The 55,920-nt window shown below is 62.1% G+C and carries 57 protein-coding genes, 1 tRNA gene and 1 riboswitch (1 of these 59 only partly in view); of the genes, 29 read left to right on the forward strand and 29 right to left on the reverse strand.

The window, feature by feature from the left end:
* Window positions 1–151 precede the first annotated feature (151 nt).
* Window positions 152–457, reverse strand: a complete 306-nt coding sequence (locus QMK32_RS22055) for a GNAT family N-acetyltransferase (RefSeq protein ID WP_283477521.1) — start codon at window positions 455–457, stop codon at window positions 152–154.
* A gap of 134 nt (window positions 458–591) precedes the next feature.
* On the opposite strand from QMK32_RS22055, the gene QMK32_RS22060 reads away from it, so the two are divergent.
* Both QMK32_RS22060 and QMK32_RS22065 read left to right on the forward strand, forming a co-directional pair.
* Window positions 592–1,365, forward strand: a complete 774-nt coding sequence (locus QMK32_RS22060; RefSeq protein WP_084346486.1) for a hypothetical protein — start codon at window positions 592–594, stop codon at window positions 1,363–1,365.
* A gap of 241 nt (window positions 1,366–1,606) precedes the next feature.
* Complete coding sequence (locus QMK32_RS22065) at window positions 1,607–1,915, forward strand: homoserine dehydrogenase (protein ID WP_186630000.1); 309 nt, start codon at window positions 1,607–1,609, stop codon at window positions 1,913–1,915.
* A gap of 7 nt (window positions 1,916–1,922) precedes the next feature.
* On the opposite strand, the gene QMK32_RS22070 is transcribed toward QMK32_RS22065, so the two are convergent.
* Window positions 1,923–2,288 carry a helix-turn-helix domain-containing protein gene (locus QMK32_RS22070; protein WP_269306496.1) on the reverse strand — a complete coding sequence of 122 codons (366 nt, stop codon included), beginning with the start codon at window positions 2,286–2,288 and terminating at the stop codon, window positions 1,923–1,925.
* A 57-nt stretch (window positions 2,289–2,345) separates the two neighbouring features.
* On the opposite strand from QMK32_RS22070, the gene QMK32_RS22075 reads away from it, so the two are divergent.
* Window positions 2,346–2,987, forward strand: coding sequence for an FMN-dependent NADH-azoreductase (locus QMK32_RS22075; RefSeq protein WP_283477522.1), 642 nt, complete (start codon window positions 2,346–2,348; stop codon window positions 2,985–2,987).
* Window positions 2,988–2,989: 2 nt separating this feature from the next.
* Here QMK32_RS22075 and QMK32_RS22080 read toward each other — a convergent pair whose 3' ends face one another.
* From QMK32_RS22080 to QMK32_RS22095, 4 genes are all read right to left on the reverse strand, one after another.
* Window positions 2,990–3,715 carry an ABC transporter ATP-binding protein gene (locus QMK32_RS22080; protein ID WP_283477524.1) on the reverse strand — a complete coding sequence of 242 codons (726 nt, stop codon included), beginning with the start codon at window positions 3,713–3,715 and terminating at the stop codon, window positions 2,990–2,992.
* The gene (locus tag QMK32_RS22085) at window positions 3,712–4,452 is read right to left on the reverse strand and encodes an ABC transporter permease (RefSeq protein WP_283477586.1); all 741 of its coding nucleotides are present in this window, start codon (window positions 4,450–4,452) and stop codon (window positions 3,712–3,714) included. Before QMK32_RS22085 ends, QMK32_RS22080 begins: the two co-directional genes overlap by 4 nt.
* Before the next feature lie 70 nt (window positions 4,453–4,522).
* Window positions 4,523–5,536, reverse strand: coding sequence for an ABC transporter substrate-binding protein (locus QMK32_RS22090; protein WP_502943737.1), 1,014 nt, complete (start codon window positions 5,534–5,536; stop codon window positions 4,523–4,525).
* The gene (locus QMK32_RS22095; protein ID WP_283477525.1) at window positions 5,533–6,273 is read right to left on the reverse strand and encodes a TenA family protein; all 741 of its coding nucleotides are present in this window, start codon (window positions 6,271–6,273) and stop codon (window positions 5,533–5,535) included. The genes QMK32_RS22090 and QMK32_RS22095 overlap by 4 nt, the downstream gene beginning before the upstream one ends.
* A riboswitch (TPP riboswitch) is annotated at window positions 6,267–6,366 on the reverse strand. Its footprint overlaps the gene before it by 7 nt.
* A 144-nt stretch (window positions 6,367–6,510) precedes the next feature.
* Here QMK32_RS22095 and QMK32_RS22100 point away from each other — a divergent pair.
* Window positions 6,511–6,918 carry a hypothetical protein gene (locus QMK32_RS22100; RefSeq protein ID WP_283477526.1) on the forward strand — a complete coding sequence of 136 codons (408 nt, stop codon included), beginning with the start codon at window positions 6,511–6,513 and terminating at the stop codon, window positions 6,916–6,918.
* Between the two features lie 52 nt (window positions 6,919–6,970).
* Here QMK32_RS22100 and QMK32_RS22105 read toward each other — a convergent pair whose 3' ends face one another.
* The gene (locus tag QMK32_RS22105) at window positions 6,971–7,624 is read right to left on the reverse strand and encodes a hypothetical protein (RefSeq protein WP_283477527.1); all 654 of its coding nucleotides are present in this window, start codon (window positions 7,622–7,624) and stop codon (window positions 6,971–6,973) included.
* 112 nt (window positions 7,625–7,736) lie between these two features.
* On the opposite strand from QMK32_RS22105, the gene QMK32_RS22110 reads away from it, so the two are divergent.
* Window positions 7,737–9,272 (forward strand): carboxylesterase/lipase family protein, encoded by a 1,536-nt coding sequence (locus tag QMK32_RS22110; RefSeq protein ID WP_283477590.1) that lies wholly within the window; start codon window positions 7,737–7,739, stop codon window positions 9,270–9,272.
* Between the two features lie 54 nt (window positions 9,273–9,326).
* Complete coding sequence (locus QMK32_RS22115; protein ID WP_283477528.1) at window positions 9,327–10,844, forward strand: ATP-dependent DNA ligase; 1,518 nt, start codon at window positions 9,327–9,329, stop codon at window positions 10,842–10,844.
* 17 nt (window positions 10,845–10,861) lie between these two features.
* Here the strand turns inward: QMK32_RS22115 and QMK32_RS22120 are convergent, their stop codons facing one another.
* The 3 genes from QMK32_RS22120 to QMK32_RS22130 all read right to left on the reverse strand — a co-directional run bounded on the left by QMK32_RS22120 (window position 10,862) and on the right by QMK32_RS22130 (window position 13,358).
* Window positions 10,862–12,244: an FAD-binding oxidoreductase gene (locus QMK32_RS22120; protein WP_283477529.1), complete on the reverse strand. Its 1,383-nt coding sequence runs from the start codon at window positions 12,242–12,244 to the stop codon at window positions 10,862–10,864.
* Between the two features lie 67 nt (window positions 12,245–12,311).
* Entirely contained in the window at window positions 12,312–12,824 is a 513-nt protein-coding gene (locus tag QMK32_RS22125; RefSeq protein ID WP_283477530.1) for a DUF3558 domain-containing protein, read from the reverse strand.
* A gap of 9 nt (window positions 12,825–12,833) precedes the next feature.
* Window positions 12,834–13,358, reverse strand: coding sequence for a DUF3558 domain-containing protein (locus tag QMK32_RS22130; protein WP_283477531.1), 525 nt, complete (start codon window positions 13,356–13,358; stop codon window positions 12,834–12,836).
* Between the two features lie 193 nt (window positions 13,359–13,551).
* Between QMK32_RS22130 and QMK32_RS22135 the strand changes: the two genes are divergently transcribed.
* Entirely contained in the window at window positions 13,552–13,863 is a 312-nt protein-coding gene (locus tag QMK32_RS22135; RefSeq protein WP_269306518.1) for a hypothetical protein, read from the forward strand.
* Here QMK32_RS22135 and QMK32_RS22140 read toward each other — a convergent pair.
* A complete protein-coding gene (locus tag QMK32_RS22140) occupies window positions 13,860–14,498 on the reverse strand; it encodes a Type 1 glutamine amidotransferase-like domain-containing protein (RefSeq protein WP_283477533.1) in 639 nt (212 codons plus the stop codon). The two genes, QMK32_RS22135 and QMK32_RS22140, sit on opposite strands and share 4 nt — an antisense overlap.
* Window positions 14,495–14,935, reverse strand: coding sequence for an HIT family protein (locus QMK32_RS22145; RefSeq protein WP_283477534.1), 441 nt, complete (start codon window positions 14,933–14,935; stop codon window positions 14,495–14,497). The genes QMK32_RS22140 and QMK32_RS22145 overlap by 4 nt, the downstream gene beginning before the upstream one ends.
* 335 nt (window positions 14,936–15,270) lie before the next feature.
* On the opposite strand from QMK32_RS22145, the gene QMK32_RS22150 reads away from it, so the two are divergent.
* From QMK32_RS22150 to QMK32_RS22160, 3 genes are read left to right on the forward strand one after another with little or no spacing between them, the layout of a single operon-like run.
* Entirely contained in the window at window positions 15,271–16,347 is a 1,077-nt protein-coding gene (locus tag QMK32_RS22150; RefSeq protein WP_283477592.1) for a Re/Si-specific NAD(P)(+) transhydrogenase subunit alpha, read from the forward strand.
* The gene (locus QMK32_RS22155; protein WP_269306524.1) at window positions 16,347–16,685 is read left to right on the forward strand and encodes an NAD(P) transhydrogenase subunit alpha part 2; all 339 of its coding nucleotides are present in this window, start codon (window positions 16,347–16,349) and stop codon (window positions 16,683–16,685) included. Before QMK32_RS22150 ends, QMK32_RS22155 begins: the two co-directional genes overlap by 1 nt.
* The gene (locus tag QMK32_RS22160) at window positions 16,685–18,106 is read left to right on the forward strand and encodes an NAD(P)(+) transhydrogenase (Re/Si-specific) subunit beta (RefSeq protein ID WP_283477535.1); all 1,422 of its coding nucleotides are present in this window, start codon (window positions 16,685–16,687) and stop codon (window positions 18,104–18,106) included. The genes QMK32_RS22155 and QMK32_RS22160 overlap by 1 nt, the downstream gene beginning before the upstream one ends.
* A 66-nt stretch (window positions 18,107–18,172) precedes the next feature.
* On the opposite strand, the gene QMK32_RS22165 is transcribed toward QMK32_RS22160, so the two are convergent.
* Together QMK32_RS22165 and QMK32_RS22170 are read right to left on the reverse strand one after the other, a co-directional pair.
* On the reverse strand, window positions 18,173–18,874 hold the full coding sequence (locus tag QMK32_RS22165; RefSeq protein ID WP_283477536.1) for a hypothetical protein: 702 nt from the start codon (window positions 18,872–18,874) through the stop codon (window positions 18,173–18,175).
* Between the two features lie 90 nt (window positions 18,875–18,964).
* The gene (locus QMK32_RS22170) at window positions 18,965–20,215 is read right to left on the reverse strand and encodes an MFS transporter (protein WP_349307588.1); all 1,251 of its coding nucleotides are present in this window, start codon (window positions 20,213–20,215) and stop codon (window positions 18,965–18,967) included.
* A 238-nt stretch (window positions 20,216–20,453) separates the two neighbouring features.
* Between QMK32_RS22170 and QMK32_RS22175 the strand changes: the two genes are divergently transcribed.
* Window positions 20,454–20,831, forward strand: coding sequence for a hypothetical protein (locus QMK32_RS22175; RefSeq protein ID WP_283477538.1), 378 nt, complete (start codon window positions 20,454–20,456; stop codon window positions 20,829–20,831).
* Between the two features lie 70 nt (window positions 20,832–20,901).
* Complete coding sequence (locus QMK32_RS22180) at window positions 20,902–21,927, forward strand: phosphotransferase family protein (protein ID WP_283477539.1); 1,026 nt, start codon at window positions 20,902–20,904, stop codon at window positions 21,925–21,927.
* Here the strand turns inward: QMK32_RS22180 and QMK32_RS22185 are convergent.
* Both QMK32_RS22185 and QMK32_RS22190 read right to left on the reverse strand, forming a co-directional pair.
* Window positions 21,924–22,388, reverse strand: coding sequence for an acyl-CoA thioesterase (locus tag QMK32_RS22185; protein WP_283477540.1), 465 nt, complete (start codon window positions 22,386–22,388; stop codon window positions 21,924–21,926). The genes QMK32_RS22180 and QMK32_RS22185 overlap by 4 nt on opposite strands.
* 6 nt (window positions 22,389–22,394) lie before the next feature.
* Window positions 22,395–23,594, reverse strand: a complete 1,200-nt coding sequence (locus QMK32_RS22190; protein WP_283477541.1) for a benzoate/H(+) symporter BenE family transporter — start codon at window positions 23,592–23,594, stop codon at window positions 22,395–22,397.
* A gap of 231 nt (window positions 23,595–23,825) precedes the next feature.
* On the opposite strand from QMK32_RS22190, the gene QMK32_RS22195 reads away from it, so the two are divergent.
* On the forward strand, window positions 23,826–24,116 hold the full coding sequence (locus QMK32_RS22195) for an SGNH/GDSL hydrolase family protein (RefSeq protein WP_283477542.1): 291 nt from the start codon (window positions 23,826–23,828) through the stop codon (window positions 24,114–24,116).
* Here QMK32_RS22195 and QMK32_RS22200 read toward each other — a convergent pair.
* The 3 genes from QMK32_RS22200 to QMK32_RS22210 all read right to left on the reverse strand — a co-directional run bounded on the left by QMK32_RS22200 (window position 24,113) and on the right by QMK32_RS22210 (window position 26,660).
* On the reverse strand, window positions 24,113–24,925 hold the full coding sequence (locus QMK32_RS22200; protein ID WP_283477543.1) for a shikimate 5-dehydrogenase: 813 nt from the start codon (window positions 24,923–24,925) through the stop codon (window positions 24,113–24,115). The two genes, QMK32_RS22195 and QMK32_RS22200, sit on opposite strands and share 4 nt — an antisense overlap.
* Before the next feature lie 36 nt (window positions 24,926–24,961).
* Entirely contained in the window at window positions 24,962–25,627 is a 666-nt protein-coding gene (locus QMK32_RS22205) for an HNH endonuclease family protein (protein WP_283477594.1), read from the reverse strand.
* A gap of 115 nt (window positions 25,628–25,742) precedes the next feature.
* Window positions 25,743–26,660, reverse strand: coding sequence for an NADP-dependent oxidoreductase (locus QMK32_RS22210; protein ID WP_283477544.1), 918 nt, complete (start codon window positions 26,658–26,660; stop codon window positions 25,743–25,745).
* Window positions 26,661–26,844: 184 nt separating this feature from the next.
* Between QMK32_RS22210 and QMK32_RS22215 the strand changes: the two genes are divergently transcribed.
* The 7 genes from QMK32_RS22215 to QMK32_RS22245 all read left to right on the forward strand — a co-directional run bounded on the left by QMK32_RS22215 (window position 26,845) and on the right by QMK32_RS22245 (window position 35,876).
* Window positions 26,845–29,658 carry a DEAD/DEAH box helicase gene (locus QMK32_RS22215; RefSeq protein WP_283477545.1) on the forward strand — a complete coding sequence of 938 codons (2,814 nt, stop codon included), beginning with the start codon at window positions 26,845–26,847 and terminating at the stop codon, window positions 29,656–29,658.
* A complete protein-coding gene (locus QMK32_RS22220) occupies window positions 29,658–30,416 on the forward strand; it encodes an SWIM zinc finger family protein (protein ID WP_283477546.1) in 759 nt (252 codons plus the stop codon). Before QMK32_RS22215 ends, QMK32_RS22220 begins: the two co-directional genes overlap by 1 nt.
* A 75-nt stretch (window positions 30,417–30,491) precedes the next feature.
* Window positions 30,492–31,997 carry a CoA-acylating methylmalonate-semialdehyde dehydrogenase gene (locus QMK32_RS22225; protein WP_283477547.1) on the forward strand — a complete coding sequence of 502 codons (1,506 nt, stop codon included), beginning with the start codon at window positions 30,492–30,494 and terminating at the stop codon, window positions 31,995–31,997.
* 6 nt (window positions 31,998–32,003) lie between these two features.
* On the forward strand, window positions 32,004–33,143 hold the full coding sequence (locus QMK32_RS22230) for an isobutyryl-CoA dehydrogenase (protein ID WP_283477548.1): 1,140 nt from the start codon (window positions 32,004–32,006) through the stop codon (window positions 33,141–33,143).
* Window positions 33,140–34,198, forward strand: a complete 1,059-nt coding sequence (locus tag QMK32_RS22235; RefSeq protein ID WP_283477549.1) for an enoyl-CoA hydratase/isomerase family protein — start codon at window positions 33,140–33,142, stop codon at window positions 34,196–34,198. The genes QMK32_RS22230 and QMK32_RS22235 overlap by 4 nt, the downstream gene beginning before the upstream one ends.
* Window positions 34,195–35,103: a 3-hydroxyisobutyrate dehydrogenase gene (gene mmsB, locus QMK32_RS22240; RefSeq protein ID WP_283477550.1), complete on the forward strand. Its 909-nt coding sequence runs from the start codon at window positions 34,195–34,197 to the stop codon at window positions 35,101–35,103. The genes QMK32_RS22235 and mmsB overlap by 4 nt, the downstream gene beginning before the upstream one ends.
* Window positions 35,100–35,876: an enoyl-CoA hydratase gene (locus QMK32_RS22245; RefSeq protein WP_283477551.1), complete on the forward strand. Its 777-nt coding sequence runs from the start codon at window positions 35,100–35,102 to the stop codon at window positions 35,874–35,876. Before mmsB ends, QMK32_RS22245 begins: the two co-directional genes overlap by 4 nt.
* A gap of 9 nt (window positions 35,877–35,885) precedes the next feature.
* Here QMK32_RS22245 and QMK32_RS22250 read toward each other — a convergent pair whose 3' ends face one another.
* The 6 genes from QMK32_RS22250 to QMK32_RS22275 all read right to left on the reverse strand — a co-directional run bounded on the left by QMK32_RS22250 (window position 35,886) and on the right by QMK32_RS22275 (window position 41,171).
* Window positions 35,886–36,716 (reverse strand): DUF7159 family protein, encoded by an 831-nt coding sequence (locus QMK32_RS22250; RefSeq protein WP_283477552.1) that lies wholly within the window; start codon window positions 36,714–36,716, stop codon window positions 35,886–35,888.
* 77 nt (window positions 36,717–36,793) lie between these two features.
* Complete coding sequence (locus QMK32_RS22255; RefSeq protein WP_283477554.1) at window positions 36,794–37,327, reverse strand: MarR family winged helix-turn-helix transcriptional regulator; 534 nt, start codon at window positions 37,325–37,327, stop codon at window positions 36,794–36,796.
* Between the two features lie 101 nt (window positions 37,328–37,428).
* A complete protein-coding gene (locus QMK32_RS22260) occupies window positions 37,429–38,019 on the reverse strand; it encodes a class I SAM-dependent methyltransferase (protein WP_283477555.1) in 591 nt (196 codons plus the stop codon).
* Between the two features lie 58 nt (window positions 38,020–38,077).
* Window positions 38,078–39,223 (reverse strand): sulfotransferase family protein, encoded by a 1,146-nt coding sequence (locus QMK32_RS22265; RefSeq protein ID WP_283477556.1) that lies wholly within the window; start codon window positions 39,221–39,223, stop codon window positions 38,078–38,080.
* 8 nt (window positions 39,224–39,231) lie between these two features.
* Complete coding sequence (locus QMK32_RS22270; protein WP_283477557.1) at window positions 39,232–40,014, reverse strand: SDR family oxidoreductase; 783 nt, start codon at window positions 40,012–40,014, stop codon at window positions 39,232–39,234.
* Window positions 40,011–41,171 carry a hypothetical protein gene (locus QMK32_RS22275; RefSeq protein WP_283477558.1) on the reverse strand — a complete coding sequence of 387 codons (1,161 nt, stop codon included), beginning with the start codon at window positions 41,169–41,171 and terminating at the stop codon, window positions 40,011–40,013. The genes QMK32_RS22270 and QMK32_RS22275 overlap by 4 nt, the downstream gene beginning before the upstream one ends.
* Before the next feature lie 91 nt (window positions 41,172–41,262).
* On the opposite strand from QMK32_RS22275, the gene QMK32_RS22280 reads away from it, so the two are divergent.
* The 4 genes from QMK32_RS22280 to QMK32_RS22295 all read left to right on the forward strand — a co-directional run bounded on the left by QMK32_RS22280 (window position 41,263) and on the right by QMK32_RS22295 (window position 46,111).
* Window positions 41,263–42,159 (forward strand): helix-turn-helix domain-containing protein, encoded by an 897-nt coding sequence (locus QMK32_RS22280; RefSeq protein ID WP_283477559.1) that lies wholly within the window; start codon window positions 41,263–41,265, stop codon window positions 42,157–42,159.
* Between the two features lie 93 nt (window positions 42,160–42,252).
* Window positions 42,253–43,164 (forward strand): sulfate adenylyltransferase subunit CysD, encoded by a 912-nt coding sequence (gene cysD / locus QMK32_RS22285; protein ID WP_331283599.1) that lies wholly within the window; start codon window positions 42,253–42,255, stop codon window positions 43,162–43,164.
* Window positions 43,164–45,005 (forward strand): adenylyl-sulfate kinase, encoded by a 1,842-nt coding sequence (gene cysC, locus QMK32_RS22290; protein WP_283477560.1) that lies wholly within the window; start codon window positions 43,164–43,166, stop codon window positions 45,003–45,005. Before cysD ends, cysC begins: the two co-directional genes overlap by 1 nt.
* Window positions 44,999–46,111, forward strand: coding sequence for a 3'(2'),5'-bisphosphate nucleotidase CysQ (locus QMK32_RS22295; RefSeq protein ID WP_502943739.1), 1,113 nt, complete (start codon window positions 44,999–45,001; stop codon window positions 46,109–46,111). The genes cysC and QMK32_RS22295 overlap by 7 nt, the downstream gene beginning before the upstream one ends.
* On the opposite strand, the gene QMK32_RS22300 is transcribed toward QMK32_RS22295, so the two are convergent.
* On the reverse strand, window positions 46,108–46,977 hold the full coding sequence (locus tag QMK32_RS22300) for a hypothetical protein (protein WP_283477562.1): 870 nt from the start codon (window positions 46,975–46,977) through the stop codon (window positions 46,108–46,110). The genes QMK32_RS22295 and QMK32_RS22300 overlap by 4 nt on opposite strands.
* Window positions 46,978–47,027: 50 nt before the next feature.
* Window positions 47,028–47,100: transfer RNA gene (locus QMK32_RS22305), tRNA-Arg, on the reverse strand.
* Window positions 47,101–47,243: 143 nt separating this feature from the next.
* Between QMK32_RS22305 and QMK32_RS22310 the strand changes: the two genes are divergently transcribed.
* The gene (locus QMK32_RS22310; RefSeq protein ID WP_283477563.1) at window positions 47,244–49,634 is read left to right on the forward strand and encodes a phosphoketolase family protein; all 2,391 of its coding nucleotides are present in this window, start codon (window positions 47,244–47,246) and stop codon (window positions 49,632–49,634) included.
* Window positions 49,635–49,653: 19 nt separating this feature from the next.
* On the opposite strand, the gene QMK32_RS22315 is transcribed toward QMK32_RS22310, so the two are convergent.
* Both QMK32_RS22315 and QMK32_RS22320 read right to left on the reverse strand, forming a co-directional pair.
* Entirely contained in the window at window positions 49,654–50,349 is a 696-nt protein-coding gene (locus tag QMK32_RS22315; RefSeq protein ID WP_283477564.1) for a DUF305 domain-containing protein, read from the reverse strand.
* On the reverse strand, window positions 50,346–51,266 hold the full coding sequence (locus QMK32_RS22320; RefSeq protein ID WP_283477565.1) for a thioredoxin-like domain-containing protein: 921 nt from the start codon (window positions 51,264–51,266) through the stop codon (window positions 50,346–50,348). The genes QMK32_RS22315 and QMK32_RS22320 overlap by 4 nt, the downstream gene beginning before the upstream one ends.
* Before the next feature lie 222 nt (window positions 51,267–51,488).
* On the opposite strand from QMK32_RS22320, the gene argS reads away from it, so the two are divergent.
* The 4 genes in view from argS to thrC are tightly spaced (each overlapping or abutting the next) and all read left to right on the forward strand, a layout consistent with a single transcriptional unit that may run on beyond the window.
* On the forward strand, window positions 51,489–53,141 hold the full coding sequence (argS, locus tag QMK32_RS22325) for an arginine--tRNA ligase (RefSeq protein ID WP_283477566.1): 1,653 nt from the start codon (window positions 51,489–51,491) through the stop codon (window positions 53,139–53,141).
* A complete protein-coding gene (lysA, locus tag QMK32_RS22330) occupies window positions 53,138–54,559 on the forward strand; it encodes a diaminopimelate decarboxylase (protein WP_283477567.1) in 1,422 nt (473 codons plus the stop codon). The genes argS and lysA overlap by 4 nt, the downstream gene beginning before the upstream one ends.
* Window positions 54,556–55,860: a homoserine dehydrogenase gene (locus tag QMK32_RS22335; RefSeq protein WP_269306586.1), complete on the forward strand. Its 1,305-nt coding sequence runs from the start codon at window positions 54,556–54,558 to the stop codon at window positions 55,858–55,860. Before lysA ends, QMK32_RS22335 begins: the two co-directional genes overlap by 4 nt.
* A protein-coding gene (gene thrC / locus QMK32_RS22340; protein WP_084346439.1) for a threonine synthase crosses the window boundary here: on the forward strand, window positions 55,857–55,920 show its beginning. Its footprint extends 1,004 nt past the window's final position; the window shows 64 of its 1,068 coding nt (coding positions 1–64); its start codon is at window positions 55,857–55,859; its stop codon lies off the right edge, out of view. Before QMK32_RS22335 ends, thrC begins: the two co-directional genes overlap by 4 nt.

Here is a 55,920-nt window from a genome sequence, read left to right on the forward strand (position 1 = left end):
TTTACTTTGGCTGTCGCCCGCTGCAGCGAAAGCGCCGGTGCATCCACAGGTGTGCTTGATCATCGCTTCGATGGCATAGTCGCCACTGTCGCTTCGATGGCGCGTCCACGCTATCTGATCGTATGAAGGGACCATTCACGCGACAGGTGGGCTATTTTTCGTCGATTGATGCAGACGACTGGAGTAGATCGTCATACCGACCCGCACTCGACTCGATGAACTCCCCAACGAACCAGCATGCCGGGATTACGGAGAACCCGCCTGCGCGGCTGTCTTCGAGGACGTGCTCTGTCAATACCGCAGCGAGTCCGTGGCCGCGATGCTCGGGAAGTGTCACGGTGTGATTGAACGTTCGCACGCCGTCGGACTGTAGGTAGTCGGAGAATCCGGCAAGTGATTCGTCGAGGTATATCTCGAATCGATGCTGCTCTGGCAGGTGGGCGATGCGGCGTTCCATAATGATCGATTGTGCACGGGTTCCTGTCGAGGTGGTTGGGCGACTAGGCTGAGGTGGACATACGAGTCGTGCGCGCCGCCCGTCGTAGGCACTTCTCATCATCTGCACGGGTAAGCAGACCAGAGGTGGCATAGGTGGAAGATGTATCGGAGCAGGGAATCAGGGCCTTCATCGGCGCTGTTGTATTGCGCGGCGGTCGGGCCGAACGGCTGACGACGTCGCGGCGTAATCCAGTTCAGGTCTGGGGTGTCGACGGTTCGAGCTGCGTGGTTCGAGTGCGGTCCAAGGCCGTAGGCGATTGGAAAGCTCGACGTCAGGACGAGTCGTTGGCAAGTGACGACACCGGATCGTCTTACTGGGTGTTCGTCGATCTGGGTGCTTCCGAGCCGTCGTTCTTCATGGTGTCTTCCGAAGAGATGGCGGCTGATATCCGCGGCGAAGTGGACCTGTGGGTACAGGATTCGCCGCTTCGAACTCGAACCGGTCACCACGCTATCGCGGTGGGACGAGTCCAACACGGACGTAACAAGTGGTCGCTGTTGGGTCTCCATGCGGCAGCCGATCCGAAGCTCGAAGAGGAAGCTCGCGCCGCCGCTGTCCACCGGGCCAAGCCGGCCGTGCGTCGAGGCCCGTCGAAGAAAGCTGTTGCAGCCGAGGAAGAGATCCCAGATCTGCGGGTCAGGGTCGTCGCCGATTTCGACGGCTACCGTCTCAGTGCCCGATTCGACCCGTCCAACAAGCGCCTCGAGATCATGCAGGGGCCGATGGAGGGTCGGAGGTTCGATGACCCCACTCAAGCTGCCAGCGCTGTAGCCACACATATCAGTGGCGATATCGAGGTAAGGGACGGCTGGAAATTCTGGGAATTGGACACTCCAGAGCGACTTCCGCTAGGGACTCTGCAGTAACGCACGCGAATCGGCTGATCTGGTTATTGTGATCGCTCACAACGATCTCAATAACCGGCATCGGGTCGTGTTTAGGTCGCTATCGTTGGGTGAAGAGCAGGTTTTAGTATTCGAATCTCGACACCCCTCACTCATGCGATCTTACTGATGGCGGCGTTTCGTCAGCACTCTCGCCGGCTGTACTCGGCCGTATTTGTGGCGACAGTGGGTGGGTTGTCGACCCGCAGGAGAGGTCAGTCCAGTGGAGCAGTCGTCCCTTCACGCGTCACGTTTCGTGATTTTGGTAGCGCAGTTCGTCGACCATCGGATCACGGCCGACTACTTCTCTTCGCAATTCCGGAACCTGGAGCGATCGGATGCCGAACACCTCGATCGGGATATAGCGACCGTTGTGGGCAAGCTGTCGGTGGACGTGGGGGCATATCGCGGAGATGTCAATCTTCTCGGTGTCGACTACATCGATGCAAACCAACTGTGGCGGGCATCAGGCGAAGCGTTTCGTGACCTCTTGACATTACAGTCGGAGCTGCTCGGACGCCAAGCCGGCTGACACGACGCTAGGGTGTGAACTTCTCCCGATGCCGTATGAGGTCTTCCAAGCGAAAGCGTCGGTGGGTTCCACGCATCTCGACGGTCAGTGACCCTGCGTCTGCGAGTTTGCGAACATATGTGTCAGATACTCCGAGAAGGTCTGCCGCCTGTGACGTGGTGAGCAACTCGCTGACCGGTCCGATCGTCACAGCGGTCCCTGACGCGAGTTGTCGGAGTAGTTCCATCACTGCGCGCCGACCGGACTCGTCGATATCGAGGTCGACTCCGTCCAATGCCAGGTGCGGAGTTCGTCCGTCCGCATCGGAAATCGACGACGTGACTCGACGCGCGTCCTGAGGTGAGAGCGCCGCTGCGATGTACCGGTGGTCCATGTCTGAACCCTACTGCGGCATATCCTGTTCGGTACCCCACGATCCCAGGAGTGCTCCATGCCGCAGTTGCTGCATCTCGATTCGTCCGCTGACCTGAATAACTCCGTTTCACGTGCGGTCACGGCGCATTTTTCGGATGTGTGGCATGAGCAGAGTCCGGATCACTCGGTGATCCATCGCGATTTGCACCGAGATCCGCTGCCGCATCTTCCGACGTCGGCGATGCATTGGGCCCCACATTTGCGGACTCCGGACGAGGTTGTGGCGCCCGACGCCGAGGCACTGCAGAAGACCTTGATCGACGAGGTGGTCTCGGCTGACGTCGTGGTGATCGGTGCTCCGATGTACAACTGGTCGGTTCCGTCGACGCTGAAGGCATGGATCGACTATGTCCATGTTCCCGGTGTCACGGTTCCGTTCGACGGCCCGACTCGTCCGCTCGAAGGCAAGCCGGTGGTAGTGGTGTCGAGTCGTGGCAACGAGTATGGGGCGGGGACACCTGACTTCGGTACCGATCACGCCGTTCCGCTGCTACAGCAGGTTCTCGGTACCGCGCTCGGAATGGATCTGTTCGTTGTCCTCGTCGACCTGACATTGTCGACCCGGGTGCCCGGGATGGCGCCCCTGGTTCCGCGGTCCAGAGACAGCCTGGACGCAGCATGGGTCGCGGTCGCAGATCTTGCGGCACGGCTGGGCTGAGATCAGCGGCCGGTGCTGCCGATCAAGACCTCCATCAGTTCTGCTTCCAGCGCAGCGAAGTGCGGTGTCGTGACGACGTCGAGTTTTCGTGGTCTGGGGAGCGATACCGTCACTTGCCGTCGTACATGTGCCGGCTTGTCGGATAAAACGATCACCCGATCCGAGAGATAGACAGCTTCCCGGATGTCGTGGGTGATCATCAGGACAGTCCATCGGTAGTCGAGCCAGACTTCCTGCAGCCACGCTTGCATCCCGGTGCGTGTCAGCGAATCCAGGGCTCCGAACGGCTCGTCGAGCAGTAACACCTCGCGTTCTTGAATCACCGTGCGCAGCATTGCTGCTCGCTGCCGCATCCCACCGGACAATTCGGAAGGCCGCGCTTTCTCGTATCCCTCGAGCCCAAAGGCGGGAAAGAGTTTCTGCGCCTGGACACGCGCTTGTTTCTTGCTCATCCCTCGAACCTCGAGGCCGAGTGTCGTGTTGTCGAGCACGGTGCGCCACGGAAACAGCAGGTCCTTCTGTGGCATATAAGCGCACGGGGGTGCCTCGACGATTCCGCTGTCGGGGGTGTCGAGACCAGCAATCATATTGAAAACTGTGCTCTTGCCCGAGCCGCTCGGACCGATGACGGAAACGAACTCTCCGGGTTCGACGTCGAAGCTGACTCCGTCGAGAATTGTCCGGTCGCCGTAGGACTTCGTGAGTCCGGACAGATGCACGGCCGTCATCGCGGCCGACTGTCCTGCGCCCATGGGGCGACTACCCGTTCGACGGCGTAGGTCAGAAGGAAGAGCGTCACGCTGATGACGGCGGTGACGAACACCGCGGCCAGGACGAGGTCGGTGCGGAACGAATTCTTCTGCTGGCTCATGTATATCCCGAGTCCGGCGCTTGCTCCTGCGTATTCGGCGAAGATGGCACCCACGACGGCGTACGTGATACCGATACGAAGCGAGGTGAAGAAGCGGGGCATCGCAGAGGGCAACCGAATATATCGAAACTGCTGCCAGCGGGTTGCGCCCATACTGGCAAGGAGCGCGCGCGCATCTCGGTCGGTTGCCGCGAATCCTTCGATGAGGCCGATGGCCATGGGGAAGAACGTGGCGAGCGAGATCACGAGAATCTTGGGAAGTAGTCCGAAGCCGAACCAGATGATCAGTAGTGGGGCAATAGCGATGATCGGAAGCGTCTGCGAGATCACGAACAGCGGCACCACTGCTCGTCGGAGCCATGGTGAGAAGTCGACAGCGACGGCGAGTGTCCAAGCGACCAGCAGCGATACCGCAAATCCGAGAACGGTGACTTGTAGAGTTGCTGCCGCCTGTTCGGCGATGGCTTCGCGCTGCGACCAACCCTGAGCCACGATTCTCGACGGCGAGGGCAGTACCTGCGGTCGGATCCCGCTGAGCTGGACGTAGACCTGCCATCCGATGACGAGCACCACGACGATGGTGACCGACGGCATGGCCCACCTGACCGCAGCCCCGATTCGCGGTCTACGCTTCGCCGGCCGTTCGACAGCACCGAACGCCGCGCTACTGAGCGCCGAGGTAGTCATCGGTGAAGTAGGTGGACCAGTCGGGCTCGGTGTCGACGGCGTTGCCGGCTTCGTCGACTAGGACACCGTTCTCGTACAGGAATTTCGAATATTCGGTCCATTTGTCGAGGTTCTGTCGCCCGACTGCGCCCGACTCGTCCAGCATGTAGCGGTCGGCGAGCATCTGTTGGCTTTCGAAGACCAACTGCTCGTCCGTGAAGACTCCTGGATTCGCATCGATGATGTCCTGCGCGGCGCGGACCGGATCGTCGGCCGCGAGTTGGTAGCCGCGTTGAAGCGCCTGGACGAACTGCTTGGCCTCGTCGGGATGGCTTGCCAGCCAGTTCTCGTTGCCGTTGACCGTGAGGGCGTAGGCGTCGGGGAAGCCGTAGTCGGTGTAGTCGAAATATTTCATCGGAGTACCGCTGTGCTCGGCCTCGATACCCTCCCACGCCAAGTAGGACACGGTGAAGTCGGCTGTGCCCGAATACACGGCCTCGTAGGCCGACGTTCCGAGCACGACGGTCTCGTACTCACCTGCGCCGCCGTCGTTCTGAATGACCTGGCGTAGTCCTGCCTTCTCGCCGGTATCGCCGAAGCCTGCGTAGACCTTGCCGTCCAATGCTTTCGGGCTCGGTATGTCTTCGCGATCGGCTTTAACACCGATTCCGGTGGCCCAGTGTTGCAGCGGAGCCAGTACTGAAATAATTTGGGCCCCTGCAGTTTTTGCGAATGTAGTCGAACTCTGAGTGCTGATGCCGAACTCGGCATTGCCCGCGTCGACCAGCGTGTCCGGAGAAGTGCTGTTGTAAGGCAGTACTTCGACGTCGAGTCCGGCGTCGGCGAAGTACCCCTCCTGTAAAGCGACGTACAGTCCGGTGTGGTTGGTGTTCGGTGTCCAGTCGAGTGCGAAGCGGATGATGTCGGAGTCAGTGGATTGTGCACACGAAGTCAGCGATGTGATGGTAGCGACGGCAACTGCGATGGCGCCGATCCTTCGGGAAAGTGTCACAGTGCTACCTCCGACGCAGCAATCTCGGAAGAGGGAAGCGGCCACGGTGTGGGGTGAAGTGCACTGTCCCAGAACATCGATTCGTACCGCGTCGCGATGACGAATGCGTCGATCATGGCGCTTCGTTGAGCGTCGGTAGCGAATCGAGCGGCGTCGTCGACCAGGAGGCGCGCGCATTCGACGGCATCACGGAATTCTACCGAGTCGTACGTCGAAACCCATTGCGCGTAGGGATGATTCGGATCACGTTGAAGAACCTGCTGGGCCGATACCGAAAGGCGAACGGCCACGTCGGCATAGATCCAGAAGCATGGCAGGATCGCCGCCGCCGCAACGGGATAGGGCTCGGTGGCAGCGGTTGCTACCAAATACGAGACGTATCCGAGGCAGGTGGGTGAATGTATGGCCCGCGCGTTCGTCGTGGGGAGTGCGTCACCGGAGAGCAGTGACTCGTGAAGTGTTGCCTCCTCGACTGCGCTCGCCGCGGAGGTGGCCCAAAAGGCGGCCGTCGCAGTATCCGGCGCTTTCGATGCCAGAATGGCCAGCGCCTTCGCGTATCCCGCCAGATACAGCCGATCCTGCTCGAGATACGTGCGGAACGCGTCGAGCGGCAAAGTGCCTTCGCCCAGCAGTGTCAGAAATTCGAGTTGGTCGATCGCGTGACGCAACGAAGTCGTTGCGGTCCACATCAGATCCGTATGGCGGACAGGATCCACCGAGTTTACAGGCGCAATCATCGCCTTGACATCCCTTCGTCAGCATTACCTGCATCAGGTTCGACGGGTGTGATCTCAGCATCCGCATGTACGGACGCACCCCGTGTCAGAACACCGCCGACCCTAGCACCCTTGGTCGGCGATGCAGTGTGAGCGGGCCGTAGACCTCTCCACGACCAACCCTGTCGACTACGACCGAACGGTGAGGCGAAGCTCGATCCTGTGATCGTGAGTACACCGGGCGCTTACGATGGCGGCATGAATGCACCGAGGAGATGGACGAAGTCAGCAGCAGTCTTGGTTTTCACGGCCGCGGCGTTACTCGCAGGAAGCGGAATTGCGACTGCCGACGAGTGGCCGCCGATACCGAATTACCCGAGCCCGAGCGTTCCGTTCGAGACAAAGGGATTCCTGACGCCGACCGATCCGGCCTATTGGAATCCCTTTCTCGCCGAGAATCGGCTGACGTCGCCGTATGGAACGAGCACCAGGATCGTCTGCACCGCTTTTCACGGAGTGCTCACCGGATGCTGGCAGGCCGACGCACAAGGCAACCCACACAAGTTGGTTGCGCTTCCGTTCGACTTCCCGAACGTGACCGGATCCTCGATGCCAGGTGGCGGCCCGCAGCATTTCGTCTATCCAGGATTCATACCCGGAATCTGATCTGATTTCGTGAGGTCGCGCGCGCTTGCGGAACACCCCCTCGGAATAGCGGCTACTTCAGCTCGAATACCTTGTCCGACACCGTGAATCTATGGCCGACCTGATCCAGGCAGGTGACCCCGGACGACTCTTCGACTCGGCATTCGAGCCCATTGGAACGTCCACTTCCGGGTACGGCGAGTGTGACGCCGTACGGCAATTCTTTCGCCGTCCCGTCGAATCGATGAAAGCGTGGATCGCCAGAGCTGAGAAACCTGGCAGGGGATCCGGCAGTGATCTCGATGGTGTTGGGAGCGACCGAAGACTCCGGAGCACCACTTCCCGCCACTCGCGGGGCCGAGCGAGGGAACTCACCGTGACACCCAGCGACGGAGGTCTCGGTGACGACGATCGCGCATTCGAACTTGCCACTCGGGCTGGCGAAGTAGAAGAACCCGGCAGTGCTTTCGTACTGGGACGGGTCGACGGTCGGTGGAGGACTGCTCGTCGTCGACTTTTCGGGGGTCGTCGACTCGGTTGTTGTCGGGGCGGCCGACGTCGTCGGCGAGGGTGGAGTAGCGGGCGTCGTGCGGACTACCGACGGTGGGTCGGTGTCGACGGTGGCAAGAGGCGCCGTCGCGCTGTCGTCGACATCGGACCCGCATCCGGCAAGAACCAGCAAGGACGCGGCAGCAACGGCTGCGCCGTATGCGCGTAGTCGGTTCATCCTGCCAGCTTAAAGCGGACGGATCGATCTCAGGAATTGGTACCTTGACCAGTATCGGATGGGTATACGTCGGATACGGAGGAATGCCTTGACCGAAGTCGAGCAAGCCGGCATGTGGACATGTCAGGTACACACTCCGGATGGCGATGTGATCGGGTATCGCGACGGCACACACTTCGTGTGGAAGGGAATCCCATACGCGGCTGCGACCGACGGCGAACATCGCTTCAGGTCGCCGCGGCCGGTGGAACCGTGGGCAGGAGCGCGGGATTGTCGAAGTTTCGGTGATGTCGCGCCCCAGGGCAAAGCTAGTCCGGTGCCGATCGATCCGGCGATCCCGATGTCGGAGGACTGTCTGTCGGTGAATGTCTGGGCCCCCGAGCCCGACGGTCGACCTCGGCCGGTGATGGTGTGGATTCACGGCGGTGCCTACTCGCTCGGTTCCGCTGCACAGAGCGTCTACGACGGCAGGAGGCTGGCCGAACTCGGTGACCTGGTGCTCGTCACCGTCAACTATCGCGTCGGTGCTTTCGGATTCCTCGACTTGTCGTCGTTCTCCACAGCGGAGACGGTCTTCGAGACGAATCTCGGCTTGCGTGATCAGATCGCGGCACTCGAATGGGTGCAGCGTTGCGTGGAATCGTTCGGTGGTGATCCGTCGAAAGTGACCGTGTTCGGCGAGTCCTCGGGTGGCGCGTCGGTCACGACACTGATGACCTCGCCAAAGGCCGAGGGACTGTTTCACCGCGCTATCGTGCAAAGTGCGCCCGCGACGTCGGTGTACGGACCGGAACGCGCGGCGGCCGTGGCCACGAGATTCCTCGAACTCGTCGATATCACTCCGGATCGAATCGGGGAGTTGAAAACCGTCGACTTCATGCGTCTCGTCGAGGCGGGCGACACCCTGTGTTACGAGGTTCCGACGCGGGTGCCGGGCACATTGGGGCTCGCGCCGGTGGTCGACGGAGATATCGTCCCGCGGTATCCCGTTGCAGCGTTCCAGAAGGGATACTCGCACCGCATCCCGTTGATCATCGGAACGAATCACGACGAGGCATCGATCTTTCGTTTGATGAAGTCACCGTTGATGCCGGTCACGTCGGACACCGTCACGGAGATGTTTCGTGCGATCGCGAACGATCACTCGGACCTGCCGGCGTTCCGGATCGCCGAAATCATGTCGGCTTATCCGGATCGTTCGACATCGGCTGGCGCACTTGCGATGTCGAGAGATGCTGGATTTCGAATGCCGACCATGTGGATCGCGGACGCGCACAGTAGGCACGCGCCGGTCTGGATGTATCGATTCGATCATGCGACACCGATGCTGAAAGCTGCTCGTATAGGTGCGGGGCACGCGACCGAGTTGCCTTATGTCTTCGGCAATTTCGGAACGTTGAACAGAGATCCGACATTCTGGCTCGGCGGCCGCAAGGCAGCGACGGCAGTATCGCTGCGTGTGATGAAGAGATGGGTCGCCTTTGCCCTGCACGGAGTCCCAGCCACCCTCGACGGTGCGAAGCATTGGGCGCCGTACGTCGAACCGACCCGTTCCACACTTGTCATCGACGCCCAGGATTCTCTTGTCGAAGATCCGGATGCCGCTCTCCGCGCGGCATGGGGAGATCAGGTTCTCGGCTTCACCTGACTTTTGGTCGGGCACGGTGGATTGAGGTGGTCCACTTCTGGATACCTACATCTGGTGCTGTTCATCCGAATCGTCGAGACCTCGTTGGCCGTGGGCGCCACTCGCTCCCGTAAGGCCAAGACCGAGGCGCTGCGGCTGTTGCTCACAGAGGTCGACCCATCGGAGATTGCCACCGTTGTAGCGTGGCTGTCCGGTGAATTGCCGCAGGGCCGAATCGGCGTGGGGTGGCGGACCTTGGCCGATATCGACGTCGATCCGTCGGCTGCGGGCACACTTACCGTCGCCGAGGTCGATACGAAGATCACGAAAATTGCCTCGACGTCCGGTCCGGGTTCGAGCGCCCGGCGTCGCGAGGTCCTGACGGATCTTCTTGGGCGGTCGACGAGCGACGAGCGAGTGTTTCTGGTTCGGTTGCTGACCGGCGAGTTGCGCCAGGGTGCGCTCGAAGGTGTCATGACCGACGCTATCGCTGCAGCGGCGGGACTGAAAATCGACCCGGTCCGACGGGCATTCATGCTCTCCGGGAATCTATCGGCAACGGCGTCCGCTGCACTCGCCGGAGGCGAGACTGCGCTGGCGGCCTTCGAACTCGAGGTGGGACGCCCCGTGCGTCCGATGTTGGCCTCGCCCGTGGGGTCGTCGGCCGTGGCGTGGGTCGAATTCGCCGGCGAGGTGAGTCTGGAGTATAAACTGGACGGTGCTCGCATCCAGGTCCATCGAGCGGGTGAAGATGTGCATATCTACACCAGGACGCTGCGGGAGATCACCGACAGCGTGCCAGAGCTCGTCGAGTTGATCCGGGCGTTGCCGTGCACCAGCGTCGTACTCGATGGGGAAACCCTCGCACTCACCGACAGCGGCAGACCGCGTCCTTTTCAGGAGACGATGAGTCGGTTCGGTGCCCAGAGTGCCCACGAGTTGCTGCTGCAGCCGTACTTCTTCGACTGCCTGCATCTCGACGGCGTGGATCTGCTGGACGAACCGCTCGAACGGCGGCGGGCAGCACTCGAACAGGTTGCACCCACTCATCGGATTCCGTCAGTGGTACGCCCGGCCGCCGAGGCCGTAGAAGAGTTCTTCGAGGAGGCATTGGCCGCCGGACACGAAGGTGTGATGGTCAAGTCGTTGTCGGCGCCTTACGCCGCTGGTCGACGCGGCCGCACGTGGCTGAAGGTCAAGCCCGAGCACACGTTGGATCTGGTGGTGCTCGGTGCGGAATGGGGCTACGGCAGGCGGACGGGCCGGCTGTCCAATCTGCACCTCGGGGCGCGCGATCCGGACGGTGGGGATCCGATCATGGTCGGCAAGACATTCAAGGGGCTCACCGATGCACTGCTGCAATGGCAGACCGACGAGTTTCCGAAACACGAGAGTTCTCGTGACGAGCACACCGTGTACGTTCATCCCGATCTTGTCGTCGAGATCGAACTCGACGGCGTGCAGCGGAGCACTCGCTACGCAGGCGGAGTGGCGCTGCGATTCGCCCGGGTGCTCCGATACAGGCCCGACAAGACACTTGCGGAAGCCGATACGATCGATACCGTTCGCGCGCTCCTCCTGCCGTCCACCTGAGCGCTCACCGAGCTACGTCAGAGGATCGCGCCTGGATTGAGAATGCCGCTGGGATCGAGGGCAGTCTTGATCCGTTGAGTGAGCTGCATAACGTCCGCTCCTACCTGGTCGGGCAGCCATGCCTTCTTCAGCCTGCCTACTCCGTGCTCGCCGGTGATGGTGCCGCCCAAGGTCAGTGCCAGGTCCATGATCGCCCCGAATGCGATGTTCGCCCGACGCGTCATATCGGTATCAGCAGGATCGAACACGATGAGCGGGTGAGTGTTTCCGTCTCCGGCGTGGGCAATGACCGCGACGAGTACGGCGTACTTTTCGGAGATTCGTTCGATACCTTCGACCAGATCGGGTAGCGCCGGAAGTGGCACACCGACGTCCTCGAGAAGCAGACTGCCGAGACGTTCGACAGCGGGAATCGCGAATCGCCTTGCAGCAGCGAAAGCCTCGCCTTCGTCCGGATCTTCGGTTGTGAAGACTTCGGTTGCACCAGCCTCGGTGCACGCGGCCGCCATGATCTCGATTTCACGCGCGCGGTCGTCACCGGGGGAGTCCGAACGGGCAATCAGCATCGCTGCGGCTCCGCGGTCCAGGCCCATGTTCATTGCGTCCTCGACCGCGCCGATCGACGCTCGATCCATGAACTCGAGCATCGATGGCCGAAGCGAGCGGGTGATCGCGAGGATGGCTGTGGTCGCGTCACGAACCGAGGAGAACGACGCGACGACGGTGCTGGCCGGCGGTTGGGCCGGAATGAGGCGCACGGTGATCTCGGTGATGATGCCGAGCGTTCCCTCGCTGCCGATGAATAGTTTGGTCAGTGAGAGGCCTGCAACATCTTTCAGGCGCGGTCCGCCGAGTCGTACCGCGGTGCCATCGGCGAGAACGACCTCGAGACCGAGCACATAATCGGCGGTCACCCCGTATTTGACGCAGCACAGACCGCCCGCGTTCGTAGCAGCATTCCCGCCGATCGAACACATCTCGAACGATGACGGATCCGGCGGGTACCAGAGCCCATGTTCGGCAGCAGCCTTCTTGACTTCGACGTTGAACAATCCGGGTTGGGTGACCGCGATGCGGGTGACCGGATCGACCGTGATGTCACGCATCAGTTCGGTGCTGAGCACGATTCCGCCGTCGACGGCCGTCGCGCCACCGGACAGTCCGGATCCAGCTCCCCGAGGAACTACCGAAATGCGATGTGTGCTGGCCCATTTCATGACGTTTTGAACATCGAGAGTGCAGGTGGCTCGAACTACCGCCAGGGGTGTTCCGGCATCCGGGTCCTTGGCCCAATCGCGGCGGTAGCCCTCCATCAGATCAGGATCGGTGAGGACCGCACCGTCGGGCAACGACCGCTTCAACTCGAGCAGCCGCGGATCCAGTTCGATCGGTGCACTCATCGCTCATCCTCGTCTCGATCTCGGCTCTCGCTGTCGAGGGTATGGGTCGGGTGGGGATCGCGAGTCGTTATTGATTGCGTTGCAGCGTCAATTCGGCGAGCTTCGTCGCACCTACGCAGGGGTCGACGACCCCGCCGCGATATTGCACCCACCAGGTAATGGTGCCGGTATACGCGGCGGTGATCCCACACGATGCGGGATCACCCGGCCGGCGTGAGAGAAAAGCGTTCGTACCGGCAACCGTGACGGGTTCGACTGCGTAGTTCAGCTGTTCGGCCAGTGCCCGCTCACGACCGAGAGAATTGTTCTCGAACCAGGCGAATGTGACGTCGACCAAGCCTGCGGCCCCGGTGCCCGTCCACATGCACACTGCACCGTAGAAGTACTGTTCCACGACATCCGCCTGGACGGATTCGGCGATCTTGTCGTTCGGGACGGCCGTGCATTCCTGCAGCAATTTGTCGAACTGCGAATCGCCGCCCAATCCGGCAGGAGTGGGTGTTCCTTCGATGGTGGTACTGCAGCCGGTGAGTAGCAATGTTGCTGTCACCACGGCAACTCGCGTGCGAGTTCGGTTCATCGCTCTCACCTATTTCGCATTCGCTACGGTTGCGCGGGCCAGGTCCTCGACAACCTCGCAACTGTCCCGAGGAGGTACTGCAAAGGCGTAGTTCAGCGACCAATGCAGAAATCCGTCCCCCGATTCGACTCCCGCTTCACATGAAGTGTCGGCGCCCTTGGCGGTGAAACCGGGGTGTCCCTCGACGTCGATGTACGCGATCTCGCGACCGATCTGTGCGGCGACGGATCGTTCACGGTCGATCGGACTACCTCGATACCACGTGAACATGGCGTACGCGCCGGAATCGGAAGCCTCCCACCTGCACCGGACACCATTTTTGGACGAGGAGGCAATACTGGGGATTCCGGTGATCGAACCCAACTGCTCGTCTGTCATCGAACCGCACTCTCCGACGAAGAGTTCCTTCGTGGCCGGTGTCGGGGCTGCCGTGGAACTCGTCGAATCGAGAGTGGATGCCGAGTTCTCCGCCGAACAGCCGGCGGCAGCAAGGACCAGCGCTGCGACGCCCAACGGAATTCCGCGCTTCCACACGTCCAGAACCATACCGATTCGGCAGATTCAACGCGGAGAGGACCTGGTCAGTGAAGTCACATCTGTCACATCAGCCACTCTGTTACCCGATCGATGCAGCGACGACACGAAAACGCGTGGCTGTTGAGGCTAGCGTCCACCACTAGTGGTAGCTGCTCGGCGACCCGGCCGGGTACCAAGGAGGGCGAGAAACATGATGGATTCCACCAGCAAGTCCTGGACTTTCGTCTCCGCGATCTTCTCGTACGAATTCCAAGGCGGCGGAGTCGATTACGACACCATCGAGATGATCCATCGCGGCGACGTTCACGAGTGGATCGTTGCGCTCGAACTATCCGGACTCTTCGATCGAGCGGTCGTCGAACACGTGGAGATCACGTGGAAGCGACAACCTCGGCTACTCCTGGACACTCTTCTCGTCGACGCGGACGAGATGACCCGCAAAAGATGCGATATGGCGTGGGCGTCGCTCGACCGTCTCGCGCCCATCGCCCAGTCCGGTTAGAGAAAGATAGGTAGTTCGCCGTCGATCACGACTACCTGCTCGTCGGTCAATGTCCGGTACGGGATGTTCTCTAGCTCGTACTGCGACACCATCTTCGGTCCGGAACCGTTGTCGTCGAGGATCGATCCGAAATGCGGCACTACCGCGAAATCGATCAGGCCGAGCCCGTCCCACACAACTTCGGTGCTGGTTGCCGGTAACACCTCGTCCGGATCGTCGGCCGCCTCGACGCCGCGCAAGGTGGTCGACACGACACACGCGCCTGCGCTGTAACCGCCGTAGGTGAGGGTCCCCTCGCGCACTCGACGCGCGATTGCCCCGTCCGCCCCGCTGCGGCTCAATTGCGCACGTAGAACAAAGGTGTTGCCACCGCGAACCCAGACGGTGTCATAGCGATCGAGCTCTTTCGCCAGTTGCTCAGGGCGGTCGACGAACGAGCGGAGGTCGAGTTCGTGTGGATCGAATCCGAATTTCCGCAGATCTCGTACTTCGGTGGCGACTGCCGACTGACGGGCGGTGCTCGGCCATCCGTCGGCGGCGGAGGCGATGACCGCGATCCGTCCCGGCATTCCCGTCAACGCCAAGAACTCGTCTACGTGATCACCGAACCGGTACGACGCCAGAAACATTTTCATGGTCGACCTTCTCGGGACAAGCGAAGGATGCCCTCCTTGATCGCGTCCGCGGTCTCCTCCGGTTTGCGTAACCGTCGAAAGACGAACCCTCCCGCGAAGCGCAGCTTGTCACCCGCCCACCTGGGAACGACATGAAGATGGGTGTGGAAGACGGTCTGGAAAGCGGCCCGCCCATCGTTGACAACGAGATTGGCGCCGTCGGCATTCAGATCCGAACGCCGAAATGCGCGTGAAAGGTGATGACCGGCTGCGAATACAGCCGCGCCTAGTGTCGGATCCAACGAGTCGAGATCAGCGGCGTGCACTTTCGGGACAACCAGTACGTGCCCCCTGGCGACAGGGCGAATATCCAGAAACGCCAACACGTCGTCTGTTTCGAACACGATCGTCGCCGGTAAGACGCCTTCGACGATGCCGCAAAAAACGCACTCGATCATTGGGTCTACAGTAAGCGAGCCTCTACCTGTCGGGCACCTATGACGTCGATCACGTTGGGTGGCATACCCGCACGTCGCGATACATCGCGCTCGCTTCCGGGTGGAATTTACTGTGGCGTGGGTTACCTAAGATCTATCGACTCTGGCTATCATCAGTGACCTTGTGCCTTGTCGCATGGATTCGCCTCCTCGTCGCGTGGATGAAGTAGCCATTCGACGAAACCGTAGGCGCCAATCAACTCACGAAAGTCGGAGATTTGGAAACATCGCAGAGCACTGAGAACAATCCGAGCACACCGGGCACCAGTGCTGAAGGAACGAGCACAGGTAAATCGGTGCGAGTGGGCGTAGTCCGCGAGTCCGGAGAGGGCGAGCGTCGCGTCGCGTTGGTTCCGAAGATCGTGGCGTCGCTGATCGGCAAAGGCGTCGAGGTGATCGTCGAGTCCGGCGCAGGCTTGGGCGCACTGATTCCGGACGAGCTGTACGTTTCGGCAGGCGCGACGATCGGGGACCCCTGGGGTGCCGATGTCGTCGTCAAGGTCGCACCGCCCACCGATGCCGAGGTCGCGAAGCTGTCTTCGGGTTCGACGTTGATCGGATTCTTGGCGCCGCGTAATGCGGAGAACAGTATCGGCGCGCTGAAGGCAGCAGGCGTTCAGGCGTTCGCCGTCGAGGCGATTCCCCGCATTTCTCGCGCGCAGGTCATGGACGCGTTGTCTTCACAGGCGAATGTCGCAGGCTACAAGTCGGTGCTGCTTGCAGCGTCCGAGTCGACAAGATTCTTTCCGATGCTCACCACCGCCGCGGGCACGGTCAAGCCCGCGACAGTGTTGGTCCTCGGTGTCGGTGTTGCCGGCTTGCAGGCATTGGCCACAGCCAAACGTCTCGGCAGTCGCCCGACCGGGTACGACGTGCGCCCCGAGGTTGCCGATCAGGTTCGCTCGGTCGGTGCTCAATGGCTCGACCTCGGGATCGACGCAGCAGGCGAAGGCGGTTACGCCCGCGAACTGACCGAGGAGGAGCGTACGCAGCAGCAAGACGCCCTCGAAGAAGCAATCAAGGGTTTCGACGTCGTCATCACGACCGCGTTGGTGCCCGGGCGTCCGGCGCCGCGTCTGGTGACGGCCGCGGCCGTCGAGGGCATGAAGCCGGGAAGTGTCGTGGTCGACCTTGCCGGTGAGACCGGCGGAAACTGCGAGTTGACCGAGCCCGGTCAGACCGTCGTCAAGCACGCTGTCACCATCGCCTCGCCGTTGAATCTGCCTGCCACCATGCCCGAGCACGCAAGCGAGCTGTACTCGAAAAACATTTCGGCGTTGCTCGAACTCATGCTCGTCGATGGCGGCCTCGCTCCCGATTTTTCGGACGAAGTCCTCGCCGGTGCATGCGTGACACGTGAGAAGGAGAACTGATGTACACCCCGCTGTTGGCGAATATCGCGATCCTGGTGTTGTCCGGGTTCGTGGGCTTCGCGGTGATCTCCAAGGTGCCCAACACCTTGCACACCCCGCTCATGTCCGGCACCAACGCCATTCACGGCATCGTTGTGCTCGGCGCACTGGTCGTGCTGGGCAAGGTCGAGGATCCATCGATCGGTCTGCAGATCATCCTGTTCGTCGCCCTGGTGTTCGGAACTGTCAACGTGATCGGTGGATTCGTCGTCACCGATCGCATGCTCAGCATGTTCAAGTCCAAGCCTGTGCCAGCCAAAGTTGCCCCTGAATCCGTCGAGAAGGGTGCTGACTCCTGATGGACAATCTCGTCAATATTCTCTACATCGTTGCCTTCGGCATGTTCATCTACGGCCTGATGGGCCTGACCGGTCCGAAGACAGCTGTTCGCGGTAACCAGATCGCCGCGGTCGGCATGTTCGTCGCAGTCGTCGCGACGCTGATCGCGATTCGGGACACCGAGAACTGGATCCTGATCATCGTCGGCCTCGTCGTCGGTGTCGCTCTGGGGATTCCGCCCGCACGCCGAGTCAAGATGACCGGTATGCCTCAGCTGGTGGCACTGTTCAACGGTGTCGGCGGCGGCACGGTCGCGTTGATCGCTTGGGCAGAGTTCCTCGACACGTCGGGATTCTCGGACTTCAACCATGGCGAGTCGCCGACGGTGCACATTGTCATCGGTTCGCTGTTCGCGGCGATCATCGGTTCGATCTCGTTCTGGGGTTCGCTCATCGCGTTCCTCAAGCTCCAGGAAACATTGCCGGGCTCTCCGATCACGATCGGAAAGCTGCAGCAGCCGATGAACGCACTTCTGCTCATCGGCGCCGTCGCCGCAGCGGTAGTGATCGGAATCAACGCCACCCCTGGCGAAGGTGTCTCGCAGTGGTGGATCGTCGCAGTCCTGGTGCTGGCAGGCATTCTCGGTCTGACGGTGGTGCTGCCGATCGGCGGCGCGGACATGCCGGTGGTCATCTCGCTGCTCAATGCACTGACCGGGTTGTCGGCTGCGGCAGCAGGTTTGGCTCTGAACAACACGGCAATGATCGTGGCGGGCATGATCGTCGGCGCGTCGGGCACAATCCTGACGAACTTGATGGCCAAGGCCATGAACCGGTCGATTCCGGCCATTGTTGCCGGTGGATTCGGTGGCGGCGACGCTGCGGTCGGACCAGCGGGGGCCGCTGGTGGCACCGCGAAGGCGACGTCGGCTGCCGATGCTGCCATTCAGATGGCATACGCGAACCAGGTCATCGTTGTTCCCGGTTACGGACTCGCAGTGGCACAGGCGCAGCATGCCGTCAAGGACATGGCCAAGTTGCTCGAAGCGAAGGGCGTCGAGGTCAAGTACGCGATTCACCCGGTCGCCGGCCGTATGCCGGGACACATGAACGTGTTGCTCGCCGAAGCCGACGTCGAGTACGACGCGATGAAGGAAATGGACGACATCAACGACGAGTTCTCTCGTACCGACGTCACCTTGGTGATCGGTGCGAACGATGTCACCAACCCGGCTGCTCGCAATGATTCGTCGTCCCCGATCTACGGGATGCCGATTCTGAACGTCGATCAGTCCAAGTCGGTAATCGTGCTCAAGCGTTCGATGTCCTCCGGATTCGCGGGAATCGAGAATCCGCTCTTTTTCGCGGAGGGCACTTCGATGCTCTTCGGGGATGCCAAGAAGTCGGTGTCCGCAGTGACCGAGGAACTCAAGGCGCTGTAGCAGTCAGGTGGCTGGAGCCCGAAAAACGACCGAGCCTCGAAGTGAGGCTCGGTCGTTTTTCTCGGTTCAGCGCAGCCGCCGCTGCACGGCCATGGCTGCAGTGTCGAGTGGGTTGCGTGCTTCCCGCTGGGCGGCGACGGGTGAGTAGAGCATCACTGCGGACGCCGCAGCCCACCATCCGGCGACTATCAGCAGGGTTGTGGCGACGCCGATGATCGTTGCCGCTCCGCTGATGACTGCAGCGGCGCCGACAGCGAGCACTGCGACCGTTCCGAGGCCCCACACGATCGGTAGATGCCTGTTGGCGGCGACGAGTGTTGCAGCACACATCAGCGCTGCGCACGCTGTCACGTAGCCGTTGGGGAGCGCGGAGGCAGGAACCCAGCCGTCCGCCCATGTCCGAACGGCAGCGGTGCTCAGCGAAGCGCCGATGGTCAGAGCGATCACCGCGCCGATTCCGTAATGAAGTTTGCGCATCAGGGCGACGACCGTGAGGGCGGCGACGGCAATCAACACCGGTGTGATGCCGAAGGTGGCGAGGACTTTATCCGATAGGCCGACAAGTTCGGCCACGACTACGCGTGAGTGCGGGTAGGTGAATCCGAGCGTAGGTAATACGACCAGGATGGTCAGCAACATCAGCGCCGCTGCTCCGGCCGCGATTGCTCGCACAGTCGTGCCACGTCGGCGGAAGACTGCGTCCAGTTCCTCGTTCGATTCGTCGTCGTTCAGTTCGACAAATTCCATGCTGTCGGTGTTCGTGGTCATAGGCCCAGCACCGCTTGGTCTGCACGATTCATGGCCACGACAATGCATCATGACCCTGAGCGCTCGATGTGAATGGGCCGTGAACTCCGTTCAGGTCCTCTCTGCCTCGACGTGAGTCGGACGAACGGTTCCGGCGGTTGCAGCCGCGAGCAAGGTAAGAGCCAAGGGAACTGCCATCGCGGCGGTAAGCGGAACGACGTGCGACAACCAGCCGATGACGGCAGGACCGGCGAGGAACCCCACATACCCCATGCCGACGACGCGTGACATATTCGTCGCTGGCGCGCCCGATCCGAGGTTGCCTGCGCTGGTGAATATCTGAGGGATGCTCCCGGACAATCCGAGGCCGAAGGCCGCCCAGCCTGCCAACGTGAGCGGCAGCGACTCGGACACGAGTACCAGGAGCATCCCTGCTGCGGCCACGAGATTGCCATAGCGAACGACGGCGACCGAGCCGAATTGCGCGCTGATGCGGTCGGCGCAGAAGCGGCCAATGGTCATCGCCGATGCGAAGAACCCGAACGCGAGCGCCGCGATCCCGTCCGAGGTGCCGAGATGTTCCTTCACCTGCAATGAGCTCCAGTCGTTTGCGACGCCCTCGGACAGAAACAATGCGAATGCCAGTGCACCCAGGCCGAGTACCCGCGGAGAGAACCAGCCGAGCGCGGGCGAGTCGGAACGATCCGGTGACATCGAGGGGTGAGTCGCGCGCAGCAGAAACGACCGGCACGACGCGATGGCGATCAGCCCGAGTACACCGGCACCGCCCACCGATATCTCGATCGGAAGCTCGGCTCCCAGTGTCACAGCCCCTATCAGTGATCCGAGTACACCGCCCACAGAGAACAAGGCGTGAAAGGCCGACATGATCGGTCTCGGATACATGCGCTCGACTTCGACTGCTTGAGCGTTCATTGCCACGTCGAGAGCGCCGTTGCACATTCCCAGCAAGAAAAGGGACGCGCCGAGAGTGACTACGCCGGTCGACAGCGCCGGGCCCATCAATGCAACGGCCAACATCGAAGCCGAAACCATGACGAGTCGGTTACTGCCGAAGCGATCGGAGAGGCGTCCAGCGGCCTGCATTCCAACGATCGCTCCGATCGCAAGAAGTAGCAGCAACGATCCCAGTGTGGCGTGCGAGGTGTCGGTGCGGCGTTCGACCATCGGAATGTGTACGACCCAGACGGCAAAGAGAAAGCCGTTGACCGCGAATATCGTGAAAATTGCGACGCGTGCTCGTTTTACGTGCGGGGATACGCGAACCGGTAAATCGACCACGATGCTCGACGCTACCCTTTGCTCTTGCCGTGTTGGGTTCGGTTGTCTGCGGCGGTAGATCCGGTTCAGTCAAAGTATTCGTTGCCGAGCAGGGTCCGGATTGACTCATAGCTGTGACGCTTGTCACAACAGCCGGTTTGGTCTGGCGGCTCCCATCGCCGGGAGCGTAGTTTCTTCTCATCGGCCATGAGCGGTAATCGTTACAGGTTGAGCGTAACGATCCAGAAACGGTCTCGACCAGGTCAACGCTTCGTGGTCTCATCTGAGTCACGAGACGAAGCCGCTCGAAGGAGAAGTCATGACACTCGCAGACTCCCGCACCTCGGACACTGCCCTCATCGGCACCAATGGATTGCCTGCACTTTCCAGCAATCAGCTTGCCATGATGCGTGCCTTCTTTTGCTACGAATTCGAGATCGACGAACTCGAACGCACCGTACTGCCCGACGCTACCGTCGAGGTCGTATCCGAATGGGTCGGAGCGCTCGAAATGAGCGGATTGTTCGCTCCCGCCGAGCTGCGGACCATGGCCGAGGCCTGGCTCAGTGAGCCGGACCAGCTCGTCTCGCTCCTCGTAGGAGACGTCGACGAGATCGCTGCGCGCCGCGAGGTAGTTTCGACAGCAGAAGCCACAGTCTCCGACGCGGCCGATGCAGATTTGCTGCGCGCCAGCTGATTCCACCCCCGCTGCCGGGGTCTTGGCTACCATCCTTCCAACCGAGTAAGTGCTGGAAGGACGGAAGCGAATGACCACAGCAGGTCTGGACGAACCCGCAGTCGCCGGGTGGATCGGAAGTCTGGGAATCGGTGCGGTCTCGCCGTTGAAGTTCGAGCGCGTCGGCAATGGACAGTCCAACTTGACCTATTCCGTCAGTGATGCGGGCGGAAGCCGGTGGATCTTGCGTCGACCACCGCTCGGCCACCTGCTGGCATCGGCTCACGACGTCATCCGTGAGCATCGCATTATGTCTGCGCTGCAGAACACAAGTGTTCCGGTACCAAAGATGCTGGCAGTGTCGGACGATCCCGTCATATCCGAAGTACCCCTCGTGCTGATGAGCTTCGTCGATGGCGTCGTCCTCGACTCGGTCGCTACTGCCGAGCGGTTACCCGAGCAAGTGCGTCGAGCCGTCGGCCTCAACATGGTAGGGGCCTTGGCTGCCATCCATCGCGTGGATCTCGAGAGCGTCGGGCTTCTCGACCTTGCGAGCCACGGCTCGTACGCGGCCCGTCAACTCAAGCGTTGGACCAAGCAGTGGGAGCAGTCCAAGTCTCGTGAGGTGCCCGCAATCGACTCCCTTGCCGAGCGATTGGCGTCGAACATTCCAGAGCAAGGCGAAATTTCGCTTGTACATGGCGATTTTCATCTCAACAACGTGATCGTGTCACCGACCAGAGGTTCGATCCTCGCCGTGGTCGACTGGGAGCTCAGTACGCTCGGTGACCCACTCGCAGACCTCGGCGGGCTTCTGGCCTACTGGCCCGAGGCCGGAGACGCCGTCGCGGGCCCCTTCATGGCGTCCACTGCGGCAGGATTCCCGACGCGTGAGGAATTGATCGCCGAATATGCGGCCAAGACAGGTCGTGATGTTACGTCGGCAGGGTTTTGGCAGGTGCTGGCGCTGTGGAAGCTGTCGATCATCGCTGAGGGTGTCATGCGTCGGGCCGAGGCCGATGTCCGTAACCGCGCCGACGCCGGATCGCCCACGACTTCGTTGATCGACGACATCGTGGGGCGGGCCGTCTCGACCGCGGACGCTATCGGTATCTAGCTCGCTATCACCAGAGTGCGTGCTGCTGCCTCGATTTGGGTGGGAATCGCCACAGGTCGACGGGTCTGGGCGTCGACGTAGACGTGTACGAAGCGGCCGGTTGCAGCAAGCTGCAACTCGTCGCCTACGGCGTCACGAAAGAGGGCGAGCTTGTAGACGATGCTGCGTGTTCCGAGTTTTTCGACCGACAGTCCGACCTGGAGTCGATCGGGAAACGACAGTTCGCGGTGGTAGTTGCACGAAGTTTCTGCGACGACGCCGATCGCAGACAGTTGCCGAATGTCGATTCCGGTTGTGGCCATCAGCCACCCGTTCACCGCAGTGTCGAAATACGAGTAGTACGTGACATTGTTGACGTGGCCATAGTGGTCGTTGTCGTCCCACCGCGTCCCGACGGGCCACAGAGCGGGGTATTCGGATGCCGGGTTGTGCTCGGCGCGCTGATCGGCAGAGGCAGTCATGCATGCTTACTCTATCGGCTTCCGCGCTAGAACCCAGCGCAGGATCAGGCCGACAACCAGAGCCCAGAATGCCGATCCGATACCGAAGATCACCACGCCCGAAGCGGCGATGAGGAAGGCGAGGATTGCAGCCTCACGGCCAGTTTCCGCTTTCAATGCGCCGGCGAGCGACGCACCGAGCGTTCCGAAAAGTGCAAGACCGGCAACGGTTTCGACGACGCCGGGCGGAGAAACCGCGACGAGGGTAGCCACGGCTGCCGAGCACAGTGCGAGGAACAGGTAGAACCACCCTGCCGAAAAGGCTGCGATCCAGCGACGTTTCGTGTCCGGATGGGCACTGGGACCGGCGGCCAGCGCAGCGCTGATGGCGGCCAAGTTGATCGCGTGACCGCCGAATGGGGCGCCGAGGACGGTGCCGATTCCGGTGATGCTCAGAACCGATCGCCACGGGACGTCGTAGCCGAACGAGGTCATCACTGCCACTCCCGGGATGTTCTGCGACGCCATGGTCACGATGTACAACGGCAGCGCTATTCCGATGATTGCCTGCCACGTCCAGTGCGGCATCGTCGGATCGATTCGTGGAATCAGATCGAGTGCGCGAGGAATTCGATCCTGGCTCCACACATCGATGGCGATGACGATCGCAGCCGCGCCGAACGCAGCAGGAACTGCCCAACGCTGGGAGAATCGTTGCAGGACAAGCCATACCAAAACCACTGGAGCGATTACCGCCGGTGAAGTAGCAAATGCTGTGACCGGTTGCAGGCACAACGGTAGCAGTACCCCGGCGAGCATCGCCTGGGCGAGCGATGTCGGAATCGATTGGATCAACTTGCCCAGTCGGGGCCACAGCCCCGTCGCGACGATCAGGACACCCACCACCATGAAGGCTCCGACGGCCGCGGGCCAGCCGCCGACGACAGTTCCGGTGCCCGCCAGCAGAGCTGCTCCAGGAGTCGACCAAGCGAGCGTGATGGGCTGTCGATAGCGGCGCGAGAGATAGACCATGCCGACACCTTGTGTGATCATGATGGCGAGAAGTCCTGAAGCTGCCTCGGTTGGCGTTGCTCCGACGGCCCGAAGTCCGGTGAGGACGACGGCGAACGAACTGGTGAATCCGACGAGCGCGGCGACGATGCCGGCGAGGATCGGCTGCACTCGACCCGCATCGGGCGCAGTAGTGGTGTCTGGGTGATCGGGCACGAATGTAGATGATGCCCTGTGGCATGCGATGGCGCGCGATCGGCGAGTTCGAGAAATAGAGCATGCGGAGGCGCATACTCTTCACGTGTTGGTCCGACACCTGACAAGTGTCGACCGAGGACTTCTACGGCCGTCAGCGCCCCGACACCCCACATCGATTCGATGCGCTGTCGGACTCGACCGACCTGGTCACCCTGATGATCGGGGGGAACGACAGCGACATTTTTGCCGGTGCGACGTCCTGCCGTCAGTGCGGCACTGAGATCGCCGGGCGCCGACAGCCCGTGCGCAGATCAGTACGGCGCAAGTTTCGAAGACACCATCACCTCGCGGACCTACCCAGCCATTCGGCAGGCGCTCGGCGACATCGAGCGACGCGCTCCACGGGCGCGCGTAGTCGTCGTCGGTTATCAGTGGCTCCTCCCGCCCACGATCGGGTGCGCGCCGCAGATCAGTTCGTACCGGTGCACCCCAACGCTGATGGAGAAGCTGCAATGGCCGCGGAAGTGGAGAAAGCGCTAGCGTCGTGAGCATTCGGATGCACGGGCGATTTGATCGCTCGTAGGCCGAACACCGGTGTAGAGGAAGAACTGTTCCGCCGCCTGCAATGCGATGACCTGTGCACCCGTTACTACCGGCTTGCCTGCGGCGCGGGCTGCGGCAAGGAACGGCGTCTCCGACGGCATGGCCACGACATCGAATACTGCTTGTGCAGAATAGATCTGGGTGTCGGTGAACGGTGACGCGTCGGCATCGGGTCCGCCTTCCATGCCGATGGGGGTGACGTTCACCAGAAGTTCCGCAGCCACGGGCTCCGGTGCCCAGTCGTACCCGTAGGACTCGGCGAGCGCATTTCCGGTCTTGGAGTTGCGCGCAACGACGGTTCCCTTGGTGAAACCGGAATCGCGAAGCGCCGCGACGACAGCTTTGGCCATTCCACCGCTGCCGGTGACTGCGACGGTGAACTCGGATGAAAAGCCTGAAGCAGCAAGTAGATCCGCGACGGCCTGGTAGTCGGTGTTGTAAGCGTGCAGGACGCCGTCCTCGTTGACGATGGTGTTCACCGACTCGATGGCGCGCGCCGACTCGTGCACCACGTCGACCAGCTCTATGACAGCTTCCTTGAACGGCATGGACACGGCGCAACCACGGATGCCGAGCGCGCGGACACCGCCGATGGCCGCGGGCAGGTCAGTGGTGGTGAAGGCCTTGTACAGGTAGTCCAGGTCCAACTCGTCGTAGAGGTAGTTGTGGAATCGGGTGCCGATGTTGCTGGGACGCCCGGACAGTGACATACAGAGTGTGGTGTCCTTGGTCAACGAGCGAGTCATGACCCCAAGTCTATTCCGACCGGCCGAGGAGCAGTATCAGCAGTTCTCGGCCACCGTGGCCAGGGCGCGCTGATCCGCCTGCGTGATGGGTAGCCCGTATTGCGCGGCCGCGGAGAGATATTTCCCTGCGTAGAAGCAGTGATATGCCTTGTTCGGGGGCAGCCAGTGCGAAGGTGTGTCGTCGCTCTTCGACTGGTTGTCGTGTCCGTTGACAGCGAGAAGATTAAAATCGAGGTCGTTGGCGAAGCGCACTCGCTTGTCCGGTAGCCACCCGTTGGCGCCCATGTCCCAGGCTGCGGACAACGCGTACACGTGATCGATCTGAACCGCGCTGGCGTCCGATTTGCTGAACTTCACGACCTCACCCGAGTACGGGTCGGCAAGAGAGCCCTCGAGGACCACACAATTGTGGGTGCCTTCCCGGAACATTAACGCGCTCATACTGCGAGCAAGGACGTTGTTGCGGGTGTCGCAACCGTCGTGACCGCCGGGTCCGTCGTAGTCGTCGGTCCATGCTGGACCGAAGACGCAACCTTCACTCTTTTTGCACCCACGCTCGTAACCGAGGGCATCCGGCCTCGCGGCAACGACCGGCACCTGGGCGAGAAGTTCCTCGATCTGCACGCGGGTGGGGCTGCCCGGCGCAGGAGGCGGAGGTGCGAAACCGGGTATCCCGCTATCGCAGGAACCGAACGCCGCCATCGCGAAAGTGACCGCCACCAACAGCAGCGCGATACGCAGCTTCTTCACACACACCCAATCCTCGAACCACAGTTGACTCTCGAGAGTGTGCCGTATGGCACCGACAAGTGTGCAATCAGTCGACTTCCAGGACAACCTTGCCCGCAACGTGCCCATCTTCTACGAGCGCCAGCGCCGTGCCTGCTTGCTCCAGAGGAAAAACATGATCGATACGCGGACGCAGAACTCCCGAGGCAACCAGTTCTGCCAGACGTGTGAAGGCGACAGCAGTGCGATCCCGCACCACCGAAGTGCCGCCCAACGAACCCGCGAGAGCCGGGTCGGCCACGCTGATGATCGAGGCACCAGGTTTCGCCAGCTTTGCCGCCGCTCTCAATGTGTCGCCACCGACCAGGTCGAAAATGCCGTCCACTCCCTCCGGCACCGCAACCCGGATCTCGTCGGAGAACGTGTCCCCGGACTCGACGAACTTCGCACGCATACTCTCCACCCACTCACGCTTCGCCGGGCTCGCTACTCCGACCACGGTGATTCCGTCGGCGTGAGCCAACTGCAGCGCCGAGGATCCGACGCCGCCGCCCGCACCGAGCACCAGCAAAGTGTCCTTCTTGTGCAGCCCCAACTGATCGAGCGCGTCGTACGCCGTGCCGGCCGCGACTGCGAGTGTGGCGGCGGAGGTGAACGAAACGCTCTCCGGCTTGTGCGCTGCATTTGCTGCGTTCAACACGGTGTACTGCGCATAGCCGCCGTGGCCGGAGGCCGTCGCGCCGAAGACGTGATCTCCGACCGAGAATCCGTCTACGTGTGGGCCGATCTGAACGACGGTCCCCGCCACCTCTCGTCCCAGAACAGCAGGCAGAGGCGTCCGAACAGTGTCCTTGCGGTTCCCTGCCCTTACCTTCCAATCAGCCGGATTGACCCCAGCGGCATGGACAGCGACGAGTAGTTGTCCCGGCCCAGGATCGGCGATGGGAATGTCGAGAAAGTACTCGGTTTCGGGGCCACCGTACTCACTGAATCCGTAAGCGATCATCTACATACTGTGCCTTAATGTCCGGTTCTTCAGTTACCGAAGTCGCCTCGATTCGCCGTTTTATCGGTCTCTGAATGGGCATGGTGTTCCGATTACGCACAGAGCGGACTGGATCCCGTCGGAAATGGCTGCAACTGGAACACCACACCCAACGGCGCTGATACCTCCCTGCTTGGATGGACCAATGCTGCATGGTCTCTGGTCTCCAGGTTCGGGGCTGATGCTGTGGCAGGAAGAGGCGTCCGGCAGTGAGCCGGATCTTCCGGCCACGCACGCCGGGGCGGTGGCCCGGACCTTCCGTCACAAGGTCGAGGTCGCGTTCCCGCCCGCCGGTGCGGGCGACCCGCGAGTGGTACGAGTGCCTGCCCTTGCGCTGGCGCCGGTCGATGCTGCCGAGCTTCTACTGCGCACCCCGGCCTCGCACGCCGCGATGTCCGGGGACCTTCGGTATCTGGGGCATGTTGCGCGGGGAGTCGAGCGATGGGTGCGGGCCGGACGCGTCGTGCCCGCGCTGATCCTTATCGAGGGGCATTGGTGGCCCAGGTGGCGTCTCGTCGGTGGGGAACGGCAGCGCGCGTGGCTCAGCGAGCTGGCGGTGACGATGCCTTCGGTTCAGTGCCACGGCAACAGGCCGAAGAAGTTGCTGGAGGACTTCCTCGAAGAGATCACCGATCCGATCGTGAGATCGATACTGGGAAAGCCTGATTCGGACCATCCGTTGTTGGCTGCCCTCGTTCGCGACGATTCCGTCGAAGACGGTACGACGCAGACCGCGACGTTGTTGGCCAAGTGGCGGGCAAGCCTCACCATCGACGAACCCGCGCTCGTTTTGCGTTTGCTGGAGCCGGACGACGAGGCCGCGCAGGCAGACGAGAGCGAAGAAGCGTTGTGGAAGCTTCAGGTGTGCCTGCGGGCCGATGGGGAAGCTCCGATTCCGGTGCCCATGAGCCGAAAAGTCGACGCGAGTCTGTTGAGTACGGCGGTCCGCAAGCTCGGAGAGGCGGTCGCCGCGTACCCGCGGTTGCGCGACCTGCCGTCTCACCCTGGCACCCTGGATCTTCTGCTGCCCACCTCTGTCGTTATCGATCTCGTCGAACACGGTGCGAAAGCGCTTTCGGAGTCGGGGACGACCGTTCTGCTGCCCAGAGCGTGGAGTCGACTGGACCCGTCGATGCGACTGCGGGTGGATTCGCCCGCCGTGACGAAGGCCGCCGAGAACCGCGCCGTCGGAATGGATGAGCTGGTTTCGTACGACTGGCAACTGCAGCTCGGCGACATGGTGCTGACCGAGGCCGAGCTGAATCGGCTGGCAGTGTCCAAGGGCGACCTGGTACGTCTTCGTGGGGTATGGGTGCTGGCCGACGGAAGCCAGCTCGCCGCCGCCGCCAAATATGTTGCGCAGCATCATGGTGACGGAACCGAACTGGGCAAGTTGATGCGCGAAATGACGATCTCCTCGCCGCCGCCTGCACCCGTCGAGGAGATCACCGCCACCGGGTGGGCGAAGACGCTGCTGCAGCCCGACGCCGTCCCGGAGCGGATTCCGTTGCCCGCAGGTGTGAATGCTGTTCTGCGGCCATATCAGGAACGCGGTCTGGACTGGTTGGCGTTCATGTCTCGGTTGGGGTTGGGCGCAATTCTGGCCGACGACATGGGTTTGGGGAAGACGCTGCAGGTGCTGGCTTTACTTGCACACGAGAAGAGTCCGACGCCGACGCTGTTGGTCGCACCCATGTCGGTCGTCGGCAACTGGCAGCGTGAAGCCGCAAAGTTTACCCCTGGCCTGCGGGTACTGGTTCATCACGGTCCGGCGCGGTTGCGGGACGACGCCCTCGAGCAGGCTATCAGCGATCACGACCTCATTGTCACGACTTACGCACTGATGGCCAAGGACCGAGCGCAGTTCGCGACACGGACGTGGCGCCGGGTGGTTCTCGATGAGGCTCAGCACATCAAGAACGCCGGGACGGTTCAAGCCAAGGCTGCTCGCGCGATTCCCGCCGATCTGAAATTGGCGTTGACCGGCACGCCCGTCGAGAACAGGCTGGACGAGCTTCGGTCCATTCTCGATTTCGCGAACCCGGGAATGCTCGGTGCACCTGCCGATTTCCGCAAGCGGTTCTCGGTTCCGATCGAGCGTGAGCAGGACGAGAGTGCGGTCACCCGATTGCGTGCGATCACCTCGCCGTTCATTCTTCGTCGCGTCAAAACCGATCCGACGGTCATTGCCGACCTGCCGGACAAGGTCGAGATGACGGTTCGCGCGAATCTGACGGCCGAGCAGGCGGGGCTCTACAAGGCAGTCGTGGACGAGATGATGGCTCAGATCGCGGACGCGAAGGGCATGAAGCGTAAGGGGGCAGTGCTCTCTGCGCTCACTCGCTTGAAGCAGGTCTGCAATCATCCTGCGCATTTCCTGTCCGACGGTTCGCCGGTGCTCAAGCGTGGTCAGCATCGGTCCGGCAAGGTCGGATTGGTGGAGGACATTCTCGATTCGGTTCTCGGGGACAACGAAAAGGTGCTGCTGTTCACGCAGTTTCGCGAGTTCGGTGAACTCGTCGCACCGTATTTCGCCGAGCGATTCGGTACCGAAGTGCCGTTCCTGCACGGTGGAGTCAGCAAGACGAACCGTGATGCGATGGTCGAGAGATTCCAGGAGGACGGCGGGCCGCCGATCATGATGCTCTCCCTCAAGGCAGGCGGCACCGGTCTGAATCTGACTGCGGCCAATCATGTTGTGCATCTGGATCGGTGGTGGAACCCGGCGGTGGAGAATCAGGCTACCGATCGTGCGTTCCGCATCGGTCAGCGCAAGAACGTTCACGTGCGAAAGTTGTTGTGCGTGGGTACCGTCGAAGAACGTATCGATGGGATGCTGGATTCCAAACAGGATCTTGCGGACCTCGCCGTCGGGACGGGTGAGAACTGGGTGACCGAGATGGACACCGGCGAATTGCGTGAGTTGTTCCGCCTCAGCGAAGATGCGGTGGGGGAGTGATGGCGGACTTCAGTCAGTACGGTAGACGTCGTAAAGTCAAGGGCGGCATCGAATCACAGAACAAGCGTGGAGCCTTCGGGCAGACCTGGTGGGGCCGCCACTTCGTCACCGCCATGGAAGAGCTGGCAGATCCGGGTCGGATTGCGCGGGGGCGTACGTATGCCCGAGGTGGTCAGGTGCTGACGCTCGGGGTCGAACGCGGTCAGATCTACGGTGAGGTTCAGGGTAGTCAGCTCGAACCGTTCTCGGCATCGGTGACCGTGGATCCGCTGTCGCAGGGCGAGGTTTCGGCTCTGGTGGGCAGGGTGCGGTCCAATCCGGGGATGCTTGCGGAACTGGCGTCCAACGCGATCCCGCAGGAGCTTGCCTCGACGCTTCTGCCGCACGACAAGGGTCAGCTCGATTTCGATTGCACCTGCCCGGACGACGGGTGGCCGTGCAAGCATGCGGCCGCGCTGATGTATATCGCGGCCGAGCACATCGACGCTTCGGCGGCGACGATTCTGACGTTGCGTGGCGTCGATCTGGAAATGTTGATCGAGGATGTCGGGGAATTGGAGGTCGAGTTCGATCGCGAGGACTGGTTCGGCAACGAGATGCCGTTTCCGTCGTTGCCGCGCGTGGAATTTTCTCCGGCGATCGACGATCTCGACCCGTTGATCCTGCGTCGCGCCTTCCGCTCGGGTGGCTACCCGGAGTTCGAGGTCAGTTCGGCTGTCGCCGATCTCGTGGGGTTTTATCGGAGGTTGGGCGAGTAAGCCTCTAGACATACATGGATGTCCGACTATAGGATGACAACACATCATCTTCTCGTATCGGTTAGGACGGATCTCATGACTCGCGAGCTCTCGCACTTCATCGGCGGCAAGCACGTCTCCGGCACCTCGGGCAACTTCGGTGACGTTTTCGATCCGAACACCGGCGAGGTGCAGGCACTTGTGCCGCTGGCCAGTGATGCCGAGGTCGAGGCCGTGATCGCGGATGCAGAGAAAGCCCAGGTCGAATGGGCCAAGTGGAATCCGCAGCGTCGCGCCCGCATCCTGATGAAGTTCGTCGAGCTCATCAATCGGGACATGGACGAGCTGGCACGGTTGCTCTCGAGCGAGCACGGCAAAACCGTCGCAGACGCCAAGGGCGACGTCCAGCGTGGGCTCGAGGTCATCGAGTTCGCGATCGGTGTTCCGCACCTGCTCAAGGGCGAATACACCGAGGGTGCCGGTGGGGGCATCGACGTCTACTCCATGCGTCAGCCGCTCGGCGTCGTTGCAGGTATCACCCCGTTCAACTTCCCCGCCATGATCCCGCTGTGGAAGGCCGGCCCAGCCATCGCTACCGGCAACGCATTCATTCTCAAGCCTTCCGAGCGAGACCCCTCGGTGCCGCTCAAGCTGGCCGAACTGTTCCTCGAAGCGGGTCTGCCGCCGGGCGTCTTCAACGTCGTCAACGGTGGCAAAAACGCCGTCGACGTTCTACTCAACGACGATCGCGTCAAGGCCATCGGCTTCGTCGGCTCGACGCCGATCGCGCAGTACATCTACGAGACCGCCGCCAAGAACGGCAAGCGTGCGCAGTGCTTCGGCGGCGCCAAGAACCACGCCCTGATCATGCCCGACGCCGATCTCGACCAGGTCGCCGACGCACTTCTCGGTGCCGCGTACGGCTCGGCGGGTGAGCGCTGCATGGCGATATCGGTTGCTGTTCCGGTCGGTGAAGAGACGGCCGATGCACTGGTGGCCAAGCTGACCGAGCGGGTCAAGAACCTGAAGATCGGCCGCAGCGACGACGAGAACGCGGACTTCGGTCCACTCGTCGGTAGCGATGCACTGAAGCGAGTCAATGACTACACCCAGATCGGCGTCGACGAGGGTGCCGAACTCGTCGTCGATGGGCGTGGTTTCAAGCTCGAGGCTCACGAAAACGGATTCTTCGCCGGCGCAACATTGTTCGACAAGGTGACGACGGACATGCGCATCTACAAGGAAGAGATCTTCGGACCCGTCCTGATCGTCGTCCGCGCCAAGGATTACGAGGATGCACTGCGTCTGCCGTCCGAGCACGAGTACGGCAACGGTGTCTCGATCTTCACTCGGGACGGTGACACCGCGCGTGACTTCTGCTCACGCGTTCAGGTCGGCATGGTCGGCGTCAACGTCCCGATTCCGGTGCCGATCGCGTACCACACCTTCGGTGGTTGGAAGCGCTCGGGATTCGGCGATCTGAATCAGCACGGCCCCGATTCGATTCGCTTCTACACCAAGACCAAGACGGTCACGCAGCGTTGGCCTTCGGGCAAAAAAGAAGAGACTGCGAACCACTTCGTCATCCCGAACATGGACTGACCGCCGATGTTCACATTGACCGAGGACGAGCGGGCGATCAACGAAACAGCGCGCGATTTCGCCGACGAGTTCCTGGCACCGAAGGCCGTCGAATGGGATCAGAACAAGCATTTTCCCGTCGACGTACTGCGCAAAGCTGCCGGCCTGGGTATGGGCGGAATCTATATCGGTGAGGACGTCGGCGGGTCGGATCTGACGCGCGTCGACGCCGTGCGGATCTTCGAACAACTCGCCACCGGTGATCCGTCGATCGCGGCGTACATCTCCATCCACAACATGGTGACGTGGATGATCGACACCTATGGCAACGACGAGCAACGTCGTCAGTGGGTGCCGGGGCTGTGCTCGATGGACCAGCTCGGAAGCTACTGCCTCACCGAACCAGGTGCCGGATCCGATGCCGCAGCACTGACGACCAAGGCTGTGCGCGACGGCGACGATTACATCCTCAACGGAGTGAAGCAATTCATCTCCGGGGCCGGGGTATCCGAGATCTACGTCGTGATGGCGCGAACGGGTAACGCTGGGCCCAAGGGCATTTCGGCAATCGTCGTACCGAAGGACTCCGCAGGCCTCTCGTTCGGGGCGAACGAGAAGAAGATGGGTTGGAATGCCCAGCCGACCAGGCAGGTCGTTTTCGAGGATGTCCGTGTTCCGGCCGCGAACGTGCTCGGAAACGAGGGCGAAGGCTTCCGCATCGCGATGAACGGGCTCAACGGCGGACGCCTCAACATCGCCGCCTGCTCGATCGGTGGCGCACAGAGCGCTCTGGACAAAGCGGTGTCCTACCTCGCCGAGCGCAAGGCCTTCGGCAGTCGATTGCTCGACGCGCAGGCCCTGCAGTTTCGACTGGCTGATATGAAGACCGAGCTCGAAGCCGCCCGAACTCTGCTGTGGCGCGCAGCGGAGGCGTTGCAGACCGGTGCCGAGGACAAGGTCGAACTCTGCGCCATGGCAAAGAGATTCGGAACCGACACCGGATTCGACGTCGCCAACGCAGCGTTGCAGTTGCTCGGTGGCTACGGCTATCTCGCGGAGTACGGTGTGGAGAAGATCGTCCGAGACCTTCGTGTCCATCAGATCCTCGAAGGCACCAACGAGATTATGCGAGTCGTTGTGGCTCGCTCGATTGTGGGAGCAGCATGAGCGAACCAGAGGTGTTGTTCGACCTGCGCAGTGGCGTCGGCCGAATCACGCTCAACCGTCCGAAAGCCATCAACGCGTTGAATCACGCGATGGTGCTCGACATCGCGCCGCAGCTCGAGAAGTGGGCCGTCGAGGACGAGGTCGAACTGGTGCTCCTCACCGGCGCAGGCGAACGTGGCTTGTGTGCCGGTGGTGACATCGTCTCGATCTACCACGACGCCAAAGAGGGCGGTAGCGGGTCGAAGGTCTTCTGGCGCGACGAGTACATCCTCAATGCGGCTATCGCTCGATTCCCCAAGCCGTACGTGGCAATCATGGACGGGGTGGTGATGGGCGGCGGTGTCGGCCTGTCCGCCCACGCCAGCACCCGCATCGTGACCGACCGCTCGAAGATCGCGATGCCCGAGGTCGGTATCGGTTTCATCCCCGACGTCGGCGGGACGTTTCTGCTGTCCCGTGCCCCCGGAGAGTTGGGAACACACCTCGGCCTCACCACCGCACCCATGGACGCCGGTGACGCCATCGCGGCAGGGTTCGCCGATCACTACATCCCCTCCGACAAGTTGCCGGACTTCTACGCTGCACTCGAAACCGGAACCCTCGCCGATGCGTTGGCTTCGTTCACCGAACCGGCACCCACATCGAGTCTCGACGCGGCACGCAGCTGGATCGACGCCGCGTACAGCGCCGATACCGTCGAAGAGATCGTGGACCGCTTGCGGCGCAGTGAGGTACCCGACGCACACAAGGCTGCCGATGATATCGAATCGAAGTCACCGGTCGCCCTGAAGGTCACGCTGAAGTCGCTGCGGCGGGCCGCCGAAGCCGCCTCGCTCGAAGAGGTGCTCGACGACGAATATCGGGTGTCCTCGGCAAGTCTGGATTCACATGACCTCGTCGAGGGAATCCGAGCACAGGTGGTGGAGAAGGACAGAAACCCGAAGTGGTCTGCGTCGACGCTAGCCGATGTCACCAGCGAGGACGTCGATCGCTATTTCGCCCCGTTGGGTGCCGCTGAACTGGGATTGAGCAACGAACTTGGAGGGCAGCGATGAGTGAGAACACGATCGGTTTCGTCGGTCTCGGCCACATGGGCGGACCGATGGCAGCGAACCTGGTGAAAGCCGGATACACGGTTCAGGGCTTCGATCTCGTACCTGCAGCCCTGGCGCAGGCAACGGAGGACGGCGTGACCGTCGTCGAATCCGCCGTGGCTGCGGTGTCGAATGCCGATGTCGTGATCACGATGCTGCCCAACGGCAGACTCGTACTCGATCTGTACAAGGATCTACTTCCCGCTGCCGCGCCCGGAACCCTGTTCATCGATTCCTCGACCATCGATGTCGCCGACGCGCATGCGGCGCACAAGCTTGTCGAAGACGCGGGCCACCGCGGTCTCGACGCTCCGGTATCGGGTGGTGTCGGCGGTGCGGCTGCGGGCACGCTGACGTTCATGGTCGGCGGGTCCGAAGAGGACTTCGCTTCGGCTGCCGCTGTTCTCGACGTCATGGGTCGCAAAGTTGTCCACTGTGGCGCCGCGGGCAATGGCCAAGCCGCCAAGATCTGCAACAACATGATCCTCGGGGTGTCGATGATTGCGATCAGCGAGGCATTCGTGCTCGGCGAGAAGCTGGGTCTCAGTAATCAAGCATTGTTCGACGTCGCATCCACCGCGTCCGGGCAATGCTGGGCGCTGACTACCAATTGTCCTGTGCCAGGACCGGTTCCGACCAGTCCGGCCAACAACGACTACACGCCGGGTTTCGCGGCAGCATTGATGGACAAAGATCTCGGTCTTGCTGCGAAGGCGCTGCGCGACAATGGTGTCCACGGCGTTCTCGGACTCAAGGCCGCGGAGCTCTATTCGGAGTTCAAAGAAACGTCCGGCGGCGGAGCGGACGTCGACTTCTCCGGCATCATCAACGACATTCGCCAGCGTTCGACAGAGGAGAGCAAGTGAGCGACTACGAAACCATCCTGCTGGAGCGACGAGGTCGAGTCGGAATCATTACGCTGAATCGGCCGAAGGCGCTCAACGCGTTGAACTCTCAGCTGATGCACGAGGTGGTGTCCGCCGTCGAGGACCTCGACGGAGACCAGGGTATCGGAGCCATCCTGATCACAGGCTCGGAGAAGGCGTTCGCTGCGGGTGCGGATATCAAGGAAATGCAGCCGAAGTCGTACATGGACGTTTATATCGAGGATCTGTTCAGTGCCTGGGATCGACTGTCGGCAGCGCGCACACCGATCGTCGCGGCCGTATCGGGATACGCGCTCGGTGGAGGCTGCGAGCTGGCGATGCTGTGCGATGTCCTGATCGCTTCCGACACCGCGGTATTCGGTCAGCCGGAGATCAAGCTGGGGGTCATCCCCGGAATCGGTGGGTCGCAGCGTCTCACTCGCGCTGTCGGTAAGGCCAAGGCAATGGAGATGGTCCTGACCGGGCGAAACATGAAGGTCGACGAGGCCGAGCGAGCCGGGCTCGTCTCGCGAATCGTGCCCGCCGCGGACCTGCTCGACGACGCTATCGCTACCGCGACGACCATCGCCGAGATGTCGCTTCCGATTGCGATGATGGCCAAGGATGCGGTCAACCGTTCGTTCGAATCCTCGCTAGCCGAGGGTGTTCGGTTCGAGCGTCGACTGTTTCATTCGACCTTCGCGACCGAGGATCAGAAGGAAGGCATGTCTGCCTTCATCGACAAGCGTAAGGCGACATTCGTCAATCGGTGACCGATGCGTTCAGCCCTGCTGCCCGGCGGACAGCAGGGCTGCGCCGCGCGCGGACACCAGTTCCGGACGGGAAGGGACTATCGTCTCGAGGCCCGTCCGTCGCTCGAACGCAGCCTTGATGGACGTGACGTTCGCGCCGCCACCGAGTAGAACGAGCGAGGCAGGCTTGACGCCGGATAGTTGGATCGTCTGCTCGACGACCATGGTGGCATAGCGGACCGGTCCGGCGATGATGCCGTCGAAGTCTCCTCGGGTCAGGACGTGGTGACCGTTTCCGTTTCGATCGACGGCATTGACCACGCCGCCCTCGCTCAATCGCTCTTTGATGGACCGAGAGGAATCGATGTCGGTTCGGACACCGTTCGCCGCAAGATGGCGTCGAACGAGGTGATCGAGGTCGTCACCGCAGAACGTAGCTGTTCGCCGCGAGATGACGGTGTTGGCGGCGGCCAGGTCGAGCACCGACACTGTCATTCCCGTGCTCCCGAGATCGCAGAGGACCGTAGATCCGTGTGCGGGAACGGTTCCCGTGAATCGCAGGTATCGAAGCTGAGCGGCCGTCTCGTGCACCAGAGCAGCTGGGCGTGGATCTCGTTGCGCGGCAATCGCGTCGGCATCTTCGGTGAGCCGGTAGGCGATCCCCGAGTGCTGCACTGGCAGAGACAGTTTCGACGCAATGGCCTCGATCGCGGATACACCGTCAGAAATCGTCGACGCAATGGATTGCCCCGCTCGCCTACGAATGGTGCGAGTAGCTAGTGGCGCTCGATGCGGACTGCCGAGGTAGGTCAGGATCGCGCGCGCACCATGTGCACCCGCGCCGATTCCCAATACCAGCACTGTGGATCTCCAATACTGGGAGTGGCCCCCGCCGCTCCCCGTGACATTCCATCACGATTTTCTCCTACGGGCCCTATTCACCAGGCCGACGAGGACCCGATGTCCTCGAAGTCACCGGCTGTGCGCCTCAGCTCGGCGAGAATGCGCACCAGCGACGTCAGACGGTCCTTCGACAGACCAGGCTTACTGAATACTTGTTCGTTGAGTTTTTCGGTGGCGTCGACAGCCAGCGTGCGACCGGAGTCGGTGATCTCCACCAACGTCGTTCGACGATCGCTCGGGTGCGGCGTTCGGCGCACATACCCCGCCGCCTCCAGGCGGTCGACGGCGTTGGTGACGCTCGTGGGGTGCACCTGGAGTCGCGCACTGGCCTTCGCCATCGGCAGTGCACCGTTCTTGGTGAACGTCAGCAGGGTGAGAAGTTCGTAACGGGAGAACGTCAATCCAGTGGGCTTGAGGGTCTCTTCGACTCGCGCGAGCATGATCTGCTGAGCCCGCATCAACGAAGTGACAGCGGCCATTCCGTCGGCGACGTCACCCCATCCATGTGCGGTCCACTGACGGTGGGCCTCTGCAATGGGATCGAGGGGAAGTGGCGATGGTGCTGGCATTCCTCCATCCTCCCATGGGACGCCTCGACGATGCCCGGCTCTTCCCATCGGTCGCGGACCTGTCCTTGCGCGTAGGGCGCAGACTGCATCTCGAGTTAGAATCAGGCGAGCAGCGCAGGAGCCCTGGCTACAGTCACTGCCCAGTCCGCATTTTCGTGCCACGGTCGCAGATCCCACGTCGAGAACCGGTGCTCGTGAAGTAAGCCGGCCGACTTCAGGTCGGCGTCGAACTTCTCCACGGTGTACTCCCTGTCCGTGGCGAATCCGGCGACGAAGACTCCTCCGGGCTTCAGGTGCGCCGTCATCCGCTCGAGAGCCGATCGTTCGGTGCCCGGTGTCATGAAGACCATCACGTTGCCGGCGACCACGACGGCATCGAACGTCTCACCGAGGTCGAGTTCGGTCAGATCGGCCTGATGAACCGTCAGGTCGGTGTGCTCTCGTGCGGCTTCGACTAAGACCGGATCGAGATCCACCGCGGTCACTCGATGTCCGCGCCGGGCGAGTTCGGCGCCGAGACGGGCTGTGCCACAACCCGCGTCGAGGACCGAACTCCCCGGCGCCAGAAGTGCGTCGACCATCCGCGCCTCGCCGTGTAGGTCGACGCCTCGCGCTTGCAGTCGCGCGAAGCGTTCGATGTACTTCCTGGACTGGTCCTCGGTGTTGTCGATCTGCCAGCGTGTCGGAGCCATCCCGCCACCCTAGCGTTCGTTGGAACAGGCCATCGACGACCTGCGGATGGACCGCTGATTACCTCGTCCCGAACCGGCGGTCGATGTCTTCGCCGTCGAGGCCGAAGTCCTCGAGCGTGTACTTGTGTGCCGGCCGCCTTTGCCCACTTCGACTTTCGGTGTGCATGGCGTCCATGGCTGAGCGCGCATTCTCGGTGAGATCGAGTCCGAAGTTCTGGTACACCTGCTCGACTGTGCGGAGGGGGTCGGCGACGAAGTCGTGATAGTCGACGTCGTAGAACTGCGCTGAGTTCGCATCGGATCTCGCGGTGGAGAAACTGTTGAGTCCACGCTCCCACAGATCGACCTGGGTGCGCCCGATGACGTTGCCGCGGAACAGGTCCGACCAACCTTCGGTGGCGTGCTCGGCGAGGCTGCACATCGACGGCATGATCGTGCGGGGTTCACGGTGGCATTGGATCACCAGCGCATCCGGGTAGACCTGTAGCAGCTCTTCGAGGGCGAACAGGTGGCTCGGATTCTTCAGAACCCAACGGCGATCGGTGTCGTTCATACCGATGAGCTGGAGATTCTTCCGGTGTCGCTGGTAGGTGGAGAGCCAGCTCTGTTCGGCCAGCCATGTCGAATACGTCGGGAGATACGCGAGGCATTCGTAGGCTACGGAATGGACCGATTGCCGCAGTAGCTGCCAGCATTCCTCGACTTCGGCTGCGGACATGTAGTGCACGCCCATGAACTCGGGGTGTTCGACATGGTGTTGCGCAAACCCTTTTTGGATCTGCGTGAACAGCGGATTGGATTCCCAGGTCTCACGCGGCGGCCGAGGTTGCGGCATCTCGGTCAGCCACATCTCCAAACCCTGGTGCGACGGGTCGGCGGTGAGCAGTCGATGCAGCGCAGTCGTGCCGGTGCGAGGAAGACCGGTCACGAAGATCGGCCGCTCGATCGTGACGTCGGCGTGCGTCGGATTCTGCTTCCATGCGAGCTCGCTGAGTGAACGCGCGACCAGCGCGCCGCGCAGGAAGTACCGGCTCATCTTCGATCCGAGTGCGGTCAGTTGTGCATCACGGTTGTACGAGTCGAGCAGGACGCCGAGGGCTTCGACATAATCGTCGGAACCAAAATCTTCGAGGCCGGTGAACTTGGTGGCAGACGCGTGTAGATCTTCGACGGTACCGACGTCGGTGCGTTCGGTGCTGGTCATGTGCGCTCCTAGTGGTGGTATTCGCCGCAGTTGACGTCGAGGCATTGGCCGGTGATCGCGCGAGCCGACGGGGAAGCGAGGAATACGACGGCGTCGGCGATCTCGTCGGGTTCGGGCAGCCGTCGTAGGTCCATTGTCGCGGCAGTTTGCTCGTAGATCTGTTCGCTGGTGATGCCGTACTTCTTCGCCATGTGGTCGAAGTAGCCCTTTAGCGACTCGCCCCAGATGTAGCCGGGCGCAACAGTATTGACCCGAATTCCTTGCGGACCCAGCTCGCTGGCCAGGGTTTGCGACATGGCGAGCAATGCTGCTTTGGCGATCTTGTAACCGCCGTACTTGGGCTGGGAGTGCCGTATTACGGCCGAGTTGATCATGACGATCGAACCGGTCGACTCGGCCAACGACGGGGTGAACAACTGCGAGAGTCTCAGCGTTCCGAACAGTGACAGTTCCAAACCCTGCCGGATGACGGCCGGGTCGGTGTGGGCGAGGTCTTTCATCGATGGTGTCGCGAAGGCATTGTTGACCAGTACGTCGACGTGGCCGAACTCCTCGACTGCACGGGTGACCAGCGCTTGGGAAGAAGCTTCGTCGGTGATATCTGTCGGGACGGTGATCGCCGTTCGGCCGAGTTCGGCAACTTCTTTGCCGACTTCGAGAAGGTAGCTTTCGGTGCGTGCGGCCAGTACCAGATCGGCGCCCGCGGCGGCGCTGCGTAGTGCGATGGATCGGCCGAGGGATGGTCCGACGCCGGAGACGACGACAACTTTGCCGTCGAGATGTCCCGTCATCCGAGCATCCTTCGTCCGACAGCGTCGCGACGGGCTGCGATACGCAGGGCGAAGTCCGCCGGTGAAATCTTGTTCGCGTCGTAGTGCGGTAGATGCGAGTAAATGTCGTCGAAGTCGACTACTTCTACGGTAGGTCCGTCTGCCGGGGTCATCTCGCGGGAGACTCGTTGCCATCGAAACTGCGCGTAACCGCGGGCATGACCTGTCGTTTCGATCCAGTTGGTCACCTGCGGGTTTCGCTCGCTGACCACAAGCCTGATGTAACCGTCCGGATCGGTCTGCGCCTGCTCTGCGGTCAACGAAGTTTGGTGGTGGATGTAGTCGAGGGAGATGTACCACATGCTGCCCAGCTGGAACCCTTGATACGGTGCGTCTGACACGGGCACCGTGATGATCATGGCCTGGTCCTCGCGCAGCTCGTAATGACCGGCCGAAGAATACTGGGTGCTCAATCCTCCTGGCGTGAGCCGCGGTTCGGTCAGGGTGTTGACGTCGAGATTGAGGTAGAACCACTGCGGGAACTGCAAAAATGTGTGGATGCGGCCGAGGAGCATCTTGCCTGCGATGGAATAGCGCTTCGCTACAGATTCTTTCGTGGGTGATGCGGGTGATTCCCCTGAGGTGCCCGCTCGATGGATGGTGAGCGTGCCACGGGTCGCAGACCAGTCGTTGTAAACCTCGCGGACGACCAGCATCGAGGAACCCTCGCCGAGGGTGAAGTGGTTGGGGAGGTCGGAAGGACGACCGAAGTGTACTTCGAATGAGCCGTCGTCGGCGATGTCGATCGAGCGATCGTCGAAGGCGGTCAAGCTGTCCGGGACATCGACGGGGGAGTAGTCGCCCTTGAGTATCTGGAAGCTGAGATCGGTTGTGTTGCCTCGTGTTCCGCGTACGATATATTCCGCATCGTCACGAATGTTGGCGTGAAAGTACAGCGTGTCGGGGTTGTCGAGGCCCATCTTCGTGTACGGGCCTGTCGAGCTCGCGAAGAACGGAAAGTCCTTGTCGTACGCCCAGGCCATCTGGATGGATGCGCGGATGCTGCCGGCGAGGTAGTCGTATCCTTCGAGCAGGTCCTGTTCTGTTCGTATGTGCGGAGCGTCTTCGATAATCTTCTCGGCCGCTGCGATTGCTTCTGCGAGTGAATCGGTGAGCACACCCATCTCCTCGTGCTTAGTGGTACAAATATGTACCGATGTGGTAGAACGAGTTCTGTATCGACAATAGAACGTGTTCTAGGAAGGGTCAATGACCAGTCGCAACTCGCCCCCCACGGACCGCGTCGTCGCGGTCCTTGACTTCATGGTTGCCAGGAGTGACCGACGATTCGGACTCTCGGCGCTGGCACGTGAACTCGGCCTGAGCAAGCCCACCTGCCTGGGCATCCTGACCTCGCTGGTCGGCGCGGGATACCTGGTTCGCGACCCTGTTTCGGTCACCTACGGTCTTGGTCCCGCGCTGATAGTCGCCGGACGTGCAGCGCAGCAGGGGTTCGCCGTAGGCCCGCTTGCGCGCACGCACCTCGAAGCGCTCAGCGCGCAATTCGACACGACGTGCACGGCTTCGGGTGTGGTCGGCGATCGCATCACCATCCTCGAGTTGACCTGCCCCGACGGGCGGCGGGCTGCCGCGAAGGTGGGGCAGGTCTACCCATTCGCGCCGCCGGTAGGCCTCATGTACGTGCTGTGGGACACCGATGAGCGGCTCGATTCGTGGCTTGATCGTGAACCGACCCTGCCGGTCCGGATGGACGTCGCGCACCTTCGGCACGTGGTCGACGAGTGCCGCAGAACCGGGTATCTCGTGGAGACGTTGACAGCTGTGGGGCAGAGGTTGCATACCGTCATGGCGGGTGTTGCCGCACACGATCTTCCGGGGGAGGTCCGCGAACTCCTCGGTGAGATGGTGTCCGGCCTGGGTGAGCGGGTGTACCTGGGCGCGGAGGAGGCTGGTGCCGACGCTACGCACGAGGTCAGTGTCATCGCGGCTCCGACGTACGACGCTCGAGGACATCAGTCGTTGGTGCTGACTCTGCATGTCGGAGCGTCGATCTCGGGCGAGGGCATTGCCGAGCGTGGGCAAGCACTCGCTGCTGCCGCCGGGGCGATCACGGCAGAAGTGGGCGGTCGTGCACCGACCCGTTGACCAATACTGAAACGCGTTCTATTCTTCGAACACGGATTTGAACCGCACCGGTCCAAATATGGACCGATGCGTTGTGATCGGAGGACTTCACCGATGTCGACCTCGTACGAACTCACGCACCTTGCTGCGCTCGAAGCGGAAGCCGTCCATATCTTCCGTGAAGTCGCCGCCACCGCCGAACGTCCGGTGCTGCTGTTCTCCGGCGGCAAGGACTCGGTGGTGATGCTCCATGTGGCAGCCAAAGCCTTCTGGCCCGCCCGACTCCCGTTCTCCGTCATGCACATCGACACCGGACACAACTTCGACGAGGTCCTGTCCTTCCGTGACCGAGCGGTCGAGCATTTCGGCGTCAACCTGACCGTGGCCAGCGTGCAGGACGACATCGACTCCGGACGCTCGATCGAGGAGAGCGGGCCGGGGGCCAGTCGAAACCGACTCCAGACCGCGACACTGCTACGCGCGATTGCCGAGAACTCGTTCGACGCCGTATTCGGTGGTGCCCGTCGGGACGAGGAGAAGGCGCGTGCCAAAGAGCGCGTCTTCAGCTTTCGTGACGAACATGGCCAATGGGATCCGCGTCGCCAGCGCCCGGAACTGTGGCAGTTGTACAACGGCCGTCACCGGCGCGGCGAACATTTCCGGGTGTTCCCGCTGTCGAACTGGACCGAACTCGACATCTGGCAGTACATCGAGGCAGAGCAGATCGAACTCCCGCACATCTATTACGCGCACAATCGCACGGTCGTGCCCAGAGCTGGAATGCTCCTGGCCGTTTCGAGATTCGTGCCGGTGCTGCCTGGCGAAGAACCCTTCGAGGAGACGGTCCGCTTTCGTACCGTCGGCGACGCAACCTGCACCGGGTGTGTGCAGTCCTCGGCCGCCGATGCGCACGACGTCGTACTGGAAGTCGCCGCCAGCAGAATGACCGAGCGCGGCGCGACACGGGCCGACGACCGTATATCGGAGGCCGGAATGGAAGACCGCAAGAAGGAAGGGTACTTCTGATGTCGCAACTGCTTCGAGTAGCTACGGCGGGAAGCGTCGACGACGGCAAATCGACTCTGATCGGTCGGCTCCTCTACGACTCGAAAGCGATCTTCGAGGATCAGTTGGAGGCCGTGGAGAAGACCAGTCGTGAACGAGGCGGCGACACAGTCGATCTCGCACTGCTCACCGACGGACTGCGCGCCGAGCGGGAACAGGGCATCACGATCGACGTAGCGTATCGCTACTTCTCTACGCCGAGAAGAAAATTCATCATCGCCGATACGCCGGGGCACCAGCAGTACACCAGGAACATGGTCACCGGCGCTTCGACCGCCGATCTTGCGCTGATACTCGTCGATGCCCGTCACGGGATCCTCGAACAGACGAAGCGACATGCGTTTCTCTCGTCCTTGCTCGGTATCCGACATCTCGTGTTGTGCATCAACAAGATGGATCTCGTCGACTATTCGTGCGCTCGGTACGAAGAGATCAAAGCGGAGTTCCGCGAGTTCGCGATGAAACTCGAAGTACCAGACCTCACGTTCGTACCGATGTCGGCCATCGATGGGGACAACGTTGTTCATCGCACCGCGCAGATGCCTTGGTACGAGGGGAGCTCGCTTCTGCACCACCTCGAAGACGTCCACGTTGCTTCCGACCGCAACCTCATCGACGCCCGATTCCCGGTCCAATATGTAGTACGGCCGAAACACAGCTCCGGTGAGCATGCCGACTTCCGGGGCTACGCAGGCACCGTCGCCAGCGGAGTGTTCAAACCCGGGGACGAAGTCGTAGCGCTCCCCTCCGGATTCGTCACCAGAATCGCAGCGGTGTGGGGACCGGGTGGAACGCCGGTCGACGAGGGGTTCGCGCCGTCGGCGGTGTGTATCGAACTCGAGGACAAGGTCGACGTCGGGCGCGGGGACATGCTGTGCCGTCCCAACAATCGTCCGCTCGTCGGAACAGAGCTCGATGCCATGGTCTGTTGGCTCGCAGAGGGCGCACAGTTGCGCAGTGACGACCGGTACGTGCTGATGCACACCACGGCGTCGACACCAGCGCGGGTGGAAAAACTGGACTACCGGCTCGACGTCAATACTCTGCATCGTGACGAAGCTGCACAATCGTTGGGTATCAACGACATCGGTCGAGTGCAGATCCGCACGCACAATCCGATCCTGTTCGATCCGTACCGACGCAACCGAGTCACCGGCAGCTTCCTACTCGTCGACGAGTCGTCCGGAGCCACGGTCGCCGCCGGGATGATCACCGGGCCCACGTTGTCGGCAGCGAAAGTCGTCTGGCACTCGTCCCGGGTTGCCCGCGAGGAACGTGCAACGCTCGGTGCCACGATCTGGTTGACCGGCTTGTCGGCTTCGGGAAAGTCGACCGTGGCAGCGGAACTGGAACGTTTGCTGGTGGCGTCCGGGCGACCGGCATATCGGTTGGATGGAGACAACCTGCGTCACGGGCTCAATTCCGATCTCGGGTTCGATGCAGCCGACCGCACCGAGAACGTAAGACGAGTGGGGGCCGTGGCCCAACTGATTGCCGACGCCGGGGTTGTTGCGATCGCCTGTCTCATCAGCCCGTACCGCGGAGACCGCGACGAGGTGCGGAAGGTGCACGAGAAGGCAGGACTGCCCTTCTTCGAGGTCTTCGTAGACACCCCGTTCGACGTCTGCGCAGCGCGCGACCCGAAAGGTATGTACGCCAAGGCTATCGCCGGTGAGATCACCGGCTTCACTGGAGTGGACGACCCCTACGAAGCGCCCGAGCACCCCGAATTGGTGCTGGCGGCCTCCGACGGTGATCCGGCAACACAGGCCGCTCGGATTGTGGAATTGTTGGGATCGTGAGCGCCCTCTACTCGGCCGAAGACGATGCCCGATTCGCCGCCGACCTCGCCGAGTCCGCAGGCCGATTGCTGCTCGAAATTCGCGAACGCGAAGGACGAACGACTCAGGGGCGGGAGCTCGGCAGGCTCGGCGACACCGAAGCCGACGCGCTGATCCTGGGCCGATTGGCAGGCGAACGCCCCGGCGACGCAGTGCTCTCGGAAGAGTCGGCCGATGATCTCCGCAGGCTGGATGCTGCCCGTGTCTGGATCATCGACCCACTCGACGGCTCACGCGAATACGGCATCGAGGGTCGAGCCGACTGGGCAGTGCACGTGGGCCTGTGGGAAAAAGACCAGGGGATGACAGCGTCGGCAGTTGCCCAGCCTGCGCTCGGCGTCGTCTACTCGTCGGCTGACGTCGCCGGCCCGCCGCCGCAGTCCGGTAGGCCCACGCTTGTGGTCAGTGACTCTCGGCCGCCGTACTACATGGACGATCTCGCGCGCTCGGTCGATGCCGACGTCGTGACCATGGGTTCGGCAGGTGCCAAAGCCATGGCGGTCGTACGCGGGGAGGTAGACGCCTACGTGCATTCCGGTGGTCAGTGGGAGTGGGACTCGGCAGCGCCCGTCGGCGTCGCACTCGCAGCGGGTTTGCACTGCTCGCGTATCGACGGAACACCGTTGCGGTACAACCAGTCCCATCCGTACCTTCCGGACTTACTGATCTGCAGGCAGGAGCTCGCACAACCACTTCTGGCGGGAATTGCCACCTATGCCACGCGCGAGGTGGATTCCGGTCGCGCCGCGATGGCACGTGAATACATCAAGGCTCTGCTCAGTCACGATGCCACCAAGGTCCGTCTCGCCCACGACTGTCGGCGTGTGGAGAACGGACAGCAGACCGGTGACACCGGAGCATTCATCAGGGACGAACTCGAGAACGGCGCCCAGTACACGCCGATCATCGCCATCGAGGAGATAGAGATTCGAGAATGGGGCACCAGTGTCGTGGCACGTTTCTCCCTCGAGTTCGACGGCGGTATGTCGGTGGCAGTGACCGAGCATTTCGACATTCCGGCCGGCGATATCGTCACCATTACGGCGATCATCGAACCGGTAGGTTAGCGGCCGAGACCCTCTACCGTGCTGCGCAACTCGGCAGTTCTCGCCTCGGCATCGGCAAGGACTCGTCGCAGGCGTCGCGCTTCGCGATCCGCCGACTTCTCGGCCGTGCGGGCCGCTGCCTCGTCGACCTCGGCGTCGTGGAGTTCGGCACGTAGGCGGGCCAGTCGCTCCTTGATCTCGGAAAGGTCCGTGGACGCGGCTTCGGCGGCCGAATCGGCAGAGTCGACGGCCTCGCGGGCCGACACCTCGTCCTCCTGGGCCTCGGGGAGCTGTTCGCGGGCTTCCTCGAACCGCTTCAGGGCCGCGTCGTCACTCGGTTCGGCTTTCGGCTCCGCTCGTGATTCCTGGGGGGTGTTCTCGGGCTCGGGTGCCAAGGTGAGCACTGCGGGCCCGAAACCGCTGTAGGACTCCGCAGTCACGGCGCGGCCCGCCTGCACCCGTGCGCCGATCTCGGGTTCCGCGAGCGCGGCACCCAGTGTCTGTCCGACTTCTCGTGCCGCATTCTCCGGGCTCGGGTGGCCGTGTTCGCGAGCAATCTCCACGGCCCGACGCGTCAGCGCGCGAATCGACTGTGCACGCGCGGCCGAGAGTTCCTTGAGTTTTTCGGCCGATGATCTTCGCTGCGCGTCGCGCAGGCTGTTGCCGATATCGAACAGCTCGGCAATGTCATCGGGTTCTTCGCGAACGAGGAGATTGACCATCCACGCGACAGTCGTGGGTTTACGGAACTTGCCGATCGAGGCCGCGAGCTTTCTATTGCCGGATTCCTTCGCCGCTGCAACCGCAGCTGTGCGCGCGGCGACGAAGTCCTGTGGGTCGACGGCATACAGTTCGGATGCGGTGTTGTCGAGTTCGGTATCGGCCACAACCCATGTTTGCATCAAGGGTGGCAATAGGAAAGCGTGTGACGCAGGTGTGCCCCCGGCAGGATTCGAACCTGCGACCTTTCGCTCCGGAGGCGAACGCTCTATCCCCTGAGCTACGGGGGCGCGCCGGACCTGTGCGTACTGAAAATCCGGCGTGCCTGTGGGCGGGTCCAAGACTAGCGCATCCCATCCGTCACCCGAAATCACCCTCATGTTGGCTTAGAAGGAGGACAGTCGGGGGCATCTACGTAGAGGAGAGGACCCACGTGACCGATCACGACTATTCGAGCGAAGATCTGGACCTCGATCTGAGGTGGTGGGCAGCTGCCAACTACCTGACCGTGGCCCAGATCTACCTGAAGGACAACACGTTGCTGCGTGAGCCCCTCACCGCGGGGCACATCAAACCGCGTCTGCTGGGGCACTGGGGGACCAGCCCGTGCCTGTCGATGATCTACACCTTGCTCAACCGAAACATCAGGAACACCGGCGCGGACTGGCTGTACGTGACGGGCCCCGGCCACGGCGGGCCGGCACTCGTCGCTTCGACCTATCTCGAGGGGACGTACTCGGAGATCTATCCGCATATCTCGCGAGATACCGAGGGTGTGCACCGCCTGTGTCGTCAGTTCTCCTCGCCCGGTGGCATTCCCAGTCATGTGAGTGTGCAGACACCGGGCAGCATCCACGAGGGCGGCGAGCTCGGGTACGCGCTCGTACATGCCGGTGGTGCAGCGTTCGACCGGCCGGATCTCATGGTGGCGTGTGTGATCGGCGACGGTGAGGCCGAGACCGGACCACTCGCAGGCTCGTGGAAGCTGCCGGCGTTCCTCAACCCGCGCCGCGACGGTGCCGTGCTGCCGATTCTGAATCTCAACGGAGCAAAAATTGCAGGGCCCACGGTATTCGGACGCAGCAAAGACGAGGACATCGTCGACTTCCTGCACGGGCAGGGTTGGGACCCGGTCGTCGTTTCCGGTGATGATCCCCGCCTCGTTTTTCCAGCCCTCGAAGAAGCAATACGAAACTCGCACAGCAAAATTCGCGCCATTCAAGAGGCAGCACGATCAGGCGGTGCCCCGGTGGAGGTGCGATGGCCGGCCATCATCGTGCGCACCCCGAAGGGGTGGACAGGGCCGCACACCGTCGACGGGGTCCTGGTAGAGGGGACCTTCCGGGCCCACCAGGTGCCGCTGTCCGGAGTGCGGAGCAACCCCGCACACCTGGCGCAGCTCGAATCCTGGATGCGCTCGTACGAGCCAGAGGCGCTGTTCGACGCCGACGGCGCTCTCGTTCCCGAACTCGCTGCATTGGCACCGTCGGGGGACAAGCGAATGGGATCGACGCCGTACGCCAACGGTGGCAGACTCCTTCAGCCTCTGCGGATTCCACCGCTCGAGAAGTACGAGATCGCGATCGAATCACCCGGAGCAGGTTTTCACGAGACGACCCGGGTCCTCGGCGAACTCATGCGCGACATCTACGCCGACAACAAACGCCCCGACGGCGGTGGCAACTTCCGACTGTTCTGCCCGGACGAGACGTCGAGCAATCGGCTGGCGGCGGTGTTCGAGGAGACCGATCGATGCTGGCAGCTGCCGACCGAGGAGTGGGACGATCACCTTTCCACGGACGGTCGCGTCATGGAGGTGCTCAGTGAGCACCTGTGCGAGGGATGGCTGGAGGCATACGTTCTCGCAGGCGGGCACGGCGTTTTCGCCAGCTACGAGGCGTTCGCGATGGTAAGTGTGTCGATGATGATCCAGCACGTGAAATGGCTACAACATGCCGCCGACCTGCCGTGGCGCGAACCCGTCGCGTCACTGAACGTCCTGTTGACCAGTACGTGCTGGCGAAACGACCACAACGGATTTTCGCACCAGGGCCCAGGAATGATCGACGCCGTCATCCCGCTCTCACCTGCGGTCGTTCGAATTTGGCTGCCGCCGGACTCCAACACGCTGCTGTCGATTTCCGATCACTGCCTGTGCAGTCGTGATCATGTCAATCTGATCGTCGTCGACAAACAACCCCATCTGCAGTATCTGACGCTCGAGCAGGCCAACGCACATTGCGCGGCGGGAGCGTCGATCTGGGAGTGGGCGGGAACCGAGACCGACTCCGACGGCGCCCCGAACGTGCCCGACGTCGTCCTCGCCGCGGCGGGGGATGTTCCCACGCAGGAGGTACTGGCGGCGGCGCAGATCTTGCGGGAATGGGTTCCGTACCTGCGTGTTCGGATGGTCAACGTCGTCGATCTGATGGCGTTGATGACTCCGGACGAGCATCCGCACGGCTTCCCGGAGGACAAGTTCGTGGGTCTGTTCACCGCAGATACCGATGTCGTATTTGCATTCCATGGTTACCCACGCGCAGTCCACGAGCTACTGCACGGCCGCACCGGCGCGGGTCGCTTCCACGTCCGCGGATTCAATGAGCAGGGCACCACCACAACGCCGTTCGACATGGTCGTGCTCAACAAGATGAGTCGCTATCACCTCGTGCTCGAGGCCCTCCGACGATCGCGTCGAGTACCGGAGAACGGCAGTGAGCTCGAGAAATTTTGCTCAGCGCAATTGGTTCGGCACGCGAGTTACATCGTCGAGCACCTCGAGGATATGCCCGAGGTGACCGACTGGACGTATTCCGCGCGCTGACGCAAGCCGAAGGGTCGACCTAATTGAAAGGAAGTGGTTCGGCGCCACGCTCGGCGAGCATCTGCTTCATGAGCGTGGCTTCACCTTCCTGCGTCGAGATCATCGACTGTGCGAGCCGAACCAGCGCAGGCGTTTCCGCGTGATCTGCGGCGTATTCCATCATCGCAAGCCCACCCTGATGATGCCGCAGCATCAACTGCAGGAACATCACGTCGACGGCTGGGCCGGTCGCCTTTCGCAATGCGGCCAGCTCCTCGTTGGTTGCCATGCCGGGCATGGCTGCCATCGATCCTGATTCAGCCGGCGTCATCGATGCCATCGAATGACCGTGCTCGTCACCGGACATCCAGCCCATGTAGCCATCCGGGCCCACTGGGGAGCGGTCCCAAACCGCGAGCCAGCCCTGCATCTGACCGACCTGGTTCTGCTGGGAAGTCAGCATGTCGAACGCCAAAGTCTTCACGGGCTGATCCTCGGCGTTGGTCAACGCGACAGCGGACATGTCTATCGCCTGGTTGTGATGGACCGACATGTCCTGCGCGAAACCGACATCGACCGAGTCCGCGGCAGGTACCGAGTCGTCCCCGCCGAGAAACGTAGTGCGCGCAAGGAAGCCGAGTGCGAAACCGATCGCAATCGCGGCGACGATGCCGAGAATCAGTAGCGCCGTTTTCTGGCTCCGTACGGCCCGGGGCCTCTCCTCTACCGACGTCATGGTGTCGGAGCTTGCTGCAGCTCGGGGGGTAACTGCAGATCGGACGGAAGCTGCAGATCGGCCGGTAGACCCGCGGTGCCTGCACCCGCACCCGATATCTCACTCGCGTCCGGAGTGATCCCCGCACCATCCATCGGCACAGCGTCAGCGCCGGGTGCAGACGGATCGAACGGCAGTGGGTTGTCCGGATCGAACGAACCGGGAATGGTCGCGCAACTCGCGCCGACCTCGGGGTACGCGTAACGGTTCAGGCGGAGCGCTGCGATGAACTGGTCGATCCGCTCGTCGTCGACACTGTCCAGCTTGAGCTGGTGGCCCCACGACTGCAAAGAAACCGGTGTATCCATCCCTGGGTACGGCGACATCATCATGTACGACTCGCCGTCCACCTTGTCGGCCAGCTGGGAAGTTTCGTCCTCGCTGAGTTCATCAGGGTTGTACGTGACCCAGACGGCACCGTGCTCGAGGCCGTGGACGGCGTTTTCTGTGCGGATGGCTTCCGGATAGACGACGCCGGTGCAGGTAGCCCAGACAGCATCGTGCGGACCACCGAACGGCGGCGACTGGTCGTACGCGACGCGTTGCTCGGGCGAGACGTGCAGCGCAGCGGGGTAGTCCATTTTCACTACATCGGCGATCGCCGACGAGGGGTCCTGGTTGCTTTCGCTCGGCGCGAACTTCTGCGCCTCGGCCTGGTTCTGATACTTGGGGAAGAGGTTGACGGCCAGGATCGCGACCAGGCCGACTATGACCACCACGGCACCGATGGTCAGCCAGGGAACCTGCGGTCCGCTCTTGGCCAATCCGCCTTTGACGGCTGGTATGCCTCTGTTCTTCTTCTTTGCGCCTTTGATGGCCTTGTTGGCTTTGGCGGCCGACTTCTTGCCCTGACCGCCGCTCTCTTCACCCGTGGGCATCGCTGTCGTCGCTCTTTCCGTTGTGGGGCGTGTGCCGGAGCACACAAAGCTGGCAGGCTCCGCGACAAGTTGGCGACCGTTATCGCAGAGCGCCACTACTGTACGTTCTCCGCTCCGAGCGGACCCTTCGAGGGAGCTGCAGCGGTGACGGTGGTCTCGAGTGGGTCTGGTGTAGGTACTGGCTGCGAACCGGCCGTGCTCCAGACCATAAGATGGTTACCTGTGACTCCCGCCGACCTTGCCGAACTGCTACGCGCGACCGCCGCGAAGGTGCTTGCCCAACGCGGCCTCGACGTGTCCGTGCTCCCCCCGACGCTGACGGTCGAGCGTCCGCGTAACCCTGAGCACGGCGATTACGCCACCAATGTTGCTCTCCAGGTCGCCAAGAAGGCGGGCGCGAATCCGCGTGACTTCGCCGGATGGCTCGCGGAAGCACTGGCCGCCGAGCCCGCTGTCGCCAGCGCCGAGGTCGCCGGGCCCGGGTTCCTCAATATCCGCCTTGCCGCCGATGCTCAGGGCACGATCGTTGCGCAGGCTCTGGCAGAGGGCGCATCCTTCGGCAACGGAACGTTGCTCGACAACGTCAAGGTCAACCTCGAATTCGTCTCCGCCAACCCGACAGGTCCGATCCACCTCGGTGGTACCCGGTGGGCCGCCGTCGGTGACGCCCTCGGCCGCATTCTTTCGGCACAGGGAGCCGAAGTGGTGCGTGAGTACTACTTCAACGACCACGGCGCGCAGATCGATCGCTTCAGCCGCTCGCTCATCGCGGCGGCACAGGGCGAACCCGCACCCGAAGACGGATACGCGGGTGCGTATATCGGTGAGATCGCAGCGGCTGTACTGGCCAAGAACCCGCAAGCACTCGCCCTGTCCCCGGACGACGCGGCCGAGACATTTCGGTCCATCGGCGTCGAGCTGATGTTCGAACAGATCAAGAAGAACCTGCACGAGTTCGGTGTCGACTTCGACGTCTACTTCCACGAGAACTCGCTGTTCGAATCCGGTGCCGTCGAGCGCAGCGTGGAGTACCTGAAGAATTCCGGCAGCCTGTACGAGGCAGATGGGGCATGGTGGCTCAAGAGCACCGACTACGGCGACGACAAAGATCGCGTCGTCATCAAGAGTGACGGCAACGCCGCGTACATCGCCGGCGACATCGCGTACTTCCAGGACAAGCGCCGCCGTGGCTTCGATCTGTGCATCTACATGCTCGGCGCCGATCACCACGGGTACATCGGTCGACTCAAGGCCGCTGCGGCTGCCTTCGGTGACGATCCGAACACCGTCGAGGTGCTGATCGGCCAAATGGTCAACCTGGTGCGCGACGGTGTTGCCGTGAAGATGAGCAAGCGTGCGGGCACGGTCATCACGTTGGACGATCTCGTCGATGCCATCGGCGTCGACGCGGCTCGGTACGCCCTGGTCCGGTCCTCCGTCGACTCGAGCATCGATATCGACTTGGAACTGTGGGCCAGTGAGAGCAGTGAGAACCCGGTCTATTACGTGCAGTACGCGCACGCCCGGCTCGCATCGCTCGCTCGCGGCGCCGTCGACCTCGGAGTTACCGCTGAAAACCCGGATCTGAGCCTGCTCACACACGAGCAGGAAGGTGAGTTGATCAGAACCATCGGCGAATACCCGAGAGTCGTCGCCAGTGCCGCAGACTTGCGTGAACCGCACCGCATTGCCCGCTACCTGGAAGAATTGGCTGGTGCTTACCACCGTTTCTATGGAGCATGTCGTGTACTTCCCCAAGGAGACGAGGAGCCAGGCCCAGTGAACACCGCACGTTTGGCGTTGGGTAGTGCAACCAGGCAGGTGCTGGCCAATGGCCTTGCTCTGCTCGGTGTCAGTGCACCGGAGCGAATGTGAGCGCACATCCCGCCGGTCCGAAGCATGCCGCAACCCCGATCGGGGACACCGTGACCGAGAAGCCGGCAACTGCTTCGGACATGACGGTGCTTCCCGCGCATGTCTATCCACGCAACGCCGAACGCGCTGACGATGGCGTTGTCTGCTTGGCCGGAGTGCCGGTCACGGACTTGGCAGCCGAATACGGCACCCCGTTGTTTGTCATCGACGAAGATGACTTCCGTTCGCGTGCAAGGGAAATGGCTGTTGCCTTCGGTGATCCCGCACGCGTTCACTATGCGTCCAAAGCGTTCTTGTGCGGGGAAATTGCGCGCTGGGTCGCCGACGAGGGGCTCTCGCTCGACGTCTGTTCCGGGGGCGAGCTGAGTGTCGCCCTTGCAGCTGGATTTCCGGCCGACCGAATTGCCATGCACGGCAACAACAAGTCCGTCGCAGAACTTACCGCCGGCGTCACCGCCGGTGTAGAGCACGTCGTGCTCGATTCGATGATCGAGATCGATCGGCTCGACGCGATCGCCGGCGAAATGCACGTCGTGCAGGACGTCCTCGTGCGCGTGACCGTCGGTGTCGAAGCGCATACGCACGAATTCATCGCAACTGCGCATGAGGATCAGAAGTTCGGCTTCTCGCTCGCCGACGGGTCGGCACTGGAAGCCGTACGACGAGTATTCGCAGCCGGCAACCTCCGGCTCGTCGGATTGCACAGCCATATCGGGTCGCAAATCTTCGAGGTCGACGGATTCGAGCTGGCTGCGCACAAGCTGATCGGCATGCTGGCAGAGGTGGTCTCCGAGTTCGGCGTGGACAAGACCTCCCAGATTTCGACGATCGACCTCGGCGGCGGCATGGGTATTTCGTACATACCGAGCGACGATCCGCCACCGATCGATGAGCTCGCAGCCAAGCTGAAGTCGATCGTCGCGACCGAATCCGCTCGGGTCGGTCTGCCTGTTCCGAAGATCGATGTCGAACCGGGTCGCGCCATTGCAGGTCCTGGAACGGTGACGCTGTACGAGGTCGGAACCATCAAGGACGTCACCGTCGATGCCGCGAAGCGCAGACGCTACATCAGTGTCGACGGCGGAATGAGTGACAACATCCGTACCTCGCTGTATCAGGCGGAGTACGACTGTCGGCTTGCCTCGCGGGACAGCACGGCCGAGGGAGTTCTGGCACGTGTTGTCGGAAAGCATTGCGAGAGTGGCGATGTGGTGATCAAGAACACTTGGATGCCGAGTGATGTCGGTCCGGGTGATCTGCTGGCAGTAGCTGCGACGGGTGCTTACTGCTACTCGATGTCCAGCCGTTACAACCTGCTTACTCGACCTGCCGTGGTGGCAGTGAAAGACGGAAAGTCCCGCCTCGTTCTGCGCCGGGAGACATTGCAAGATCTGCTCAGCTTGGAGGTGCAACCATGACATCGAAGAAGACCATAGGCATCGCCGTACTCGGACTCGGAAACGTCGGCAGCGAGGTAGTACGCATACTGACCGAGAACGCGTCGGATTTCGAGGCGAGAGTCGGTGTTCCCGTGGAGATCCGCGGTATCGCCGTACGTCGAATCGACGGAGATCGCGGAGTCGACCCGGCTTTGCTCACCGACAACCCGGCCGCGCTGGTGGATCGTGACGACGTCGACATCGTGGTCGAGGTCCTCGGTGGGATAGAGGTACCGCGCAAGCTGATCCTCGCCGCGCTGGAGAAGGGCAAGTCGGTGGTGACCGCCAACAAGGCGCTGCTGGCGGAATACACCGGAGAGTTGGCAGACGCGGCCGAGAAGTCGCGCGCCGACCTCTACTTCGAGGCTGCGGTCGCCGGTGCCATTCCCGTCGTCCGTCCGCTCATGCAGTCCCTCGCCGGCGACCGTGTCAACAAAGTGGCCGGAATCGTCAACGGCACCACCAACTTCATCCTCTCCGCGATGGACGAGACAGGTGCGGACTACGCCGAGACATTGGCCGAGGCAGGACGATTGGGCTACGCCGAGGCAGACCCCACCGCCGACGTCGAAGGCTACGACGCGGCATCTAAGGCAGCCATTCTTGCGTCGATCGCATTTCATACTCGCGTGACGGCAGGCGACGTCTACCGTGAAGGCATCAGCAAGATCACCTCGGCCGACCTGGAGATGGCGCGCTCGCTCGACTGCACCATCAAGCTGCTCGCGCTCTGCGAGCGCATCACCACACCCAATGGCCAGGACCGAATCTCGGCGCGTGTGTATCCGGCATTGGTTCCGCTGGACCACCCGCTGGCCACAGTGAACGGCGCGTTCAACGCCATCGTGGTCGAGGCCGAGGCTGCCGGGCGTCTCATGTTCTACGGTCAGGGTGCCGGCGGTGCTCCGACCGCGTCGGCCGTGCTCGGTGACCTCGTCATGGCTGCCCGAAACAAGTTCTACGGTGGCCGTGGACCACTGGAATCCAAGTACGCAAAATTGAAGATTGCTCCCATGGGCGACATCACCACCAGGTACTACGTCAACATGCAGGTGGCCGACCGCCCAGGTGTGCTGGCAACCGTTGCTGCGGAATTCGCCAACCACGACGTGAGTATCTCGACCGTGCGTCAGCAGGGTTCGGGCGACGGCGCCTGCCTTGTCGTCGTCACTCATCTGGCGTCGGATTCCGCGTTGTCCAAGACTGTGTCGGCGTTGGAAAAGATGGACGTCGTCACCTCCGTTTCAAGCGTTCTCCGATTGGAAGGCACCACCGTATGAGCGTCCACACCCCCTGGCCAGGCCTGATCGAGGCGTACCGTTCTCGCCTCGCGATCGGAC

It is taken from the genome of Rhodococcus sp. H29-C3 (assembly GCF_030063405.1).
Classification (GTDB): domain Bacteria; phylum Actinomycetota; class Actinomycetes; order Mycobacteriales; family Mycobacteriaceae; genus Rhodococcoides.

Excerpts from the sequence above, each read along its gene's own strand:
- cysD (WP_331283599.1), top strand. The coding sequence starts at position 42,253 with ATGTCGACCTCGTACGAACTCACGCACCTTGCTGCGCTCGAAGCGGAA.
- QMK32_RS22120 (WP_283477529.1), bottom strand. The coding sequence starts at position 12,244 with ATGAGTGCACCGATCGAACTGGATCCGCGGCTGCTCGAGTTGAAGCGG.
- mmsB (WP_283477550.1), top strand. The coding sequence starts at position 34,195 with ATGAGTGAGAACACGATCGGTTTCGTCGGTCTCGGCCACATGGGCGGA.
- QMK32_RS22315 (WP_283477564.1), bottom strand. The coding sequence starts at position 50,349 with ATGACGTCGGTAGAGGAGAGGCCCCGGGCCGTACGGAGCCAGAAAACG.
- QMK32_RS22230 (WP_283477548.1), top strand. The coding sequence starts at position 32,004 with ATGTTCACATTGACCGAGGACGAGCGGGCGATCAACGAAACAGCGCGC.
- QMK32_RS22215 (WP_283477545.1), top strand. The coding sequence starts at position 26,845 with ATGCTGCATGGTCTCTGGTCTCCAGGTTCGGGGCTGATGCTGTGGCAG.
- QMK32_RS22140 (WP_283477533.1), bottom strand. The coding sequence starts at position 14,498 with ATGAAAATGTTTCTGGCGTCGTACCGGTTCGGTGATCACGTAGACGAG.
- QMK32_RS22225 (WP_283477547.1), top strand. The coding sequence starts at position 30,492 with ATGACTCGCGAGCTCTCGCACTTCATCGGCGGCAAGCACGTCTCCGGC.
- QMK32_RS22105 (WP_283477527.1), bottom strand. The coding sequence starts at position 7,624 with ATGAACCGACTACGCGCATACGGCGCAGCCGTTGCTGCCGCGTCCTTG.
- QMK32_RS22200 (WP_283477543.1), bottom strand. The coding sequence starts at position 24,925 with ATGACTCGCTCGTTGACCAAGGACACCACACTCTGTATGTCACTGTCC.
- QMK32_RS22265 (WP_283477556.1), bottom strand. The coding sequence starts at position 39,223 with ATGACCAGCACCGAACGCACCGACGTCGGTACCGTCGAAGATCTACAC.
- QMK32_RS22075 (WP_283477522.1), top strand. The coding sequence starts at position 2,346 with ATGCCGCAGTTGCTGCATCTCGATTCGTCCGCTGACCTGAATAACTCC.
- QMK32_RS22145 (WP_283477534.1), bottom strand. The coding sequence starts at position 14,935 with ATGATCGAGTGCGTTTTTTGCGGCATCGTCGAAGGCGTCTTACCGGCG.
- QMK32_RS22280 (WP_283477559.1), top strand. The coding sequence starts at position 41,263 with ATGACCAGTCGCAACTCGCCCCCCACGGACCGCGTCGTCGCGGTCCTT.
- QMK32_RS22205 (WP_283477594.1), bottom strand. The coding sequence starts at position 25,627 with ATGGCGGCGTTCGGTTCCTGCGATAGCGGGATACCCGGTTTCGCACCT.
- QMK32_RS22080 (WP_283477524.1), bottom strand. The coding sequence starts at position 3,715 with ATGACGGCCGTGCATCTGTCCGGACTCACGAAGTCCTACGGCGACCGG.
- QMK32_RS22085 (WP_283477586.1), bottom strand. The coding sequence starts at position 4,452 with ATGCCGTCGGTCACCATCGTCGTGGTGCTCGTCATCGGATGGCAGGTC.
- QMK32_RS22095 (WP_283477525.1), bottom strand. The coding sequence starts at position 6,273 with ATGATTGCGCCTGTAAACTCGGTGGATCCTGTCCGCCATACGGATCTG.
- cysC (WP_283477560.1), top strand. The coding sequence starts at position 43,164 with ATGTCGCAACTGCTTCGAGTAGCTACGGCGGGAAGCGTCGACGACGGC.
- QMK32_RS22160 (WP_283477535.1), top strand. The coding sequence starts at position 16,685 with ATGGACAATCTCGTCAATATTCTCTACATCGTTGCCTTCGGCATGTTC.
- QMK32_RS22185 (WP_283477540.1), bottom strand. The coding sequence starts at position 22,388 with ATGACTGCCTCTGCCGATCAGCGCGCCGAGCACAACCCGGCATCCGAA.
- QMK32_RS22320 (WP_283477565.1), bottom strand. The coding sequence starts at position 51,266 with ATGCCCACGGGTGAAGAGAGCGGCGGTCAGGGCAAGAAGTCGGCCGCC.
- QMK32_RS22155 (WP_269306524.1), top strand. The coding sequence starts at position 16,347 with ATGTACACCCCGCTGTTGGCGAATATCGCGATCCTGGTGTTGTCCGGG.
- QMK32_RS22125 (WP_283477530.1), bottom strand. The coding sequence starts at position 12,824 with ATGAACCGAACTCGCACGCGAGTTGCCGTGGTGACAGCAACATTGCTA.
- QMK32_RS22110 (WP_283477590.1), top strand. The coding sequence starts at position 7,737 with ATGTGGACATGTCAGGTACACACTCCGGATGGCGATGTGATCGGGTAT.
- QMK32_RS22260 (WP_283477555.1), bottom strand. The coding sequence starts at position 38,019 with ATGGCTCCGACACGCTGGCAGATCGACAACACCGAGGACCAGTCCAGG.
- QMK32_RS22180 (WP_283477539.1), top strand. The coding sequence starts at position 20,902 with ATGACCACAGCAGGTCTGGACGAACCCGCAGTCGCCGGGTGGATCGGA.
- QMK32_RS22135 (WP_269306518.1), top strand. The coding sequence starts at position 13,552 with ATGATGGATTCCACCAGCAAGTCCTGGACTTTCGTCTCCGCGATCTTC.
- QMK32_RS22335 (WP_269306586.1), top strand. The coding sequence starts at position 54,556 with ATGACATCGAAGAAGACCATAGGCATCGCCGTACTCGGACTCGGAAAC.
- QMK32_RS22220 (WP_283477546.1), top strand. The coding sequence starts at position 29,658 with ATGGCGGACTTCAGTCAGTACGGTAGACGTCGTAAAGTCAAGGGCGGC.
- QMK32_RS22055 (WP_283477521.1), bottom strand. The coding sequence starts at position 457 with ATGGAACGCCGCATCGCCCACCTGCCAGAGCAGCATCGATTCGAGATA.
- QMK32_RS22175 (WP_283477538.1), top strand. The coding sequence starts at position 20,454 with ATGACACTCGCAGACTCCCGCACCTCGGACACTGCCCTCATCGGCACC.
- QMK32_RS22210 (WP_283477544.1), bottom strand. The coding sequence starts at position 26,660 with ATGATCGCTTACGGATTCAGTGAGTACGGTGGCCCCGAAACCGAGTAC.
- QMK32_RS22100 (WP_283477526.1), top strand. The coding sequence starts at position 6,511 with ATGAATGCACCGAGGAGATGGACGAAGTCAGCAGCAGTCTTGGTTTTC.
- QMK32_RS22165 (WP_283477536.1), bottom strand. The coding sequence starts at position 18,874 with ATGACCACGAACACCGACAGCATGGAATTTGTCGAACTGAACGACGAC.
- QMK32_RS22270 (WP_283477557.1), bottom strand. The coding sequence starts at position 40,014 with ATGACGGGACATCTCGACGGCAAAGTTGTCGTCGTCTCCGGCGTCGGA.
- QMK32_RS22070 (WP_269306496.1), bottom strand. The coding sequence starts at position 2,288 with ATGGACCACCGGTACATCGCAGCGGCGCTCTCACCTCAGGACGCGCGT.
- QMK32_RS22255 (WP_283477554.1), bottom strand. The coding sequence starts at position 37,327 with ATGCCAGCACCATCGCCACTTCCCCTCGATCCCATTGCAGAGGCCCAC.
- QMK32_RS22235 (WP_283477549.1), top strand. The coding sequence starts at position 33,140 with ATGAGCGAACCAGAGGTGTTGTTCGACCTGCGCAGTGGCGTCGGCCGA.